The sequence below is a fragment of the Myxococcaceae bacterium JPH2 genome, assembly GCA_016458225.1.
Taxonomy (GTDB): Bacteria; Myxococcota; Myxococcia; order Myxococcales; family Myxococcaceae; genus Citreicoccus.
This window is the reverse complement of record JAEMGR010000036.1, coordinates 55,457-113,127: the sequence shown is the minus strand read 5'-3', so window position 1 is coordinate 113,127 and position 57,671 is coordinate 55,457. Positions and strand designations below refer to the sequence as shown.

The following is a 57,671-nucleotide window of genomic DNA, read 5'->3' as shown; positions in this document are numbered from 1 at the left end:
TCTTCTCCTACGAGGCGAACCACTACTTCGAGCGCCTGCCCCGACACCCGGGCGACGACCTGGGGCTCCCCGACATCGCCCTGCACTTCGTGGACACGTTCCTCGTGGTGGACCATGTCGAGGGCGCCGTGCTCGCCGTGGCCACGGGCAACGACCACGACGACTGCATGCGACGGCTGGATGAGCTGGAGCACCTCGCACGACAGGCCGAGCCCACCTCCGCGCCACCACCGCCGCTCGCGAACACACCGCCGGTGGCGTGGCGCTCCAACTTCACGCAAGCGGACTACCTGCGCGCGGTGGAGCGCGTGCGCGAGTACATCCTCGCGGGGGACACGTATCAGGTGAACCTCTCGCAGCGGCTGGAGGTGGACTTCCCGGGCGAGCCGCTCGCGCTCTACGACTGCCTCTCCGCCACCAGTCCCGTGCACTTCGCCAGCTACTTCGAGTTCGACGGCTACCACGTGGTGAGCGCGTCCCCCGAGCGCCTGGTGCGAGTGGAGGACGGCTGGGCCACCACGCGCCCCATCGCCGGCACACGTCGCCGAGGCACCCCCGAGGAAGAGGCGCGCTTCGTCCACGAGCTGCGCACGAGCGAGAAGGAACAGGCCGAGCACGCCATGCTCGTGGACCTGGAGCGCAATGACCTGGGCCGCGTGTGCGCGCACGGCACGGTGGCGGTGACGCGGCTGATGGAGATCATCGAGTACGCCCACGTCCTGCACATCGAATCCGAGGTGAAGGGACAGCTCGCGCCGGGCGTGGAGCCACTCGACGTGGTGGGCGCGCTGTTCCCTGGCGGCACCATCACGGGCGTCCCGAAGATTCGCACCATGCAGATCATCACCGAGCTGGAGCCCACGCCTCGCGGCCTCTACACGGGCTCGCTGGGCTACTTCAGCTTCGCGGGGGGCATGGACCTGAACATCGTCATCCGCACCCTGCTGGTGAAGGATGGCCGCGCGTACACGCAGGTGGGCGGCGGCATCGTCCACGACTCCGAGCCCCGCCAGGAATACAAGGAGACGCTCAACAAGGCCCGCTCGCAGCTCCTCGCGTTGGCGGCGTGTGGAGGGGCGCGGTGATTCTCCTCGTCGACAACTTCGACTCGTTCACCTTCAACCTCGTGCAGGCCTTCGGCGCGCTGGGCGCGGAGGTTCTGGTGAAGCGCAACGACGCGCTCACGGTCGCGGACGTGGAGGCACTGCGGCCCAGTCACCTCGTCCTCTCGCCCGGGCCGTGCACACCGAATGAGGCCGGGGTGTCGCTCGCGCTCATCCGAGCCTTCGCCGGACGCATCCCGTTGCTCGGCGTCTGCCTGGGCCACCAGTGCCTGGGGCAGGTGTTCGGCGCGAAGGTGGTGCGCGCCCCCGTGCCCGTGCACGGGAAGACGGCCGCGGTCGAGCACGCGAGCCAGGGCGTCTTCGAAGGACTCCCCGTCCCCTTCCGCGCCGCGCGCTACCACTCGCTGGTGGTGGAGCGAGCCTCGCTGCCCGACTGCCTGGAGGTCACCGCCTGGCAGGGAGACCTCATCATGGGATTGCGACACCGCGAGCTGCCTCGCGTGGAGGGCGTGCAGTTCCATCCCGAGTCCTTCCTCACGCCCGAGGGCCCTCGGCTCCTGGCCAACTTCCTGGAGCCGGGGCGCGGACGCCGCCCGAAGTGACACGCGCCATGGTCTCCACCGTCGCCGTCAACGGCCAACTCCACCGCTGGGAGGACCTGCGCCTCCAGGACTTCTCTCAGGGCTACTTCTTCGGCGCGGGCTTCTTCACCACCTTCCGCATCGAGGCCGGTGCGCCGCTGTTCCTCACGCGCCACCTGGACCGCGTGAAGACGAGCCTCGCGGCCCATCCCCGCGCGGTGCACGCGCCACCTGCCGAGCAACTCGAACCCAGCACCGTGCGCGAAGTCGTGCGGCGCTGCCTGGACGCGGACACCGCGCTCAGCGCGCGATTCGATGGCGTGGGCAAGCTGGCGGTGAGCGATGGCCACGCGCTGCTCACCTTCCGCCCGCACGCGGCGGACTTCGCGGCACTCCAGCGTGAGGGGCGCGCGGTGGATGCGGTCGAGCCCGGCGCGTACCGGCGCGGGGATGTGTCCGTGAACCACAAGGGCCTCGCGTACTTCCGGCAGTACGCGCACCTGCCCCGACTGCCGCTGCTGTGCAATGAGGCAGCCCAGGTCTGCGAGCTGCCCACCGCGAACCTCTTCTTCCACCTGGATGGCGCGCTCATCACGCCCCCGCTCGACGCGCCGTGCCTGCCCGGCGTCGCCCGAGCCGTGCTGCTCGACGCGGGCCACGTGGCGGGGCTGCCCGTGCGAGAGGATGCCGTTCCACTCGCGCGGCTCGCGGAGGTGCGCGCGGCCTTCTTCACCAACGCCGTGGCACTGGCCGTGGGCATCTCGCGACTGATGGACCGCGCGCTGCCAGAGAGCGCCTCGCTGGCCGCTCACGCCCGGGCGCTCATCTCGGCCCAGGCGAGTCGCGAACCCTGACGAACACTAGCGGCCGGAAGCACCACCGCTGCCCTCCTCGGGCGGCGTGCCGGTGCTCGGCACCGCGGGGCTGGTCCCGATGCCCTTGTTCGCCTTCCACACCTGGGGCGACGGGTCGAAGCGGGCGCCATAGTTGCGAGGCGAGGGCAGCCCGCTCGCGGCGCCCTGCACGGCTCCGGCGCCGCCGGTACCGACCTCCATGCAGCCCTCTTGAATCACCGCGCCGCGCGAACTCAGGCGCGCGTTGCCCTCACGCTGCGTGGCTCCGCCCGTGTCGTAGTACTCGCCGTAGCCCTCGTAGAAGTTGAGGCCGTGGGCGCGCAGCATGGACTGCGTGCGCGGCTCCTCCACGGGGTCCCAGGACGTCTCCTCGCTGGAGCCCTCTCCGTTCGCCACGCCCTGCGCGGACGCGGTGTCCGGGGGAGGAGTGCCCTGGCCGGCCTTGGCTTCCGCCTCGGCGTTCGCATGGCCTCTTGCCCGCTCCGAGGGGGTTTGGTGAGCACAGGCGGACAAGGCGAGGACTGCGAGCGCGGGGAGCAGGGAAGGCTTCATGAGTGCGGCTCCTGAAGTGTTTTCTTCCCATCAAGGTGGAGAGCCGGCCGCCTCGGGGACAACCGTCGGGCGTCCCGTCGAGCGGCGCCCGCGCCGTCGCAGGCGGCCCAGGCAGGCACCCGGGCCAGTCCCCCGGAAACCCGGAATCGGCCCCCCCACCCGAGGGAGTTGAATCTCCTCCGCCCTGCCGCGTCAGAATGCCCAAGACGCAACACGACGCGGTTCAGCAGGAGGCAGTCATGAACGGATGGATGAAGCGGGTCTCGGTGGTCTTCGCCCTCGCAGCCAGCACTCCGGTCTTCGCGCAGCCGGGCGTTCATGATGCCTCCGCCATCGGCACCCGCGACACGAACGCCCGCCTGGAGCGCGAGCGCATCGCCCGGGGGGACCACGAGCGGGCCGAGCGCGAGCGCCTCGCCCGGGAGCGCGCCGATCGCGACCGCCGCGAGCGGATGGAGCGAGAGCGGGCCGACCGCGAGCGCCGCGAGCGGATGGAGCGAGAGCGGGCCGAGCAGGAGCGCGAGCGCCTCGCCCGCCGCGAGTACGAGCGCCGGGAGCGCGAGCGTCGCGAATACGAGCGCCGCGAGCAGGAGCGCCGCGAGAGGGCCGAGCGGGACCGTCGGGAGCGAGAGCGCCTGGCCCAGCTGGAGCGGGAGCGGTGGGAGCGCAATCACCACGGCCACCACTGAGACATTGACGAAGTCGTGAGCCACGGGGCTCGCTCGGACTTCGCGCCCAGACGCGCGAGCGAGCGGGCCCCGCGCCGTTTCCCCTGCCCGAGGCCCCGCCTGCCCCGGGGCACGCCGCCGCGCACAGCCCCTACATTGTGGGAAGGAGCCCTCGGCAGTCTCCGGTGAGGGCCCGCGCGGAGGCGGAATGGACGAGGAAAGCCAGGCCCTCCCGGACGAGCGGGAGCGAATGCTCCACCGCCAGGCCGTCCTCTTGGAGCAGTCCGTCCTGCTCGAGCTGGCCGCCGCGCGGACCTCGGACTTCGAGGCCAGCCTCCGCCAGATTCTCCAGAGCGACGCGGAGCTGCTGAGCGTCGACCGGGTGAGCTACTGGACCTTCGAGCAGGACTCCCGCGCGCTCCTCTGCCGCCTCCTGTACGCGCGCGGACAGGGCGCATCCGAGCCCGGCATCCGCTTGCTGGCGAGCGAATACCCCCACTACTTCGAGGCGCTCGCGCGGACCCCGTTCATCGCGACCTCGGACGCCCAGGCGGATCCGCGCACGCGGGAGTTCACCGACAGCTACCTCCAGCCGCTCGGCATCTCGTCGATGATGGACGTCCCGGTCTGGGTCCAGGGCCGCCTGGGCGGCGTCGTCTGTCACGAGCACCGAGGAACGCACCGCCTCTGGACCTTGGAGGAGCAGGCCCTGGCCCGCTCCATCGGCCACGTGGTGTCCATGGCGCTGGAGTCCACCGAGCGGCACCGAGCCGAGGACTCCCTGCGACAGAGCGAGGAGCGCTTCCGCCTGCTCGTCGATGGCGTGAAGGACTACGCGCTCGTGATGTTGGATCCGGATGGGCGGGTGGTGAGCTGGAACGCGGGCGCCGAGCGCATCACCGGCTACGGAGCCTCGGAGGCGCTGACCAAGCACTTCACCGACTTCCAGACGAAGGAGAGCGTGGAGCGCGGCTGGCCGCAGCTGCAGCTCCTGGGCGCATCCGAGGCGGGCCGCGTGGAGATCGAGGGCTGGCGCGTTCGCAAGGACGGCTCGCGCTTCTGGGCGAACGTCGTGCTCACCTCACTGCGCTCCCCTGACGGCCGCCTGCGCGGCTTCGCCGAAGTGAGCCGCGACCTGACCGAGCAGAAGTGGGCCGAGCATCAGCGCGGCCTGCTCGTGGAGGCGAGCGCCTCCGAGCAACGCCAGCGTCTGCTGTCCGAGGTGAGTTCCGCGCTCGTGTCCTCGCTCGATGTCTCCGCGGCGCTCGCGGCGGTCGCGCATCGCGTGGTGCCACTCCTCGCGGATGCCTGCATCCTCCACCTGGAACACGAGGGCGGATTGCGGCTCGCCGCGTGCGAGCAGGCGCGCGGCGCGGTGGACTTCGACTTGTGCCGTTCCCTGAGCGGCCCCACTCCGGAACTCGCTCCACCGCTCGCGCTGCTCCAGGTGCTGCGGACCGGCAAGGCCCGACGCATCCGACACCTGGGCCGGCTCCTGCGCCGACTCGGGCCGCGCGCCGCCGTGCCCGCGGCCCAGCGGGAGTCCCTCGCTCCGTTCTCGGTGATGATGGCGCCCTTGCTCGCCCGCGGTCGCGTGCTGGGGACGCTCACCTTGCTGCGGAACGCGCCCGCGTATCCGTACTCGCGCGCGGAGCTGCTGCTGGCCGAGGAGCTGGCGCGGCGCTCCGCCTACGCCGTGGACAACGGAAGGCTGTACGAGGAGCTGCGCCGCGCCGAGCAGTCGCAGCGACTCCTCGATGAGGCGAGCAAGACGCTGGCGGAGTCGCTCGACTATGAGACGACGCTGTCGCGCGTCGCGCACCTGGGCATCCCGCAGATGGCGGACTGGTGCGTGGTGGATGTGTTGGAGGAGTCCGGCACGCCGAGGCGCATCGCGCTCGCGCACGCGGACCCATCGAAGCAGGCGCTGCTCCAGGAGCTCCAGGACCGCTATCCCGCGCGGCGAGACTCCCATCCTCCCGCGGCCCGCGTGCTCCGCACGGGCGTCTCGGAACTCTTCCCCGCCATCACCGATGAGCGGCTGACGGCCGTCGCGGCGGATGCCCACCACGCTGACCTCCTCCGTGAGCTGGGCACCCGCACCGCCATCGCCGTGCCGCTGCGCGCACGGGGCCGCATTCTCGGCGCCATCACCTTCGCCTCGGGCGCGGGGCGTACCTATGGGCCCGCGGACCTCCAGCTCGCGGAGCAGCTCGCCCACCGCACGTCGATGGCCATCGACAACGCGCGGCTGTATCAACGCGCCCGCGTCGCCATCGACTCGCGCGATGAGTTCCTCTCCATCGCCTCGCACGAGCTGCGCACGCCCGTCACCACGCTGCACCTCCAGCTCCAGACGATTCAGCGCATGGGCCGCGCGCGGCAGGACCTGGAGCTGACGCGCCGGGTGGACGTGGCGGTGAAGCAGATGCACCGGCTCGACAAGCTGATTGACGGGCTGCTCGACGTGTCCCGCATCACCGCGGGCAAGCTCCACTTCGACCTGGAGCTGCTGGACCTCTCCGAACTCGCGGCCGAGGTGGTGGAGCAGTTCCAGGTGGAGGCCCACCGCGCCGGCTGCGAGCTGCGGCTCCACGCCGACGCGCCCGTGACGGGCCTGTATGACCGGCTGAGATTGGAGCAGGTCCTGGCCAACCTCCTGTCGAACGCCTTCAAGTACGCGCGCGGCAAGCCCGTGCAGGTGACCGTGCATTCGGCCCCCGGTGACCTCGCCTTGCTCACCGTCGAGGACCAGGGCATCGGCATCTCGGAGGCGGACGCGACCCGCATCTTCAGCCGCTTCGAGCGCGCCGTCTCGCCTCGGCACTATGGCGGCCTGGGACTGGGGCTCTTCATCACCCAGAGCATCGTGCAGGCCCACGGCGGCACCATCCACGTCTCGAGTCGCCCCGGCGAGGGGTCGCGCTTCACGGTCTGCCTGCCGCGTCGGCCCGATGCGGCGCGCGCGGTGGACAGCGCCGCGTCCGCGACTCAGGAAGCCGCGCCCCCCTGAGGGTCCGCGAGCGCCAGCGCCCACAACGGGAAGATGCGCAGATACGCGTCGTAGTGGATGGCACACGTGCGGTTGAACACGCCCGCGAGCGGCTCGCGCGGCCAGCGACCGTCGGCGCCCTGCCAGCCTCGCAGCCACGCCACGCCGCGCCGCACGGACTCGGAGGCGCCGTCCCCGGTGGCCACGAGCGACAGCAGCGCCCACGACGTCGTCACCGCGTGGCCCGCGGCCCCCTCCACCCAGCGCCGCTCACGGCAGCTTTGGATGGTCTCGCTCCATGCGCCGTCGGTCCGCTGACGCGCACGCAAGAAGGCCGAGGCGCGCCGCAGCGCGGGATCCTCCTGGGGAACTCCCGCGGCCACCAGCCCCGTGACTCCGAACCACGTGCCGTAGCTGAAGCACACGCCCCACGAGCCCTCCCAGCTCCCATCCGCACGCTGGCTCCGGCGCAAGAAGTCCACGCCTCGCGCGATGGCCCGCTCCACCGGAGCGCCGGGCGTCACCCGTCGCCACGCCACCAACGCCTGCACACAGGCCGAGGTGCACTCGACATAGCTGGTGTCCACCATGATGCCGGCGAACACGTCCGAGGGATTGAGGCGCTCCAACCAACGCGGCCCGCGCTGTGGCTCATACGTGGCCCAGCCGCCGTCCCGGTTCTGCAGCGAGAGGATGAACTCCACCGCGTGCCCCAGCCGCTCGCGCGACACGCGGTTGAGCCCCAGCGGCTCCAGCAGGAGGCACGCCTTCACGCCCTCCGCCGTGCAGTCGCTGATGGGCCAGCCGTGCGCGCGCGTGCTGAAGGGCCAGCCGCCTCGACTGGGGTGGCGGTGGAAGCGCGCCGCCTGAGGCGAGTCCTCGAGGACTTGCTGCGACTCCAGGAAGTCCGCCGCGCGCGCCAGCGTCTCGCGCGCGGACGCTGCTTGCCCTGACGCCACCAGCCCCTGCACTGCGAAGGCGGTGTCCCAGAGCTGCGAGGAGTTGTAGCCGTTGACCTTCACGCCATCCTCGGAGCGCTGGAGGTAGTCCGGCAGGCGCTCCAGGTGGGCTTGGACCTCCGGTCCCCCGGGCCGCGCCAGGTGCCACACCGCCGCGTGGAGCACCTTGTTGATGGGCCCGATGCAGATGTAGTGCGTGGCCTCGTCCTCGCCGCGCATCTGCGCGAGCGACTCCTCCAACGCCCGCGCGCGCAGCCGCTTCGAGTGCACGCGCTCATAGACGCCCAGCGCGCGGTTCACCGCGCGCAGCCAGAAGGTGCGAGGCGTGTACGCGTCCGAAGGCGCCACCCGCTCTCGCGCCGCCTTCCAATCCACGGTCTCGTAGGGCTCGGGGTACAGCTCGCGGCGCAGCTCGGCGAGCAGCGGCGTCTCCGGCGCCCGCGCCCGATGCCCGTAGAGCCACCCCATGGGCAGGTACACCATGCGGCAGTGGCACCACAGCCGCGAGGGATGGAACGGGAGCACGCGCGGCAGGAGCCACAGCTCGGGCGGGACGGGCGCCAGGCCCTCGTAGTCGTAGAGCCCCAGCAGCGCGAGGATGAACTTTCCCCACGACCCGCTGCCCAGCGGCCCCCCTTGGGCATGCAGCCACGCCCGCGCGCGCACGAGCGCCGGGTCCTCCGCGGGCACACCCAACAGCCGCGCCGCCACGTAGTTGAGCGCCGTGGTGAAGACGAGGCTGGGCGACTCCACATCCAGGCCCCAGCCGCCATCCGCGTTCTGGTGGATCCGCCCATGCGTGAGCATCCCCTCACGGATGTCCGGCTCCGGCGCGCGGCCCATCAGGTACAGCGCCGCCACGTACACCGGCCCCAGGAACAGCGGGCCGCCGTAGTCGCCCTTCCAGGAGCCATCCGCCTCCTGGGTCCGGGCGAGCACGTCGCGCGCCCGCCGCGTCACCGCACTGCCTCCTCCCCCTCCCCATGCGACGTCCGCGAGCAGTCCCCGTACAGCGCCCGCAGCGCGCCGTCCGAGCCCACGCGCTCCTGCGTGAGCAGCATCACCGCGCGCACCGCGTCCCGGCTGATCTTCACCGGCGCCGGGTCGAACACCGCGGGGTTGCCATCCAGCGCGTTGAGCGTCAGCGCCGCGAAGAAGAGCGGATAGAGGCAGAACAGCCGCAGGCCCGGCTCCTCCACCGGCAGCGCCAGCGAGTACTCCATCGCGGCGTCCAGCTCGCGCCGCGCCACCGCCACCAGCTCCTCCATCATCGCCACCGCCCGCGCGCGGTTGCCAGGCTGCGTGAGCGTGGTGGGCTCCAGGCCGTGCGCGGCCATCCGGTCCCGCGGCAACCAGCAGTAGCCCCGGTCCAGGTCCTCGCGCACGTCCTTGAGGATGTTGGTGAGCTGCAGCGCGCGACCGAACGCGGGAGCGCGCGGGATGAGCGTGGACGCGTGCGGCGCGACGCGGGGCGAGTAGTCGATGAAGAGCTCCGTCAACATCTCCCCCACCACGCCCGCCACGTAGTAGCAGTACCTGAACGTCGCCTCGAGGTCTGGCAGCCCGCGGATGCGCCCCGCGCTGCCGTGCTCGCGCTGCATCTGCACCATGCCGTCGGTCATGGTGCGCACGCACCGCGCGATATGCGGTTGGACCCACGTGGGAAGCGAGGCCAGGGCCTCCAGCACCGTGGGCGTGCCGGCGACCAGCTCCGCCTCCGCGCTCGGCGTCTCGCCCCTCAAGGAGGGCCCCGCTCGCTGGACGAAGGAGCGGGCACGGCCTTCCCAGCCCGGCCGCAGGGTCACCAGCTCCGCCAACGCCGTGAGCAGCTCACCCTGCAGCGCCCCAGGGGCCTCGTCCTCCAGCGTGTCCGCGATGCGGCACAGCAAGTAGGCCACCGTCACGGCCAGGTCGAGCGGCTCGGGGAGCAAGGGGATGTTGAGCGCGAAGGTGCGGGACACCCGGGGCAGTTGCGTGCGGCAAAACGACTCTCCGGGAACAGTCATGGCTTCCTCCACGCCGTGCGGCGCTCCGCGTCAGTGACTAAGTGTTGTGTGGACAAAAAGGTGGGGGCTTCATGCGGGACGTCGATGCGGTGATTGCCGGTGGCGGACCCGCGGGCTGCGCGGCGGCTGCGGCAATGGCGGGGCTGGGGATGTCCGTCATGTTGGTGGACGCGGGCGTGGACCGCCACAAACAACTTGCGGGAGAGCTGCTGCACCCCTCCGGCGTGGCGGATCTGCGCGCGTTGCACTTCGACGCGGTGGTGGATCGCTGGACGTCCCAGCCCGTGCGAGGCTTCGCCGTGCGCTTCCACGCACCGCGGCATACCGTCCTGCTGCCCTACGGACGCGGCGTCACGGGCGTGTCGCTCGAGCATGCCTCGCTCACCGTGCCGCTGCTGGAGTCGGTGGCCTCGCGCCCCGGCGTCACATTGATTCCCAAGGCGCGCGTCACGGCGGTGGAGCGCAATGACGCGAAGGGCGTCCACGTGCGCTTCATCCAAGACGGCACCGAGCACACGGTCCGCGCCCGGCTCCTGGTGGCCGCGGACGGCCGAGCCTCGCCCGTGCGGCGCATGCTCGGCATCCCCGAGCGCCTGCACCGCATCTCCACCATGCTCGGCGTCACCGTGGACAGCGACAGCCTGCCCCACCCTGGCTACGGGCACATCTTCGTAGGGGGCCCGATGCACGCGCTGGCCTACGCCATCCAGCCCGGCGTGGCGCGCGTGATGGTGGACCTGCCCCTGGGCAGCAACGCGAGCACCCTCCAGGCTCGGCCCGAGCTGCTCGGCGCCCTCCCCTTGGAGCTGCGCGCCGAGGTCCTGCGTGCCTTGGAGACCCCCCCCGCGCCCCGGCTGGCCTCGAATGATGCTCGGCTCTCCGGCACCGTGAGGGTGGGCAGCGCCGTGCTCGTCGGAGACGCCGCCGCATGCTGTCATCCCCTCACCGCCAGCGGCATGGCCTCGTGCTTCCGCGATGCCCGCGCGCTCCAGGACGCCCTGCGGCGGCATCGGACGGACATCCCGCTCGCGCTGGAGGAGTACGCCCGCGCGCGACGCCCCGCGCAGCGCACCCGCGTGGCGCTCGCGTCCGCGCTCTATGACGCCTTCGCCGGCCAGGATGAGGGCATGCGCGCCCTGCGTCGCGGGCTCGTGCGCTATTGGGAGCACAGCCCCAGCGGCGCACGAACCTCCATGTCGCTGCTCGCCGCCGAGGAGCCCCGCATGCATGTCATGGCCCGCGAGTACCTCTGCGTGGTGGGCCATGCGCTCACGAGCCTGGCCTCGCCCCGGCAGCGGACCGTGCCGCTGCGCTCGGCCGCGCCGCTGTTGCGCTCGGCCGGTCCGCCGTTGAAGACCGCCATGGAGAGCGCGGTGGAGCAGATGGAAGCGTGGTGGCATCGCTGCGTCCAACGTCCTGTCTATTGGCTGGCCAAGGCGGGGCGCGTGGTGCCCAGCCGCGCGTTCGCGTCCAACCGATAACCGCGTCCGCGCCAGTCCACCTCGCGCGACAGCCGCGCGGACAGCGCCACGCCCGCGCCCAGGAGCGGCAGCACCGCGGGCACCCACAGGTGGCGAGGCGCCACCGGCGGCCCATGACACGCGCGCTGCAACCGCACCTGGCTCCACACGGAGAAGCCGATGGGCAGCGTCGCCAGCGCCGCCATGCTCCAGGCGCGCCGCGACATCGCCACGGCCAGGCTCCCCCATGCGAGCCACACCGAGACCCCCCGCGCCCAGTTGGGCCGGGCGAAGGACCAGGGCAGGCCGCTCTGCGAGAAGAGGATCCACCGACGGAAGATGCGCAGGAACGCGCGCAGCCCCAGTCGCCCCGTGACGATGCGCAGCGGCGCATGCACGACGCGGTTCTTCCAACCCGCCTCATGCAGGCGGCGCCCCAGGTACATGTCGTCCACGAACTGGCCCGCGGCGCTGCCCACGCCGCCAATGGCATCCAGCGCCTCGCGGCGGAACACCATCATCTGGCCCATGATGAAGGGCAGCGCGCCGTCCGGTCCCGAGGCACACGCCACGGACGCGCCGTACCACGCGTTCACCAACAGCCCGTAGCCCACGTCTCCCGCCAGCGGCTCCTCGGATGCCGCGTACACGGGCGCGAACGTGGCGCCCGTGCGCTCGTCCTCCAGCAGCGCGCCCACCAGCGCGGTGAGCACGTTGGGAGCCGGACGGGTGTCCGAGTCGCTGAACGCCACGAGCGTGCCTCGTGCGCGAGCCATGCCCACCTGCATCGCGTTGAGCTTGCCCGTCAGTCCTTCGGGTGGCTCGCCCGCGACGATGACTTCCACGCGCCGCGCGCGCGTGGGATGGGAGCGCAGCGCCTCGCGCGTCGGCGCGAACGCCGGGTCGGCCTCGCTGTCGAAGACGAAGAGCACCTCCCACTCACCGGGATAGTCCAGGTCGAGCAGCGCCCGCACGTTCTCGGGCGCCTCCACATCCAGGCCTCGGATGGGGCGGATGATGGTCACCGACGGCGGCTCGAACGGCTTCGCGGAGAGGGCCGGGCGCCTGCGCAGGCCCGCCATCAATCCCCGATGCCCGTGCAGCAGCACGCCCAGCGCCGCCGCTCCCGCCAGCCCCCACACGATGTCGCGCGCTCTCACCACCTCACCCCCTGGTCCCCGAGTCCCGCGCCCCCGGCCGCCCTGAATGGCCGGGCCCCCACCAGTTGAAGTCGCCCATCAGCCGCATCATCGACGGGACGATGAGCACCCGCACCAGCGTGGCATCCAGCGCCACCGCGATGGCCATGCCCACGCCCATCGCCTTCACCACCACCACCGTCGCCAGCGAGAAGGCCGCGAACACCGCGACCATGATGGCCGCCGCGCTGGTGATGAGCCCACCCGTGCGCTCCAGGCCCTCGGCCACCGCGTGGGTGTTGTCGCCCGTGCGCAGCCACTCCTCGCGGATGCGGCTGAGCAGCAACACCTCGTAGTCCATCGACAAGCCGAACAGCGCGCAGAACAACAGGATGGGCAACGAGGGCTCGATGGGTCCGGGCTCGAAGCGCAGCAGGTGCTGGAGGTGTCCCTCCTGGAATATCCACACCAGCGCGCCGAACGAGCCGCACAACGACAGCAGGTTCATCAAGAGCGCCTTCAAGGGCAGCACCACCGAGCGCAGGAGGATGAAGAGGACCACGCACGTCATCCCCATCACGAAGGCCACGGCCGCGGGCGTGTGGTGACGCACGAAGGCCGTCGCGTCCACGTCCATGGCCGTCTGGCCTCCCACCAGCAAGTGCCCGTCGCCCACCGTGCGCTCCTCGCGCAGCGTGCGCACCAACGCCCGCGCCTCGGGGCTGGTGGGCGCAGCGGACGTCAGCACCTGCATCACCGCCGCGTGGCCACTCAAGTAGGCGTTGCGCGCGGCGCGCAGCGCTGGCGGCAGGGCCTCCGGCGGCGCGGCGGCCATCTGCTCCAGCCGTGAGCGATCCATCCCCGGCGCGAGGTCCACCGCGCTCTCCACGCCCAACACCCCTGGCAACGCGGCGATGCGTCGGCTCGCGTCGTACAGCGCGCTGGCCCGCGCGGGCGTGAAGGGGTTCCCCGACGGGAACTCCACCACCACCAGCACGCGGGTCGCGGCCTCGCGAGGAAACAGCCGGGCCAGCGTCGCCGCGCCCTGGCGCGCGGGCGTGTCCTCGGGCAGCGCGGTGATGTCCGTGGCCGCCAGCTGCAAGCGCCGGAACGGCAGCCCCATGGCCAGCAGCAGCACGAGCGTGGGCAGGAGCACCCACCACGGATGACGCATCACCCAGGTGGCCAGCGCGTGCCAGCCTCCGCCCCGCCCCACGCGGTTCACGAAGGGCAGTCGGCCCAGGTCCACCCGAGGCCCCAGCCACGACAGCAGCGCGGGCAGCGCGGTGAGCGCGAACAACACCGCGAAGGCCACCACCAGCGCGCCGCCCAGCCCCATGGCGCTCAGGTACGAGCCTCGGAAGAACAAGAGCCCGCCCAGCCCCACCGTGACGGCCAGTCCGGAGAACGCGACCGCTCGGCCCGCCGTGTCCAGCGTGCGCGCCAGGGCCTGCTCCGTCGAGCGCCCCGCGCCCAGCTCCGCGCGGAAGCGGCTGACGATGAACAGCGAGTAGTCGATGGCCACGCCCAGGCCGATGAGCGACACGACGTTGAGCGTGTACTGCGCCATGTTCGTGACGCGCGACAGGAGCAGCACGCCCGCCACGCCGCAGAGCACCGCCAGTCCGCCCACCACCAGCGGCAGCGCGGCGGCCACGACGGAGCGGAAGACCCAGAGCAGCACCACCAGCGCCAGCGGGAAGGAGATGAGTTCGGCGCGCAGGAGGTCGTGGGCCAGCAGCGCATTGAGCGCATCGAGGAAAGCCACCTTGCCGGTGATAGTGGTCCTCAGGCGTGGGTCCTGGAGCGCGGCGCTCACCGTGGGGAACGCGGCGGTGGCCTCGCGCTCACCGCCCTTCAATCGCACCAGCGCGAGCACGTCGTGACCGGTGCCTGCCACGAAGCGCGCGCGATAGGCCTCGGGCGCACCCACGGGAGACACCACCGACTCCACCTCCGGCAGCTTCTCCACGCGCGCGAGCACCTGGGACACCGCGCCCTGGAACGGCGCTGCGTCCGCGCGCCAGTCGTCGCGGTGGAAGATGACCGCCAGCGTCTGATCATTCGAGCCCGCGGCGGCGCCCCGAGCGAGCGCCTCGGCCCGCGCGGACTCGACGCCGTCGATGGTGCCGGTGGTGAGATGCCCCCCCAGAGCCAGCACCCAGACCGCCAGGGCGAGGAGCACGCCGCTGCCCACGAGCACCCAGCGGCCGTGCCGATGAACGGCGTCGGCCAGCCAGGTGAATGCAGACGGCGCGTCTCCCGCCGGCTCCATCATGGCGCGGCGAGTTCCGGGAACGAGGCGAGGATCTCGCGCGCGGTGTCCACCTTCACGCTGCCGCGCTCCACGAGCAGCCGCGCCACCTTCTCCACGTCCGGACCTCGAGCGCCCGCCGTGACGGCGACGCAGCGCGCGTGCAGCGCCATGTGGCCCTTCTGGATTCCCACCGAGCCCAGCGCGCGCACCGCCGCGAAGTTCTGCGCCAGCCCCACCGACGCGAACACCATGGCCAGCTCGCGCACCGACGACACACGCAGCAACTTGAGCCCGAGCTGCGCGCCGGGGTGGATGCGGATGGGACCGCCCACCAGGCCCAGCGCCAGCGGCAGCTCGATGCGCCCCACCAGGTGGCCTTGCTCCAGCGTCCAGCGAGACAGCGGCCCGTAGCGCCCCATCCGGCAGGCATACGCATGCGCGCCCGCCTCGATGGCCCGCCAGTCCTGCCCCGTGGCGATGGCCACCGCGTCGATGCCGTTCATCACGCCCTTGTTGTGCGTGGCCGCGCGGTAGGGGTCTGCCTCGGCGAAGCGGCTCGCTTGGAGGATGCCCTCGGCGATGGCCTCGCCGGGCAGGTCGAAGTCCGCCAGCGCCTCCAAGGGAATCCGGCACGAGGCGCGCGCCAGCCGTTGATCCGCGAGGTTCGACAGGATGCGCACGAAGACGCGCCCGCCGGTGAGCTGCTCGATGAGCGGCGCCACGCCCTCGGCCATGGTGTTGATGAGGTTGGCGCCCATGGCCTCCTGGGTGTCCACCAGCAGGTGCACGATGAAGAGCGGCTCGCCCTGCGGCCCCTCGGGAGCGGGCAGGATGCGCACCTGCACGTCGCGCGCGCCGCCGCCCCGTCGCTGCAACGAGGGATGGAAGCTGTTGGCCAGGGCGAGCAAGGGCTCGCGCGCCGCCAGCACCCGCGAGCGCGCCACCTCGGCCGAGCCGTACCGGGTGAGCTGCACCTGGGCAATCATGGTGGAGTCATCCGCCTCGGCGGTGAAGCCACCCGCCTGGCGCACCACCTTGGCCGCGAACGACACCGCCGCGACCACCGAGGGCTCCTCCACCGCCATGGGCACCACATGGTCGCGCCCGTTGACGGTGAGGTTCAGCCCCAACCCCAGCGGTAGGGAGAACACCCCCACCGCGTTTTCGATCATCTGGTTCACGACATCGAAGGAAGAAGCCTCCCACCCGCGCAAGACGCGCAGCTCTTCCAGTGAGACATGTCCCCGCCGCGCCAGCTCCCGCCATCGCTCGTCCACGCCGCGGCGATGGAAGCCCGGCAGACGAGAGGACGGAGTGTCCGGAGAGGACTCCGGCAATCCATCGTCCAACACTTCCGACATACATGTCCCCCATCGCTGGGTCCGTGACGCACCTGGGAACTGGTGACGGCGCGCGGGGTTGGGCAGGGGCCGCGGTGGGGTTCGTCGCGCCAAGGGTTCGCGAGTCAACGCGACGCGCCGGCGCATGTGGACACGTGGGCCTTTGCCGCCCTCCATGCTTGCCCGCCTTCATGCTAGAAGGCCCGCGCTTGCTTCGACTCTGGCTCTGCCTCGTCTTGTGGTTCTGCGCGCCGAGCGGCGGGGGCCTGGTCCCCTTGCTCGCCGCCGAGTCGAGCGACGTGTGCCATCAGCGTTGCTCGGACGATGACGACCCGGGTCAGTGCGCGCCCACTTGCTTGGACTGCGCCTGCTGCTCGCATGTGCGGACCGCCGCGCTCCCCGTCAGCCTCGGCGTGGGGCTCGTGAGGCTGTCGCCTCCGCGTCTCCTGCCCACCGACGACCTCCCGCCCACCTCCGCGGACGTGGGCGACATCCGACACGTCCCCAGGACGGCTCGCGCGTAGGCCGAGTTCGTGTCCACGGGCCCCGCGCGCGGCGTGCCCGTGAACCAGGTTCCGTGCGCGCCCGCGCCCGGCGACCGCCATCGTCTCGCGAGGTTCATTCCATGTCGTCGCATCGTCGACTCGCGTCGGCCGCCCTCGGGCTCGCCGCCGCGCTCCTCTGGCCACGTCTCGGCGCGGCCCAGCTCCCAGCGCTCACTTTCGAAGAGGCCCTGGCCCGCGCCCGTCAGCGCGCGCCCGCGGTGGTCGAGGCCCAAGGCCGCGTGGCCGAGGCCCAAGGCCCCGTCGCGGGCGCCGCGCCCTTCTTGCGCGCCAACCCCGTCCTCGAAGCCGAGGTCGGCCCTCGAACCCGGGTGGATGGCGCGCGCGGAATCGACGTGGCGGTGGGGCTCACGCAGCCGCTCGAGCTCGCGGGCCAGCAAGGGGCTCGGCGGGACGCGGCGCGCGCGGGGCTGTCCGCGGAGCAGCAGCGACAGCGAGACACCGAGCGGCGCGTCGTGGGAGAGGCCGCGGAGGCGTTCCTGCGCGCGCTCCATGCCCAGGAGCGGCTGGGGCTCGCGCGGCAGGCGGAGGAGGCCGCTCGGGAGACGGCCTCCTCCACGCAGCGACGACTCGACGCGGGCGACGTGCCCCGCGTGGACGTGAACGTGGCGCGCGTGGCCCTGGCGAGGGCTCGCGCGGACGTGGCGGACGCGGAGGGCGACGCCGAGGCGACGCTGGGCGCGCTGCGCCTCGTGCTGGGGCTGGGCCCCGAGGTCCCCCTGGAGCCCAAGGGAGAGCTGCGCGCCCTGGCCTCTCGTCCCGTGAATGCGCCCAGCGAGGCGCGCGCGCGCCCGGACCTGGCGGCCTTGGAGGCGGAGGTCACTCGCGCCGAAGCAGAGCTGCGCTTGGGACGTGGCGAGGCCTGGCCCGACCTGGGCGTGGGCGTGCGCTATCAGAGAGAGGCCGACGAGACGGCCGTGCTCGGGACCCTGAGCGTGCCGCTGCCGCTCTTCGCCCGCGGGCAGGAGACCCGCGTCACGGCCGAGGCGCGCGTGCAGCGCATGAGCAGCGCACTGGAGGCGGCGCGGCGTTCGCGCGAGGTGAGCCTCGCGTCCGCGCGGGCCTTGGACCGCAAGCGACAAGAAGCCGTGGTGCTGCTGGAGCAAGAAGCCCTTCCCCTGTTGGACGAGAACGCCGCCCTCGCGCGCCGCGCCTACGAGGTCGGAGAGATGGGGCTCGCCGAGTTCCTCCTCGTCCGTCGCGACACACGTGACACCCGGGCCGCGTGGCTGGACGCGCTGCTCCTCGCCGCCCTCGCCCGCGTCCAGCTCGCCGTCGAGATGGGAGTCCTTCCATGAAGTCCTACGCACTGCTGCTCGCCGCCCTGCTCCCCCTCACCGCATGCAAGCGCGACGCGCCCGCGCACGAGGACGCCCCCGCGCATGACGAAGGCGCGAGCGCCGCGAACCCCGAAGGCAAGCACGACGAATCCCACGTCCACATCGCGCCCGAGATGCTGCGCGACCTGCGCGTCACCACCTCCCCAGTGGAAGTGCGCCCGGGTGGAGAGAGCGTCACCGTCCTGGGAGAGTTGACCTTCGGAGAAGACGCGTACGCCGAGGTGGCCCCGCCCGTCCCCGCCCGGGTGCACGCGGTCTTCGTCACCACCGGCCAACACGTTCGAGCAGGTGAGCCGCTCGCGGACGTGCGCAGCCCCGAGCTGGGCCGCGAGCGCGCCAACCTGCGCGCCGCGCAGGCCCGCGCCACCGTCGCGAGACAGGCCGCCGAGCGCAAGCGCACGCTGGCCACCGAGCACATCGTCGCGGAGAAGGACGCCCAGGCCGCCGAGGCCGACGCCACCGCCGCGGACGCCGAAGTGTCCGCCGCCCGCGCCGCGCTGGTGGCCCTGGGCGCGAAGGGAGACGACACCGCCGACGCCGCATCCCCCGGCGTCCTCCTGCGCGCGCCCATCGACGGCACGGTCATCGAGCGCGACGCGCGGCTCGGACAGATGGCCGAGCCCACGCGCCCGCTCTTCCGCATCGGCGACCTGGGCTCGCTGTGGCTCATCGTGCACGCCTTCGAGCGGGACGCGGTGCGCCTCCAGCCCGGCACCGAGGCGCGCGTCACCTTCGCCGCGTTTCCCGGCAAGGAGTTCAGCGCGCGCGTGCGTCACGTGGGGCAGCGCGTGGACGCCGCATCGCGCACGCTCTCGGTGAGACTGGAGCTGGCGAACCCCGAGGGCCTGCTGCGCCCCGGCATGTCCGCCTCCGCCTCCATTCCCCTGGGCGGTCCCGGCAGCACCATCACCACGGTGCCCGCGGCGGCGCTCCAGCGCCTCGAGGACGGCTGGGTGGTGTTCCTCCCCACCGAGGAGAAGGGAATGTTCGAGCGGCGCGAGGTGGGGCGAGGCCGCACGCTGGGGGACTCGGTGGAGGTGCTCTCCGGGCTGAAGGCCGGCGAGCGCGTGGTGGTGGAGGGCGCCTTCCTCCTCAAGGCCGAGGTGGAGAAGTCGAGCGGCGGAGGCGACGAACATGGGCACTGAGCACGCACCGTCCTCGTGGGTGGCGCGCGTGCTGCGCGCCTCGTTCTCGCGGCCTGGCCTCACCGTGGTGCTGGCGCTCGCATTGTCGGCGCTCGGCGCGGTGTCGCTCCAGGGGCTGCGCCGCGACGTGTTCCCCGACCTGTCCGCGCCCATCTTCAACGTCATCGTCCAGAACGCGGCCATGGGCGCCGAGGAGCTGGAGACCGCGGTGGCCATCCCCATGGAGGTGGCGCTCGCGGGCCTGCCGGACGTGCGCCGCATCCGCTCCACGTCACAGCTCGGTGTGTCGCAGGTCACCGTGGAGTTCGAGCCCGACGCGGACTACTTCCGCAGCCGACAGTACGTGGCCGAGCGCGTGGCCCAGGCCCAGGCCGAGCTGCCCGCCGGCACGGACGCGCCCCTCGTCTCCAGCCTCACCGGGCGACTCAACGAGGTGTTCGAGTTCACCCTCGAAGCCGAGCCCGGCGCCGCGGACCTGATGACGCTCCGGGACCTGGCCGAGTTCGAGGTGAAGAACCGCCTCCTCGCCGTGCCCGGCGTCGCGGGCGTGGAGCGACTGGGTGGATACCTGCGTCAGTTCCAGGTGCGGATGGATCCCGACCAGATGGTCGCGCGCGGCGTCTCGCTGGGCGAGGTGCGCCACGCGCTGGAGGGCGCCAACCTCAACGCCTCCGGTGGCTTCATCGTGCAGGGCCCCATGGAGTGGACCGTGCGCGCGGTGGGCCGCGCCCAGAGCGTCGAAGACCTGCACAGCACCGTGGTGGCGCTCCGCGATGGCACCCCGGTGTTGCTCGGGGACGTGGCGGACGTCCGCGAGGCGCCGGCCGTGCGCCGCGGCATCGCGCACCGACTGAAGGGCGAGGTGGTGAGCTGCCGGGTCATCAAGCAGTTCGGCGCGGACACGCAGCGCGTGGCCCAAGGCGTGCGCGCCGCGCTCGATGAACTCCAGCAGGGCCTGCCGCCCGGAGTGCAGCTGCGCGTCGTGTATGACCAATCCGAGCTGGTGGACTCGGCGCTGGGCGGCGTGGGCCGAGCCATCCTGTTGGGCGCCTTCCTGGTGGTGCTCGTGCTCTTCGCGCTGCTGGGAGACTGGCGCGCGGCGCTCATCGTCACGCTCACCCTGCCGCTGTCGCTGGCGCTCGCGGGCGTGCTGCTGAAGCTGGCGGGCATCGGGCTGAACACCATGACGCTGGGAGGTCTGGCCATCGCCGTGGGCCTGCTGGTGGACGCGGCCATCATCGTGACGGAGAACATCCTCCACGACCTCCGCGAAGGCGCAGGACGCCGCTCCGTGCGCGACGAGGCGCTCGCGGCCTCGCTGGAGGTGGGACGCCCCATCGCCTTCGCGACCCTCATCGTCGTGTCGGTCTTCATCCCGCTGTTCGCCATGGCGGGCATCGAGGGCCGCATGTACCGCCCGCTGGCGGCGGCGGTGGTGGCCTGCCTCGCGGCCTCGCTGGGCCTGGCGCTCACGCTGGTGCCGGTGGCGTCAGGACTGTTCCTGCGCGCGCCGCGTCCCGAGAAGCCCGAGGACGTGTGGTTCATCCGCAAGGTGAAGGCCGTGTACGCGCCGCTCCTGGAGGCGTGCCTGCGTCGCGCGGGGCTCGTGCGGCTGGTGGCGCTCGCCATCACCGTGCCCGCCTTGGGGCTGGCCTTCGCGGTGGGCAGCGACTTCATGCCCCGCCTGGACGAGGGCGCCTTCCTGCTCCAGACGGTGCTGCCTCCCGAGGCGTCACTGGAAGAGGTGGATCGCCTCAACCACCACGTGGAGGACGTGCTGCGCGGCTTCCCCGAGGTGGAGGACGTGGTGCGCCGCACCGGCCGCGCCGAGCGCACCGAGGACCCCATGCCGCACACGCTCTCGGACGTGCTCGTCGTCCTGAAGAAGGACCGGACGCGCAGCCTCGATGAGCTGGAGGACGCGCTGCGCGACGCGGTGAGCCGCGTGCCAGGCGTCACCACGCTGTTCACCACGCCGCTGGGCATGCGCATCGACGAGGGACTGGGTGGCAGCCCCGCGGACCTCTCGGTGCGCATCTTCGGGCCGGACCTGGAGACGCTCTCCTCGCTGGCCGCGAAGGCGCGCGCGCTCATGGCCTCGGTGGAGGGCGTGGAGGACCTGCGCGTGGAGAAGCTCAGCGGCCTGCCGCAGCTTCGCGTCACCGTGAACCGCGCCGCCGTGGCGCGCGTGGGCCTCACCCCCGGCGACGTCATCCGCGCCGTGCAGACGGGGCTGGTGGGCGAGGAGTTCTCCCAGGTGTGGAAGGGCCAGCGCCGCTACGACCTGGTGCTGCGGCTGGCGGATCACCGCCGGGGGGACCTCAACGCCTTGAGCAACCTGCTCGTGGATGGGCATGACGGCACGCGCATCCCGCTCAACCAGCTCGCCCAGATCGAGGAGACCTTCGGCGCGGGTAGCATCCGGCGCGAGGCAGGGAGCCGCCGCATCGCGGTCGAAGCCAGCGTGGCCGGGCGTGACCTCGGGAGCACCGCCGCCGAGGTGCGCCAGAAGCTGGCCACCGGGCTGAGCCTGCCCACCGGCTACTTCCTCGACGTGGGCGGACGCGTGGAGAGCCAGCAGCGCGCCGCGCAATCCCTCACCCTGGCCATCGCCGTCGCGCTGCTCGCCGTCTTCGTGCTGCTGTACCTCGCGCTCGACTCGCTCGCCGAGGCGCTCGTCATCCTCGCCACGCTGCCGGACGCCTTCGTGGGCGGCATCCTCGCGCTGCTCATCGCCGGCGAGACGTGGAACGTCTCCAGCCTCGTGGGCCTCATCGGTCTGTTCGGCATCGCCGTGCAGAACGGCCTGGTGCTCGTCGCGCAGACCAAGGACCTCCTGGCCCGAGGACGCTCGTTCCCCGAGGCCATCCGCGAGGCCAGCCTCAGCCGCGTCCGCCCCAAGCTCCTCACCGCCGGAACGGCCATCCTCGGCCTGCTGCCCCTGCTCGTCCTGCCCCTGCACGGCACCGAGATTGAGCGGCCCCTCGCGGTGGTGATGGTGGGCGGCCTCCTGACATCCACCCTCTTCACCCTCCTGGCGCTGCCCACGTTCTATGCCTTCGTCCACGGCCTCCAGGAGCGCTTCCGTCGTGATCGGGACACACCTCCGTGACAATCCCGGAGAAATCGGATCATCCCCACGCAACTCGGGAGCCCTACGAACGACAATCGGGCTGGAATCACTTCGTTTTCCTCGGGACCCGCCATGACCGTTCGCTCCTCGGCTTCGACTCCTCGCGTCACAACGGCTGCGCTGACCCGCACCGCCGCGGCGGCGAGCCCCCCCGTGACGGCGCCCGCTGCCCCCCTGAAGAAGGGGGACTCGGGCCCCAAGGTGAAGCAGCTCCAGGACGCCCTGGTGAAGCTGGGCTACCTGACGAAGGAAGCGGCCGCCTCGGGTCCGGGCACGTACGGCGTGAAGACCGAAGCCGCCGTGAAGAAGTTCCAGACGGACAAGAAGCTGTCGGTGGATGGCTCGTACGGAACCAAGACGCAGGCGGCGCTGACCAAGGCGCTCTCCGGCACCACCACCACGCCGCCCACCAAGTTCACCAAGCCGCCGGTCATCAGCGCGCCCTCGCCCAACTACGACGAGCGCAACGGCACGGCCATTGACGCCATCATCCTGCACCACACGGCGTCCAACGACGGCAAGGCCGACCTCTCCTGGATGCGCAATCCGAAGAGCAAGGTCTCGGCGAACTACATGATCGACCGTGACGGGAAGGTGTACCAGCTCGTCGCAGACGAGAAGCGCGCGTGGCACGCGGGCGTCTCCGAGCTGCGCGGCGTCCCCACGGACATGAACGCGCGCTCCATCGGCATCGAGATCGTCAACGACGGCAGCGGCAAGACGGCCTTCACCGAGGCGCAGTACAAGTCCATCACCCAGCTCGTGGGCTTCCTGAAGCAGGAGTACAAGGTGCCCATGGAGAACATCCTGGGCCACAAGGACGTCGCCGTCCCCAAGGGCCGCAAGGACGACCCCGCCTCCAACTTCGATTGGAAGCGCGTGCGCAGCGGCATCACCAAGCCGGCCTGAGCCCACGCCCGAGCCAGCCAGTTCGTTCAAGCCCGCCCTTCGGCGGGTTTGTACTTTGAGGGCATGGCTCCACTCATCGTCCTCGTCTCGCTGTTCGCCCTGCTCTCCGGCCTGGGGCTCCTCGGTGTCTCGTCGCTCGCGGGGTGGTACGCGCCGCTGCGCTTCGCCCTGGCCGGAATGTTCCTCCTCACCGCGTCCGCGCACTGGGGCCGGCGTCGCCCGGACCTGGTCCGCATGGTGCCGAACGCCCTGCCCCGCCCCGAGCTGTGGGTGACGCTCACGGGTATCCTCGAGCTGGCCGGAGCGCTGGGCTTGGTACTCCAACCGCTGGCCGCGTGGGCCGCGCTCGGGTTGTCGCTCCTGCTGGTCGCCATGTTCCCCGCGAATGCCCGGGCCGCGCGCGAGCACCTGAGCATCGCGGGAGTCCCGGTGATGTCATTGTGGCCTCGGTTGCTGTTGCAACTCGGCTTCATCACCGCGACGGGAGCTGTGTTCCTGGTGGGACTGCGCTCGCTCCTCGCCGTGGGGTGAGCCCGCGGAAGGTGGCGTGCCCCTCCGCGCTGACGGCTGGGAGAATCCCTGCCCCTGACCGGCCGTGGCGCCTGCCCGCTCGCCAGGCCGGCGACGCGAGGACCGCGCCCTGCTACGAGTCCTCCCGCGAGGCCCGCCGCAACGGGCCCCGCGCTCCGGCATCCGAGGCGCACGAGCCGGGGCGCCCGTCGCCCAGGAAGAGGACCCCATGAGCACCGAGCACGATGACCGCCTCACCCGCCGTACCACCCTGGTCGCCGGCCTCGCTGGCGCCGCGACGCTCGCGGCCCTTCCCACCGAGGGACACGCCCCCTCCGGAGACGGCCCTACCCTGAACCGCCGCGAGCGACTGCCCGTCGCCTTCCTTCCGCACGGAGGTGGCCCGTGGCCCTTCGTGGACCTGGGCTTCGGAGACCCGGCGGAGCTGTCCGCGCTGGCCGGATACCTGCGCTCCATTCGCACGCTGCCGAAGACGCCACCGCGCGCGGTGCTCATCATCTCCGCGCACTGGGAGGAGTCCGTGCCCACGGTGATGTCGGGCGCGCGCCCGCCCATGCTGTATGACTATTACGGCTTCCCGCCCGAGTCGTATGAGATTACCTGGCCCGCGCCCGGCGACCCGGCGCTCGCGACGCGCGTGCAGGAGCTGCTCGGCAAGGCTGGATTCCAGACCGCGGCGAACGCGGAGCGAGGCTTCGACCACGGGACGTTCGTGCCGCTCAAGCTCGCCTACCCAGACGCCGCGATGCCCACCGTGCAGTTGTCATTGAAGCGCGGCCTGGACCCCGCCGAGCACCTCGCCATGGGACGCGCGCTCGCGCCGCTGCGAGACGAAGGCGTCTTCATCGTGGGCAGCGGGATGACCTTCCACAACCTGCGCGCCTTCGGTCCGCAAGCCAGTCCCGTGGCGGAGTCCTTCGATGCGTGGCTGCGAGACGCCGCGACGCGTGAACCCGCCGCTCGGGATGAGCACCTGAAACAGTGGGCCAACGCCCCCGCCGCGCGACTGGCGCACCCGCGCGAGGAACACCTCCTGCCGCTGATGGTCATCGCGGGCGCCGCGGGCCAGGACCGAGGCACCGTCGCCTACAACGGATCCATCCTTGGGCTGCGCCTCTCGGCGTACCATTTCGGGTGATATCTTTTATTGGCTTGGTCTGTGTTTCACGGCGAAGCCCCGTACCTGTCTTGACAGGTTCAAGCAGCATGTGACTAATCCGCCCCTTCAGCTCGATGAGGGGGTTTTCGTTGGCACAGAAGTACTTCCGTTGGTCGTTCCGCATGCTGTCGTTGGGACTCGTGATGGGGTTGGGCTTGTCGGCCTGCCAGTCCGAGCCCCCTGCTGACTCCGCTTCTCTCGCCCAGCATGGCGAGAACGCGTCGGCGCTCACCCTGGAGCGCGAGGCGAGCGGGCCGTATGTCACGGGCGTGGTTGAGAACTTCCGGGCGGGCTGGCCCGCAGCGGACATCACGTCCGTGCGCTGGAGCGCCTCGGGCGGAAAGCTGGAGACCTCGGGTGAGCGCGTGGCGTGGACACTGCCCTCGGCAGGAGTCGCCTCGCTGACGGCCACCGTGGTGACGACCGACGGCGCGGAGGTGAAGGGCACCTGGAACTTCCAGGTGACGCTCCCCGCGCTGGCGGAGAACGCGCCGCTGGCCCCCGCGCCCGCCGCAGCCGCCGCAACCGCCGTGGCGGTGGATACGAGCGGAGATACCATCGACCCTTACTGCGAGCTGGCCTTCGATACCGCGGGCACTGGCTACCTCGCCTATTACAATTCCAAACACGACTCGCTCTGGCTCAGCACCTGGAATGGCACCACCTGGACGCCGCAGCTCGTCGATGGGCCGGGCTTCGGTACGGGCCGACGAGTTCAGCTCTGGGGCTTCGCCCTGGCGGTCGCGGGCGATGGCACGCCGCACCTCGTCTACCAAGCGGTTGATTCCGCCGCAGGGACCACGAAGTCGTTCTACGCCACGCGCGTCAATGGGAACTGGGTGCGTGAGGTCATCCCTGTTTCTTCGACTTTCTCGAACTGGATGGTGGCGCTCGATCCAACGAACGCGAACCGACCGACGGTGGTGGGCGACATTTCCACTCCGGTCACCGGCCAGACCTACTCTTCTGCCCACCGACTCTTCACTGCGACGCGCACCGCCGCGAACACCTGGACCGTGAATCAGATCGATCTCGCCCCCAGCAGTGGCGGCGAAGAACTCGCGGGAGAAGCCCTGTTCGACGATGGAGGCACCCTCTACATCCCGTGGCTTCGCAAGGTGAATCCAGATCAAACGTATACGGACACGAAGGTGGGGCTCGTCACCGTCAAGGGAACGACTGTCCGGACCCTCGACTTCTCGGCCAAGACTCCCGCGATCACCCGATTCTCCACCAAAGATATCCGTGTCTCACTGGCCTGGGCGGGCACCAAGCGGCTGCTGATCCGCTCGGGCTACTCCGTCATCGACGTCGCCATCGGAATCTCGCTGTCTGGCTCCACCTGGCAGGAGTGGGACTTCGAGGACTCCAGCTCCACGAACTTTCCCCACGGCGACCTCGTCTGGGCGGATGGCAAACCCTTCATCGCTTACGCGCACGGGACCAGCGTGGAGCTCATCACACCCGACGCGAACAACTACTGGACCTACACCGCGATCGGAACGTCGAGTTACACGTCCCTCCTCTCCACACAGGTCGTGAATCGTCCCCCCGTCAGCCTCGCCGTGCGCCCCACCACGGGTCAGCGGCATGTCTGCTACCCGAACAACGACAACATCATGTTCCAGTAGGCGGTGAGCATGTCCACGCGCCTGCTCCTACCGCTCGCGCTCGCGTTGCTCGTGGGTTGTGGTGGCAAGAAGCCCCCCGAACCCGAGCCGCCCGCGCCGCAGCAGAATCGCGCCCCGTCCGCGAGCATCACCTCGCCTCAAGACGGGGCGACGCTGTCGTCTCGCACCATCACCCTCCAGGCCCAAGCCAGCGATCCCGAGGACGGCGCGCTCACCGGCGCCGCGCTCAAGTGGACCTCCAGCGTGGACGGCGCGCTGGGCACGGGCAGCCCCCTGGAAGTCACCCTGACGCCGGGCAATCACCGGCTCACGCTGGTGGCCACCGACTCGGGTGGAAAGACCGCCAACGCGCAGCTCTCCATCACCGTGCTGGCGCCCGTGAACCTCGCGCCCGTGGCGGTCATCGACACGCCGGGCCCGAACGGGACGTCCCTCCATGAGGGCGACACGCTCGTCCTCCAGGGCCACGCCACCGACCCCGAGCAGGGCAACCTCTCCGGGGCCTCACTGACCTGGACCTCGGACAAGGGCGGAGTCCTGGGAACCGGCACGGCGGTCTCGTTTCATGCCACCGTCGTCGGGGAGCACCGCATCGTGCTCACCGCCACGGACTCTCAAGGACTGACCGCGCAAGCGAGCACCACCCTCAACGTGCTGCTCCCCGGCGCCAACCTGCCGCCCACCGTCACGCTCAGCCAACCCGCGGATGGCACGCAGGTTCGCGTGGGCACCGCGCTCACGCTGGAAGGCAGCGCGGCGGACCCCGAGGATGGCGCGCTGATGGGCGACTCGCTCGTGTGGACGTCGAGCATCGCGGGGAAGCTCGGCACCGGGCCACGTCTCACCAACGTGCAGCTCGCGTTGGGCACGCACACGGTGACGCTCACGGCCACGGACTCGCACGGCACCACGGCCAGCGCCTCCGTGTTCGTCACCGTCACCAGCCCCACCAACACCGCGCCCACGGTGAGCATCACCGCGCCCCCGGACGGCACCACCGTCTTCGCCGGCACGTCCATCACGTTCACCGGCAAGGCCATTGACGCGGAGGACGGCACCCTGCCGGGCGCCGCGCTCACGTGGCTCTCCAACCTCAACGGCGTGCTCGGGACGGGCAACTCGCTCACGGTGTCGAAACTCGTGGCCGGCACGCATGACATCCGGCTCACCGCCACGGACTCTCAGGCGACCTCGGTCAACGCCCGGCTGCGCGTCGTCGTGCTCCCCGCGAACGAGCCGCCCACCGTGCGCATCGACTCGCCCGCGGGTGGGTCGCACTTCGGGTTGGGTGCGACCGTGGCCTTGCGGGGCGCCGCATCGGATCCAGAGGACGGCCCCCTCTCCGGCAACAGCCTCACCTGGCAGTCCAACGTGTCGGGCGTGCTGGGCCGAGGCGCATCGCTCGACATCGCGTCGCTGAGCGTGGGCCTCCACACCCTCACGCTGGTGGCCACGGACTCTGGAGGCCGCACCGCTGCCACCTCCATCGCCATCACCATCGACCCCGCTTCCGCGAAGGTGCCGCCCGTGGCGCGCCTCACGGGCCCCACCCAGGGCGAGGCTCGACAGGTCCTCACTTTCGACGGTGCCACCTCCAGCGACCCCGATGGGACCGTGGCGCGCTATCGCTTCGACTTCGGCGATGGCCAGCCCGTCATGGACGGAACGGCCGCGCAGGCGTCCCACACCTTTGCGAGCGCGGGCACGTACACCGTCACGCTCACCGTGACGGACAACGACGGCATGACGGCGAGCACCCCGCTCACGCTCACCGTGTCCGCCTACATGCATCGGCCCGTCGTCCTCGCGGAGGGCCGGGAGCGCTATGGCATCTCGTGCCGGCTCGCCATGCGCGGCGCGGTGGCGCACCTCGCCTACTTGAGCACGCTTCACAACGCGCTCTGGTACGCCACCGTCACCAACGGTGTCTTCGCGGCGGAGCTGGTCGAGGGGCTCGGCCTGGGCACCGGCGGAATCCCCGGGGACCACATCGCCCTCGCCGTCGCCAGCGATGGCACGCCGCATCTGGCCTACACGCGCGTGGGCCAGGGAGTCTGGTACGCCACGAAGACCGCGAGCGGCTGGCTCCATGAGCGCGTGGACACGGCCACCACGGCCTCCTGGGACAACGAGGTTTCGCTCGCGCTCGACCCGGCCCAGAGCGATCGGCCCACCCTCGTGTGGACCGCCGCGCAGACGGGGAGCAGTGGAAGCGTGGCCCGCGTCGCCATCGCCACCCGCGGCAGCGCGGGCGTGTGGAGCACCGCGGTGCAGAACTTCAGTGTCACCAGCACGAACCAGCTCCTGCGCGGCGACGCGGTGTTCGACTCCTCGGGGCGGCTCTATCTGCCCCTCGCGGACAACACCCTCGGCCGGTGGAAGGGCACCACGGTGGAGACCCTCACCGTGGCCTCCTGGTCCACCAGTGGCTGGGCCTCGCTCGCCTCGCGGGCCTCGGGGCTCCTGGTGCTCTCGCACTCGGGAGTCCAGGCCGTCACCGTGGCCTCGCCGTACCCGACCAGCACCGTGAGCACCTCGTCCATCGAGGACTACACCCTCACGACGTATGCCGTGGCGGCGGACGCCTCGGGTGCGCCGCGGTTGGCGTTCTCGCACGACGGCCAGTTGGAGGTGGCGCGCCCCGGAGCGGGGAACTACTGGGAGCGGGCGTACCTGGGCGCGGTGGATGCGTCGCGCATTGGCGCGGGCGTGGACAGCAATGACGAGACACGCGCCTGCTTCTTCCGAGACCAGCGGCTGATGCTGTACTGAAGCACCGGACCGGGGCGCGCGTCAGGCAATCCCTGACGCGCGCCTCGGGCTGAAGACTCACGCATCCAGTATCGCCCGCAGGTCCTCGGGGATGGGCATGGGCGTGAGGATGCCCACGTTCGCGCCGCCGGTGTTCCCCAGCGGCGCGCGCCCCAGCCAGGAGCCCGGTGCGGCCACCAGGATGCGGGCCCACTGGCCCACCATCTCTCTCAAATCGCGGCGTCGCCACCCAAAGGCAAACATCCGCACGTGCACCCGCACATGCGGCCCCGCGTGGGCCTGGCTCAGCACATGGGCTCGCTCCAGGTGACGCCACGCTCGCGGCAGGTCTCCCGCCCGCTCCGCTTGGTCTCCCTCGCGCAGCTCCGCCTCGAAATGTCCTCGCAGCTTCGGCGTCATCGCCATGGTGTGGCTCCCTTGGGGAGACACCTTCGCGCTCACGCGGCGCCCCACGCTTGTAAGAACGCGCTACGGACGTGCGGGCACGACCCACTCGACGAGGCCCGCGAGCGATGACGGCGCCATCCCGAACATGCGTCGGAACACGTGACTCAGGTGCGCGCTGTCGCTGAAGCCCGCCGCGTGCGCGGCCTCGGTGAGCGAGACGCCACGACTGAGGTGCTCGGCCACGCGCCCCATTCGCAACCACAGCACATAGGGCCGCAGGGGCGTGCCCACCTGCGCGGCGAACAGATGAGACAGCCGCCCCGGAGACAGGCCCACGCGGCGCGCCAACGTGGCGAGCCGCACGTCCTCCTCCAGCGACTCGGGCAGCACGCGCAACAATCGCTGAATCGCCGGATGCGTGGGCGGTGGCAACGGGATGTCCGCCTCGAGCGCGCCCAACACGGTGCGAGCCAGGGCCTCGGCCTCGAACCAGCGCCGCGGGAGCCGCTCCGGCACCCAGGGCATCAGCCGCGCCCCGGCACGCGTCCACGCCCGCGCCGAGTCCGAAGCGATGTCCAGAGTCCGCAGGCGACGCCCCGCGGCCACCTCGGCGGCCACGTGCATCAGGACGACCGAGGGAGCACTCCCCACGACGGCGTGCTCCGCGCCGGGAGGGATGAGGGCGACGTGCCCAGAGGACTCGCCGCCCCGTGCGTCGCGCAGGCGAAGGGGTTCACCTGACGCGAGCACGAGTTGGAAGGTGTGGTGCGAATGAAGGGACGTCGCCGCCACGGCCCCGGCGTATTGCAGCCGGCCAGGGCCGAAGAAGAGCCGTCCATGCCACCGGTCCGTCGCGTCCACGAAGCGCTTGTAACGCCCTCCTCCCGAGCTGGCGAGCGGCGCTTCAGCGTGCGAGCGCCTCCAGCAGCTCCCGCGCGCGGCGTCCCGCCCGAGTCGCGCCACGCGGGTCCACCACCACCGCGTGTTCGAGGTCCGCCCGTCCCCCCGTATCCCCCGAGCGCAGCCGCAGCTCACCCCGGTTCGCGAGCGCCACGGGGTCTTCGAGCCGCAGTCGCAGGGCCGCGTTGTAGGCCGCGAGCGCATCATCACCCCGCCCCATCCGCTGAAGGACCGTGCCCAGCGCGGCGTGGGCCGAAGCGTCCCTCGGGTTCGTGGCCACCAGGCCCTGGAAGACGATGCGCGCCTCTTCCAGTCTGCCGGCCTCGGACAGCTCACAGCCCACGCGCGCCACGGCCCGCGCTTGTTCCGCGGTGATGCCCTGGAGCTGCGCGAGCGTCACTTCGCCTCGCGCGACGGCCCGGACGCGGGCCTGGAGTTCCTCCGTCGCCACCGGTCCCCCGCTCACTTGAGGAACCCCAGCAGCGACGACGCGCCGCCCCCGCTCGAACCCAGCATGGAGAGCAGTCCGCCCATCTGCGACTGGGCGCCCAGCATCGACTCGGCCTTCTGGCCATCCTCGGCGCCGACGAGTCCAGACAGGCCCCCGCCTCCACCACCGAGCAGCCCGCCCAGAAGGCCGCCGCCCCCGCCTCCGCCCAGGAGCCCCAGCGGATCCGCCATGTTGATGCCGCCGAAGAGGCCCAGCGGATCCGCGAGCTTGGAGAGGAAGCCCATCAAGCCGCCCACGCCTCCCGCCGCTGCTCCGCCCTGCGCGCTGTCCGCCGAGGGCTTCGCGTAGCCCTCGGGGCCCTCCGGCGCGTCCGCCAGCTCCGTGTGGGCCGCCGAGGCGTGGTGGGTCGCCGCGTGGGCCGGAGCCGCTTCGACCGAGTTGTGGCCGCCGCCCATGCCCTTGAGCGCGCTGCCCACCGGATCCAACCCCAGCGCGTGGCCCACGCTGCCGGTGCCAATGAGGTCGAGCGGGCTGCCGCCCGAGAAGGAGGCGGTCAGGCCCCCCAGGAGCTTGTCGATCATCTTCGCTTCTCCACAGCGGCGTTGGGTTGGGCTGCGCGTGACGCCGCGACGCGGGGCGGCCGACTTGCAGCCCCGGGGCCGCCCGTGCGCACGGGCAGCCCCAGGGATTCCCACGTGTTGCGCCTGGGTGCGCGGGCACGACCGTCCACGCGCCAGACCCGGCGTCCGACTCTGGAGAAGGAACGAGGCCCGCGCGTCAGCGCACCTGCCGCTGGAAGAAGTCCCACATGATGGCGGTGCCGTCCGGCCCCTCGGGGTCCGCGAAGGGGAAGGCGGGGTCACCTCCCGGCCAGGCATGTCCCATCCCGTCGATGACGACCTGCTCGACGAGCAGCGCGCCACCGGACACGTACTCGCGCACGGTGTAGCTCCGTCCGCCAGGCGACGTGGCGGACCAGACCCGCGCGGGCACGTTCGCCACGCTGTCGTTGTCCACGCCGTCATCCGCGTCGTCATTCGTCTGGAGGAACTGGCGCACCGTCTGCTCGCCGTTGATGGGATTGACCACCGCGTCCTCCGTCCCATGCACGACGAGCACCGGCACCCGACGACGCGACCGCCCCGAGCAGGCCCACGCGTCATCGCCCCGGTCATCCGGCGAGTAGATGCTGCCGAACGCCATCGCGTACGCGCTGCCCGAGGCGGTGGTCGCGGCCTTGTACATCGCGCCCGCGCCCACCATCCCGGCGGTGAACACATCCGAGTAGCAGGCCATCAGGATGCTCGTCATCACCGCGCCCGCGGACACGCCGCCCACGTAGACGCGCCGCGAGTCCACCGCGTAGTGCGCCTGCACCCACTTCACCATGCCCACAATCAGGGACGGCTCGCCCAGGCCCCGCTCCTGGTTGATCGCCAGCATGAAGTTCCAGCACTGCGTGGGATTGGCCACCGTGGACTGGTTGGGATACAGCACCAGGAACCGCTCCGCGTCTGCCTTTTCATTGAGGCGCGAGAGGCCCGCGAACTGGTCCGGGTTCTCCAGACAGCCGTGCAGCCCGACGACGAGCGGCAGGGCCTCCGTGGGCTGATAGCCATTGGGAACCCACAGCTGGAAACCTCGCGTCCCCCAGAGGTTGGAATAACTGCCGTGAACCCAGACACCTGCCTGGGCCGGGGACGCCCCCATGGCACCGAACAGCACGAGCGCACCCAGGGCCACGCGAACGAGCGCGCGCCCACTCCGAGTCATCGACATCGGACTGCCTCCTGCTTCAGCCGGGGCGCGGGATGCGCCCACGGGAAGTCACGGCGCCTCGACCTCGCGGAGGAAGGCCTCCACCGCCTCGACGACCTGCCCAGGTTGATCCACGGGCGCCGCGTGACCGGAGTCCGTCAGCACCTGGAGCCGCGCCTTGGCGAGTCGAGCGACGTAGGCCTGCTTCGTGGCCAGCGACGTGTAATCGCGCTCGGAATGCAGCACGAGCACCGGGCACGTCACCTCGGCCAGCCGCGCGAGCACGCTCCAGCCCACGAGGCCCCGGGTCGCGCGCAGGTAGACATCGGGGGTATTGGCGCCCAGCGTCTCGCGCACCCGCTCGCGCAGCGCCTCCTGCTCCGGCTTGGGGAACAACCTGGGCGCAATCCGCTTCGCCAGCCCTCGGGGCCCGAGCCACCGCAGCACGCCCAGGCGCACCATGATGGCGAGGCGCTGACGCACCGTGCGCGGCACCATGTCTGGCCCGCTGTTGATGACCACCAGGCTGCGCACCAGTTCGGGACGGTCCACCGCGAGCTGGAACCCCATCATCCCGCCCATGGACAGCCCCACCACGTGCACGCGGGTCAGCCCCAGGCCGTCACACAGCGCGGCGATGTCCCGCGCGAACAACGCCACCCCATAGGCGCCCGGAGGCTTGTCGCTGCGGCCATGGCCCCGAGCGTCCGGGATGACCACCCGGTGATGCGCGGCCAGCCGGGGCGCCACGAACTCCCAATCCCCACCCGAAGACCCCAGCCCGTGCAGCAACAGCACCGCCTCGCCCGCGCCCGAGTCCTCGACCTGCAGCGACACGCCGTCCTGGAGCTGGAACGAGGCCATCGTTGGAATGAACGACCGTTCAGATGTCGGGTTAGAGTGAGGCGCCGGTGTTTTCTGGGTTCTCAGCCTATCTGAACGAACGTTCGTTTTTCAAGGATTTCACCCATGTCCACGCCTCCCCGTTCCCGGCTGCGCGCGCGCCCGGCGGTCCTTCCCAGCTCGGCGGCGCCCGAGGGGACGCGGCGCCGCATCCTGGAGGTGGCGCTCCAGCTCTTCGCGTGCCGGGGCTTTCATGACGCCTCCATCCGGGACCTGGCCAAGGCCCTGGCGCTGCGGCCCAGCGCGCTCTACGCGCACTTCCCCTCCAAGGAGCACGTGCTCGCGGAGCTGGTGCGCTTGGGGCACGAGGTCCATCACGAGGGCCTTCGCGCGGCGCTGGCGGGCGCGGGGGACTCTCCGGTCGCGCGTCTCCGGGCGCTCGTGCGCGCGCACACGCTGCTGCATGCACATCATCCGCAGCTCGCGGTGGTGGTGAACGAGGAGATCCACGCGCTGCCCCCCGAGCTGGCGGCGCCGGCGCTCGTGCTGCGTGAGCGTTCATCGGCGTTGCTGCGCGAGGTCATCGAGCAAGGCAGGACCCAGGGGGTCTTCTCCGCCTCGCATCCGCTCGTGACGGGCGCGGCGATCGCCACCATCGGCCTGCGCCTGCCGTACTGGTACGAGCCGTCAGAGGGGCTCGACGAGGAGACGCTGGCGGATGTCCACGCGGAGCTGGCGCTGCGAATGTTGGGCGCTCCCGCGACGAGCTGATCGTGGCGCGGGCACGGGTGGAGATGACATGCTGCGTCCCCGGGCAAGGGCGGTGGCGGGGGGCGCGCCGCTTGAAGCACACGCCTCGGTGTCCCCCACAGGCATTCCGCGCGGCCCACGGAGTCCTGATGCACGCGCGATCTTCCGGGTGGCTGGTCCCCGGGCACTCGCAAGCGGGAGCACGCGATGAAGAACACGCTGACATGGGCGGGCATCTCGGCGGGAGCCGCGCTGGTGCTCGGAACGGTTGCGGTTCTGCGCGTCACCGCGGCGCCGTCACCGGCGGAGCCCGCTCCCCCTCAGGCAGCGCCCGTCGTGCGCGGCGCGATGACCTCCGCTCCCGTGGCGGGTGCGCCCGTCCCGTCAGCCGCGGCACCTGGCTCGACGGCTCCGGGGACAGCGCCCGCCCCCGATGCGGCCCCCTCCGCGGCGGGCTCGAGCGCTTCCGCCGCGGTGCCGACGACGCAGGGCTCGGGCGACTCCGCGCCGCTTCCAGTTCCCTCGGAGCCTCCGACGCTGGAGGGCACCGCCACCGTGCGCGTGCGTGTGTTGTCCGCTCAACACGGGACGCCCGTCGCGAACGCGAAGGTGGCGATCCTGCGGGGACCGGTGACGCCGGCCTCGGTCTTCGAGTCCGTGCAGACGGATGAGCACGGGCAGGCGCTGTTCTCCTCGACGCACGCGGGCTTGTTCGACGTATGCGCGCGCGGCCCCGGCCATGCCGAGTCCTGCGAGAGCGACGTGGGCGTGGTGGCGAACGGGACGCTCTCTGTCGAGCTGCGGCTGCCGCCCGGGGCCTCGCTCTCGGGGCGCGTCACGGGCCCGGACGGCGCACCCGCGGCCGATGTTCGCGTCGTCGCCTGGGGCGACGAGCTGTTCACGTGGCGCCTGCCCATGGAGGCGGTCTCGGATGCGCAGGGCGCGTTCCGCATCGATGGGCTCACGCCCGGCAAGCTCCACGTCTCGCCCATTGCCGCGCAGGGCCAGGGCATGGAGCACTACCTCGACGCGGTCGCCGTGGGCACGGAGGGCCACGCGGATCTCCAGCTCGCGGGCTTCACGCCTGTCACGGTGCGGCTCGCGCGGCGCGCGGGCAAGGTCGGCTTGAAGGACACCATCGAATCCGTCGGCGTCGGCGACGTGGCCTTGAGCCTCCAGCCCGATGGGACGTGGCGGGGCTCCGTCGAGTCGGGCAAGCGACAGCTCTGGTTCCGGGGCCACAGCGGGGGAGGCGTCCTGGGAAGCTGGCAAGAGGTCACGCTCAAGCCCGGCGTGCCGTTCTCCACCCGCATCGCCGTCACCCCGGATCCGACGTATCGAGGAATGTACATTCCCCCCGAGCCGTCGACTCGCGAGCGGTTCGACCTGGCGGGATACGTCGTCCTTCCGGGCGGCACCCTCGCGCACGGAGTCACCGTGGCGGTGGAGCAGCCCATCTCCGGGCGCTGTGGCGATGTCCCCCGGCGATACACCGCGCACCGCTTCGAGGGCGGTGGCTTCGTGGTGCATCCACTCTCCGGGAGCCCACAAACCGTCTACGCGTGGCTCCCCGATGGTCGCGCGGGCAGCGTCACGCTCACGGGGAAGCCCGGCGAGCACCTGACCGCGACCATCCGGCTGGAGGAGACCGGCGCGGTGGCGGGCTCCATCACGCTGGGCCCCGAGTCTCGCATGGAGGGGCCGCCGAGCATCGTCATCGATGACCGGTGGCATGGCGCCTGGCAGTTCACCCAAGCCGACGGGAGCTTCCTGGTGGCGGGGCTCACTCCAGGCGAGCACACGCTGTACGTGAAGGACGTCTCCCGCGCCTTCACCGTCAAGGCCGGCCAGCGCACGGAGCTGGGCGCCTTGGCGCAGCCAGCAGCCGAGGCCCGAGGCACACCATGAACGAAGCCCCCGAGCAGGAGGACCTCCCCATCCAGGTGCGCGAGGAGATCCTCCGACTGGCCGTGGCGGGTGGCTTCGTGGACTCGGTCCTGGCCGCGGGCTCCGAACTGGAGCGCGTGAAGCACTACCTGCGCATCCTGCTGGGAGACGTCGCGCCGCCGCCCGCGCCCACGGGACAAGCGCCCGTGGTGTTCCCGCCCTTCCCCGGCCTGGAGGAGCGTCCCTGGAGAGACCCGCCCCCGGCGGCGGCGAGCGCGCTGGAGCAGCACGTGGATGCCGTGCGCAATGACCTGGCGCGGCTCGAGAGTTCGCCGCTGCTCCACTACCGCACCGACATCGTGGGGACGGGCCGCTGGACGGTGCATCCCATCTACTTCGCGGGCGAGCGCGTGGATCGCCTCTTCTGGCCCGAGCTGGCCATGGACTCCACCGCGCGCGTGGTGCGCTCGCTCACGGGCGAGTGCACCGACCTGCCTCTGGGTGACGTGATGTTCTCCGCGCACGCGCCGGCCACGCGCGCGGTGCCGAGCTTCGGCTGGGATGGGTTCCGCATGCGCCTGCACCTGGGCCTGCGCGCCCCCGAGGGCTCCGCCATCCGGGTGGGCACCGAAGCGCGCGCCTGGCGCACCGACCGCGTGCTCGCCTTCCATGACTCGTTCGAGCACGAGACGACGAACCCGAGCAATGAGCGACGCGTGGTGCTCATCGCCGACTGCTGGCACCCGGACCTGACGGAGCCGGAGCGAGAGGCGCTGCTCGCGCTGACGCGCAAGCTGGAGGTGCGCGCGCTGCTCGCCCAGCTCCGGCTTCCCGAGAACCTCGTGCCGCCGCTGCTCGCCCGCTTCGAGGAGGTCGAGCGCGCGGACCGCTGGGTGTGGCGCTACTGGCGACGCTGAGTCCGGACGCTCGCGCTCACGCGAAGCACGCGGCGGGCACAGCGCCTTCCTGACGGCGCCGACCCCGGAGGGCCAGCGGGGCCGCGAACAGTCGCCCCAGCGCGGACAGGAGGAAGAGGATCTGGAGGCCGTGGAACGCCTCGCCGTGGATGAACAGGCGCGAGGGCACCTGCGTCGCCAGCCAGCCCCCCGCGAGCGACGCGAGGGCGAACGCCAGACCGCCCGCCTTGTGGAACGCCGCGACGTAGAACGGACGGCGCTTCGCGGGTGCGAGCGACAGCGGCAGCTCGAACGACGCGAGACCGTGGCCGCCCCACAGGATGCCGGCCATCAGCACGTCGACGCCCAGCAGCCACAGCGTGAAGTCACTGGGCGGCACCAGCCACAGCAGCGGCAGGAAGATGAGGCCGAACGAGCAGACGACCAGCACCGGCCGCGCGCCCACGCGCTGGATGACCTTGCCCCAGTGACGGATGGCCAGCACGCGGACCAGCGCCACGGCCGAGCCGTAGCCCGCGATGAGGCCGAAGCCCATGCGCAGGTCCTGCAGCATGTAGACGACGCCGAAGCTCGCGGAGACCCCCACCGCCGCGCCCCACACCACCTGGTACGTGAGCAGCGGACGCAGCCGGCGATCCCGGAACGGAGACACCGCGCACACCGCGCACACCGCTCGGCGCGACACGCCGGTGGGCGGCGCCTGACGCGCCATCAGCACGAGCGAGGCCACGCCGACGAGGGTGCCCAGGAGCGCGAGCAGCGCGAGCACCTGCGGCTCCTGCCCATGCTTGCGAGCGGAGTCGAGCGCCAGCCCCACCGCCAGCCCGGCGATGCCGCCCGCCAACATCCCCAGCGAGGTGCGCTGCCCGAAGTAGCGGCCCCGCACGGGCGCGGGGACCAGGTCCCCCATCCACGCGGTCCAGGCGTTGTTCGCGATGATTCCCAGCAGCGCGTACAGCACGGTGATGCCCAGGAAGAGCAGCCGCTTGCCCTCCAGGGACAGCCCCAGGAACGGGAACACGAGCAGGGGGAGCAGGGCCAGGCGGGACGCGCCCACCGCGAGGATGGCCACGGGACGGCTGCCCCGCGCCTGCGTCAGCCACGCCGACGGCAGGTGCACCAGCTGGAGCAGCGCCGGCAGCGCGGCGAGCAGCGCGACGAGGATGGGGCTGCAGCGCAAGTGCAGGGCCCAGGCAGTGAGCACACCGCTTCCCGCGAAGGCCGTCACAAGCTCGGCCAGCACCCCCTCCAGCGTGGAGAGGCGAAGGCTGCGGCGCAAGATGCCCCGGCGCTCATGCAGGGGCGCATTCGTGGTGTGTGCGAGGGTCATAGGAGATGGGCGGCCATGGCGCATTGCGTCCAGGCCTTCTGAGCGCAACACGACCCAGCCGCGCTCTTTTCCCTCGGGATTTATCTCGTGCTCCACCCCGCGCACGCTGGGCAGGCAGGCCGCCTCGGGCGCGGTGGGCCCGAGGCGGGAACAGCCAGGCGGGCGTCAGCGGTGCTGCGCGAGCATCCAGTCCCAGAACACGGTGTCGTTGTACGTGTTCGACCAGCAGTCATGCGCGCCGCCGGAGTACACGGTGAGCCGCGCGACGGAGGAGCCCGTGCCCACGCGGCCCGGCACCGGAGCGCCCCACGTGTGCGTCGCGCCATCGAACGGATACGTCACCGTGGAGGACGGCGACGCCACGCTCAGCGGCGAGTACTGGCCATAGACCTTGGTCAGGCCCAGCAGCCACGACACCTCGGCCGACAGCGAGCCGCCATCCGCATACGAATGCACGGCCCAGACCGGCACGTTCTGCAGCTGCGTGATGCTCGGGCCCGGCCCACCGATGTTGGTGGCCATGGGCGCCAGCGCCGCCAGCCGGCTGCCATGGTCAAACGCATACTTCCAGGCGCCATAGCCACCAATGCTCAGGCCCGTGAGGTAGATGCGCGTGGTGTCCACGCGATAGTTCGCCACGAGGAAGCTGACGAAGGCATCCAGCACCGAGGGCGTCCAGTCCGTAGGCGCGCGCGGAGAGAACACCATCACCTGATGCGTGCCGAAGTACGTCTTCCACGTCGACGAGGTCTGGATGAGCTTCAGCGCCCCGTGCCGCGTCAGCACGCTCAAGAGGTCCGCTTCCGTCGTGGACGTGCCGAACTCGTCAATGCCGTTCAGGTGGATGACGACGGGATAGCTCGACGCCGACGTGAGGTAGCCGGGCGGCAGGTATTCGGCATACCCGTATCCAGCCCCCGTGCTCGAAGCCAGGCGCGCCACCACCTGATTCTCCACCGTGGGCACCACCAGCCGGGACGTGCTCGTCCCCAGCGGAGCTTCGTCCACTGCCTCCGCCCCTCCACAACCGACGACGACAGCCAGACACAACGACAGCACGGCAACACGCATGGACATGAACGGCCTCTTGGGTGAGGTGTCGCGCATGTCAGATTAAACTTGAATATCAATTTTCGTCATTTATTCCAGGATGAGCCATGCATTACCGCGCTACGGCACCTTCCCTTCCGACACCGGCGTGAGGCTGCGTCCACCCGCGCGCGCATCGAAGACGGCGGTCTGCACCGTGCCGTGGCGCTTCACCTGGATGAAGAGGCGGTAGCGCCCGGGGAGCGAGAAGCCAAAGGGAAAGGACACATCGGAGGGCATGGGGCCGGTCACCGCGCCATGACAGCCCGCGTGCTTCATCTCGCCCTCGGGCGCGCCGTCAGCGGGGCGGGGCTCCAGCGCGGCCCGCGCGATGTCCAGCGCCGCCATGGATACCGACCCCGAGGGGTGCACGTGCGCGAAGACCTCGCGGTCGGTGCGCACGATGGCCGCGTGGCCGAGCATCCCCATGTAAGGCTCCAGGTCTCCAGCGGGATGCCCCTCCGCGTTCTCCACCCGGAAGCGCAGGTGGCCGGGAGCGTCCAGCGACAGCGGGCCCTCATCGCGCAGCCACACCATGCGCGCGCCGTCCTCCAGGGTGAAGGTGCGGCTGTCCGTCGAGGACTGGGACAGCGGCGCGGCGGTGCCCAGCGCGTCATCCCCCCGCGCGGGCTCACCCGGGACGTCGGGCAGCAGCAGCTCGGTGCGCAGGGTCTCCGTCATGCCCGTGGCGTGCACCACCTCCGCCCAGACCTGATAGCGGCCCGCGGGCATCGGCGGCAGCGGGCGCTCGAAGCGCGCGGGGCCCACCTTCTCCGGGTGCAGGTGATAGACGCGGTCCATCTCCGGCACGCGGACGATGAAGACATGCATCAGGTGCTCGTGGTCGGGGACCAGGTCGTCCAGGCGCCGCGAGGGCAGCCAGCCTGGGTCCTCCAGTCGGAGCGCGAGCGTCCCCTCCCCCACCTTCGGCAGGTAGTCCGCGGCGAGCTTCAGCGGCTGATACAGGATGGCCTCGTAGCCCTTGGCCTCCTCGCGCCACCACCGCCCGCCCACCCAGACGAGCAGCCCCATGCAGAGCGCGGTGGCCGCGAACGCCCAGTTGCCTCGGCGGCGGTCGCGCAGGCTGAGCTTCTCACCGGGTGCCAGTCGCGCCTCGCGCGCCGCGGCCCGCGCCACGCTCGCGGCGCCCATCCACAGCAACACCAGCAGCCCCAGCAGCAGCGCCGAGAACGGCGTGCTCATGGCCTCGGTGCGCGTGGGCAGCGCGCGCACGGGCACCGCCAGGGTGTGCGAGCCCCGCTTGCCGTGCGCCGTGACACGCACCTGCCAGGCCCCGGGCGTCATCAGCCACAGGCTCGCCTGGAAGGACTGCGAATCCCTCTCCGAGCGCGTCGCCACGTCGGCCGCGGGTGTGAGGTGACTGCCCGCGCCCTCGAGTGGCAGCGGCACGACCTCCACCATGTCCACGTCGTCGTGCTCGGTGCGCACGCGCACCTCGGCGATGCCGGGAATGACGGCCGGCGGACGCACCGTGACGAACAGCCGATACGGCCCGGCCAGCCCTTCGTGGAAGAGGTCCTGGACCTCGGAGTGCGCGAGCGCGACGCCGGACAGACCCATCAAGAGCAGGGACAGCAGCGCGCTGCCCGACGAACACCACACGCGCATGAGAGGACTCCTAGTGAGCGGGAAGGGAGGCATCACGTCAGCGCCGCAGCCGCAGCAGCCACGTGCCTGACGCGAGCCCCAGTCGGAACATCCCCACGCTGAGCCCCCAGGCGAGCGCGAGGTTCAGGAAGAAGCGCGTGCTCGTGCCTTCCACGTCGTGGAAGAGGTGGCGATAGGCATACGAGCCAGGCTGCGTGCTGTAGCCAAACATGTCCGCGGCGAAGATGGGGTTGCGCGCCCACGGAGACATGAGGAAGTCCGCGAACGGCCACTGCGCCAGCGCGAAGCTCGCGAGGAACAGCGTGCCGCCCCAGAACGCGCGCCGCCCGTCGCTCCACCCAGGCACGCGGGCCAGCAGCACATCGAGCACGACCGCGGGCACGATGAGCAACAGCGGGAACGGCGGCGGCACCAGGTGCGTCACCGGCAGGTACACCGGACCCAGGCGCGGCGTGGCGGGGAACAGCGGGAAGACCCAGACGAGCAGCAACATCAGCGCGGTATAGGTCCCCACCGACTGGGTGCAGGCCCAGCGCTGACCACTCGCCCGATGCGTGACGGCGAGCAGCAACGGCACGCCCATTGCCACCGTCCGGAAGAACAGCCCGGAGTGCATGTAGCTGGGCAAGAGCAGCTCCAGCGTGAGCACCAGGTAGCAGGTGAGCGCCATGCCGCACACGTGCAGGAGCAGGGAGTCATGGCGCGAGTGCGCGAGCGTGTCCGGCGCGGTGCGGTTGCGCTCGCCCAACACGAGCAGGAGCACGCCCAGCTGCATCACCAGGATGCCGCCCACGAGCACCGCGTGCGGCGGGCTCAGCACCTTGACGTCGAGCCCGTAGGTGTTGTGCCACCAGTCATCGAACGGCGCGGAGGTGAGCATCGCCACCCCGCCCCAGCCCGCGACGAACACGCCCAATGGCCCGCGCAGCCCCCACACGCGCACCGAGGCACCGCGCGCGGCCACTCGCACGTGCGCGGCGCCGAACGTGGCTCGCCACAGCACGTGCAGGCAGCACAGCCCGGTGAGCACCGCGCCGAACTGGATGGCCAGGTGAGGTGGAGACCAGAACGTGTCCCGGCCAATCGACTGGTGCCAGCAGATGTCCCAGTGCATGCCCACCGCGGTGGACGTGACGGCGAGCGCACACAGCGGCACCACGGCCACCGCCAACGCGGTGGCGACCTCGGCCTCCGCGGGCTGGACTCCTTGCGCTCCGTCGAGGCTCGCCTCCAGTTGCATGCCGCCCTCCTCTACCGCTCGGGTGCGCCGAGCGCTCGCAGAGGCTAGGGATGCGGCACGGGTACGGCATCGCGCGCGGGGGTGAGCGGCCCGTGCACGAGTCGACGGTAGAGCGCGTCATGCTCCGCCACCATGCGCCCCAGGCCCAGCTCGGACACCACGAAGGAGCGCGCCGCGCGCCCCATCGACCGCGCGATGTCCGGCGCCCCCACCAACTCCACCAACGCCGCGGCCAACGCATCCGGCGCGCGCGCGGGGACCACGCGCCCCCGGCGTCGGTCCGCGACCAGCTCGGGATTGCCGCCCACGTCGGTCACCACCATGGGGAGCCCCGCGGCCATGCCCTCCATCACCGCGTTGGACAAGCCCTCCGCCACCGAGCAGTTCACGCCCACGGTGGCGCGCGCGTAGAGGGCCGGCACATCCGCCCGCCAGCTCAGGAAGTGCACCGCGTCCGTCACGCCCAGCGACGAGGCGAGCGACTCCAGCTCCGGCCTCCGCACGCCGTCTCCCACCAGGAAGGCCTGAAGGGTGGGCACGCGCCGCCGCGCCCGAGCCACCGCCGCGATGAGGTCCTCCTGGCGCTTCACCGGATGGCTCATGTTCGCCACGTGCACCACCAGCGGCGCATCCCCGATGTCCGGAACGTCCAGGAACAACCCCTCGCGCACGCGCGCGTCGAAGGCCGCCACGTCCAGGCCGTTGCGGATGACGCTCACCCGCTCTGGCGGCAGCGCTTCCTTGGAGAGCAGCTGGGCGCGGATGGCCTCGGCGTTGGCCACCACGTGGTGCGCCCGGGCCGTGAGGAAGCGCAGCACGCGCGCCTGGAGCGACGTGTGCCAGTGCCCCAGGTCCAACCGGCTCACCACCACCTTGCACCCCGCCAGCCGCGCGGCGGGCACCGCGATGAGCGCCGAGTAGAGGTCCTGCGCGTGCACCAACTCCACCTTGAGCCGGCGCAGCCAGCTCGCGGCGGCCATCACCCGGCGGAGGGTGATGGGATGGCGCGCGCTCGAGCCCAGCGGGAAGGCCACGGGCTCGATGCCCAGCGCGCGCACGCCATCCAGCAGCGGACCATCCTTCTCCAACACCGCCACCTGCACGGGGTAATGGCGGGGCAGCCCTCGCAGCAGCTCCACCACCTGGACCTCGGTGCCGCCGAGCCAGAAGGACTTGGTGAACTGCACGAGCCGGATGGGGCGGGGGTCGGGCATGGATGCGGGGTGACGCACGGGGGGCTCCAGTAGGGGTGAGGGATGGACGTGGCTCACCCGCCGCGGGCGAGGCCTGCGGCGCGGGGGAGCAACGAGGCGGGAGGGGGCTCTCGCCCGCCGGCGAGCCACGGGCCGAGTCGGCCGCGGTGAATGAAGCGGTGATAGGTGAGCACCGGCACCATCACGCCCAGCACGGCGGCCAGGCTGAGCCGAGCGAGCGCGGGCGCATGGGCCCACGCGAGCACCACCTGCGTCGCGCACACCACGGGCCAGTGCACCAGATAGGTCCAATAGGACGCGAGCGTCACCGCGCGCAGCCACGCGGGAGGCGACGCGAGCCGGGCGAGGCACAGCCCCACCAGCCCGCGCACCATGCACCCGCCGTAGCCACACATCAGCCCGGACTCCACGGCTCGCGCCGCGCGGTAGGACAGGTCCGCCGCGGGCAGCGCCAGGTGCCACAGCGCATAGATGCCCGCCGCGGCCATCAGGTAACCGCGCCAGCCCGAGCGCCACGCGGAGAAGCCCTCGGGGCGACGCGCGAGCACCACGCCGCACGTGAAGAAGAGGCCGAAGTACAGGAGCCAGCCCACCGAGGGGCGATAGTCGAAGTATTGCGCGCGAGGGCCCACCACCCGCACCGCCAGGGCCGGCAGCCCCAGCACGAGCACGCCCCCAGGCCGCGTGAGGAGCGTGAGCCCCATCCGCTCCACTCGGGCGAGCAGCCGCGACGGCAGCTGGCGAGCCATCCATGCCGCGGCCACCGTCCCCGCCGTGAGCATCACGAGGTAGTAGAGGAACCACAGGTGCAGGGGCCTCACGCCCGTGGGGAACTCCTGGGCGCGCGGGAAGCCCAGCGCCTCGCCCAGCGCCAACAAGCCCTGGTCGATGGGCACCAGGAGCGCGCCCGCGATGAGCAGCGGCACGCCGATGCGGCGCAGGCGCTGACGCACCAACCCCGGCACCCCGCCGCGCGCGAGCTGCCTCGCGGCGATGAAGCCGGAGATGAAGAAGAACACCTCCATCGAGCAGTAGTGCACGACGTCGAAGGTGAGGTCCGCGAGCGGGTGCTTCACCGCCTCGGCGTAATAGAAGCCCGTGGCGCCCAGCGTGAAGGGCACCACCGCGTGCACGTAGACGACGCACAGCGACAGCGCGCCCCGCAGCGCGTCCAGGCCCGCGAGCCGCTCGGTGGGAGGGCTTCCGGAGGCGCTCATCGGCGAGAGCCCCGGGTCCGCGCGCGCGGGGTGGCCGGCACGTCGTAGTGCCACACCGCCCAGCCTTCCTCCAGGCCCGCGCGCTTGCAGGTGGCGTTGAACGCGTCCGCGTCCGCGGCCGACGCCGGACGGAACCCCCAGTAGGCCAGCAGCTTGAGCACGGGGGTGTTGTCCGGCCGGAGGTCCGCGCACAAGAGCGTGATGCCCATCTCCCGCGCCCGCGCCTCGGCCACCAGGCTCATCTCCCGCGCCACCCCCACCCGCCGCGCACGACTGGAGACCACCAGCGAGCGGACCCACACGCCGTCCACGTCCAACCCCTCGCGCCGGTACTCGTCCAGGTAGATGAGCCCGCACAGCTTCCCGTGCCGATCGAACGCGCCCACCGCGATGCCGCCCTCCTGCCAGCGCCCCAGGAGCTGCGCGTCCAGGTGCTCCACGCGCGCGGGCACCTCGGCGCGCGCGAACGCGGCCAGCGCCTCCCGGTCCGAGGGCACCAAGGGCCTCGCGGTGAGCGGCAACATGCGGTGGCGCTTCATCGCGAGCACCGGCGGCAGGCCCTCCCACATCGCGCGCGCCGAGCCCAGCAGCCGAGGCGCCCCCGAGCGCCGCATCAACCGCAGCGCCTCGCGCGCCGCTCGCGCGCCCAACCGGGACAACGTCCCCAGCTTGAACTCCCGGCGCCCCGCGCCCACGCGCAGCGCCGTCACGCGTCCCAGGAGCTTGGGAATCTCCTCTCCGGGCTCACCCCAGAAGGGCGCCGTCTGAGGCTTCACGCCCGCGGCCAGCACCAGGTACGCGGCGAGGGTGCCGTTGGCGTGCTGCACCACCGCGAAGTCTCCCGCGCGCAGCGCCGTGGGCTCGCACCGCTCCACCTGCGCGTCGCGCGCGAGCTGCGAGAGCGGCGCCATGGGATAGCCCAGGCCCTCCAGCCACACCGTCTCACCCGTCACCGCGTCCTGGAGCGCTTGCGTCTGTCCCTGCATCGTCATGTTCCACCTCCCGCGGGACTTGCCCCGCCCAACACCTCGCGCACCGTGACGCCCAGCCGGCCGAGCAGCGCGAGATACGCGGCCGTGAAGAGCAGGCCGCCCGCGCCCAGCGGGAGCACGCGCCAGAGCCAGCCCGAGGGCAGCGCGGCCAAGCGGGGCCCCAGCGCCACGTGCGCGCCCAGGCAGGGCAGCGCCGCGCCCACGCTCGCCACCGCGCGACGCAGCAGCGCGTCCCCGGGCAAGAGCGCGCCCCACTCGGAGACCCGCAGCGCGCGGCGCACCTGCCACAGGAGCCACGACGCGCCGAACACCTCGGTGAGCGCCACCGACGCGAGCGCGCCCGTCACGCCCAGCGCCCACAACCCGGGGATGAGCAGGCCCAACGCCACCAGCGCCTTGAGCAGCGCGGCGCGCAGGAGCGCCGGGTTGTGGTTGAGCCCGCGCAGCACCGCGTCCACCGGCAGGCAGGACAGGCCGGTGCCCAGCACCGTGAGGCGGAAGAGCGGCACCGCGGGCAGGAAGCGCGCGCCGAATAGCACGGTGATGAACTCGGGCGCGCACGCGAACAGGAGCATCGCCAGCGGGAAGAACCAGGTGGCCAGCCGCGCCACGGTGTCTCGGAAGGCCGCCGCCGCTTCGTCCACGTGGCCGGTGCGCTCCAGCTCGCCCAGCCGCACCATGAGCACCTCGCTCACGGGCGTGTAGAGCAGGTCCACCAGCGGGAGCTGGAAGCACGCCACCGCGTAGAAGGCGAAGGCCTCGGGCGTCACCGCCGCGCTCACTGCGAACTGGTGGCCATACTGCGCCACCATCGTCAGCAGCACCGACAGCCCGAAGGGCAGCGCGTAGCGCAACTGCGCGCGGAACGCGGCGCCGTCCAAGAGCGGCCCGTCACCGCCCAGCACCACGAACAACGCCCAGGCCACCGCCATGCGCGCGAGCGCGAACCCCGCCAGGCCCCACACCAGTCCCCCCAGCCCCAGCCCCAGCGCGATGGGCACCAGCATGGCCGCCGTGCGCACCGCGTCCGAGGCCAGATACGCGATGGCCGCGGAGCCCGTGCGCCCCCGCGCCGTGAGGGAGGCCTCCAGCGGAAACGCACCGAGCACGCCGAGCACGTACAGGCTCAAGGGAACGCGGTGCGCGAGCAGGCCCGGGTTGGAGAACGCCGAGGCGAGCGGCGCCAGGAAGAGCGCGAGCAAGAGCGCCGCCACGCCTCCGGCGCAGGCGAGGTAGAGGAGCGTCTGGCCCAGGTAGGGGCGAGGTCGCTCCGTGCGCGGCAGGAAGAAGTAGAGCCCCTGGGCCACCCCGAAGGGCAGCACGTAGTAGAGGGTCTGGGCGATGAGCAGCGCCTGCTTGTAGGTGCCGTAGCCGCCCAGGTCGAGGATGCGCGCGAGCGCCAGCGGGATGCAGAAGGTGAGCCCCGCGGTGAGCAGCCGCGCGAGGATGAGCGGTCGCGCGCTGGCGAGCAGCGAGCGCCGCGGCGCCCTCTCGGGCACCGGCTGTGCCAACGCGTCCACGTCCGCTCCAAGAAGAAGGAAGGACCGGACCTGGGAGGTCCGGTCAGTGGCGCGCGGAGGGTGGGGAGCCCCTCGCGAGGTGGCCAGCGCCCCTGCCGGGCAGCGCCGCGTCCACCCCTCAACCGCGACGCGAGCGCGGCGCGGGCACCAGGACCGCGGGGTCCACGCACTGCCCGGTATCCCGCTTGTAGGCGGCGGGCGGGTCGGGCTCGCGCCGCACCTCTCGCGCGGGGATGCCGGTGACGATGGCCCCGCGCGCCACATCCGTCTCCACCACGGCGTTGGCGCCGATGACGGCGAAGTCCGCCACCCGCACCGGCCCGCGAATCTGCGCGCCCGCGCCCACGTAGACGTAGGCGCCCAGCTGCGGCACCCCCTGGGCGCCAGGCCGCTCACAGAGCGTCACCTGGTGCGACAGGAAGCCGTAGGGCCCCACGCGCACGCCAGGGGCCACCACCACGCCCAGGCCGCCGTAGCCCAATGCACAGTGCTCGCCCAGGTCCGCGTCCGGCGGGAGCTGGGCGCGAAACAGCACATGCGTGAGCATGCCAAGCAGTTGAGGGATTACCGGCACGCGGCGCGCATGAAGCCAGCGCGCGGTGCGGTGAAAGGTCAGCGCGTCGGGACCCATCGAGTCACCATCCGTCGGGCAGCAGGCAACCAGCGAAACTTGGCCGAGCACAGCGCGCGGCCGAAGCGCGTGTCGCGAAAGACAAAGAGCCAACTGTGAGGCCGCAGGCGATCCGCCCACACCGCTTTGCACGGCATGTTCTCGCCCAGCAGGTCGCACTCGGTGAGCCCGGACGACACGCCGTCCTCCAGCGCCGCCGCGGTGAGCAGCTGGCCCGGGCTGTACTGCTGAAATGCCTCGTCGTAGGCGGGCTTCAGGGTGAGGTAGCGCCCCTGGTAGGCGAACGCGAAGTCGAAGGCGATGGCCCGCCCCGCCGAGCGCAGCATGTAGAGCGACAGGTGGCCCGAGTCCGCCGCGTCGCGCGCCAGCCGCGTGTAGAACCCCAGCGTCGCCGGGTCCTGCGAGATGGCCGTACCGCGCTCGCCCTTCCAGCCGCCGCGCTCGATGGCGAAGCCCTCGGACAAGCGCGCGTCGAGCTGCTCACCGCCGCACACCCGCTCCACCGTGACCGGCCCCAGTTCGTCCAATCGCTTGCGACGGCGCCGCAGCCCCGAGCGCAGGTTCTTGCTCCAGCGCGCGTGCAGCTCCGGCAGCGACGCGGGCAGCAACAGGTAGGGCGAGTCCATGGACTTCCACGTCCCCACCGGCAGGCCCCGCTCCTCGGCCGCCCGGTACAGGCTCCACGCGCGTCCTCCGTGGGGCACGTCCTGGAGCTGCAGCAGGTCCCATTCCGGGTCCGACTCCAGGTGCCGCAAGAAGGCGGCGCCCGCCGCCGGCGCGTCCTCCGCCAACATGTCGAAGCGGCAGGAGTGCGCGTTGGTGGGGCTGATGAGCTGACGCACCGGAGCGCCCGCGCACCACGTGCGCCGCTCCAACAGCGGAAGCACCGCGCGCAGCCGGCCCCCGGAGTCGCGCGCCGTCAGCACGCGGAAGCGCGCGTCCGAGGCGAAGTGGGTCAACCACGCGTCGATGAACTCGTGCCGGTAGAAGAGCTGATCATCCGTGCGCGTCAGCAGCGCCGTCCACTCCGCGCGCAGGCCCGCGAAGGCCGAGTACGTGCGCGCCTCCGTCACCGACAGGCTCGCGGGGACGGTGCGCGCGCCGGGCGTCGTGTCGAAGAACTCGGAGCGACTGTGGGACGGCCGCACCTCGTTGGACGGAGGCGCCAGCGGCACCTCGCGCGGAACGGGGGGCTCCACCGCGGGGACGGAACCGGACGGGGTGGCTTGCGTCACCGGCTCCTGGGCCTGCTGTTCGTCTAGGGTGTCCATGCCCCGCCCTTTCCCTCCGCCAACCCCTCCCCGGGGCGTGCGGCAACCTGGGCTGGCAGGCAGCGCCACACCACTGCCCCGCGGTCCCACGCGCCGTTCGTCGTGCGACGGTTCCCGCCCTACGGCTCCGGGGTCGACGCCTGCTTGGGCAGGAGGAGCGCGGGCAGCGCCAGCAGCGCCGCGGACAGGCACGCCACCTCGCCCATCGCCGCCAGCAGGCCGAAGTTCGCGAGCGCCTGGTTGCGCGACATCAGGAGGGACGCGTAGCCGATGATGGTGGTGGACGAGCACAGCGCCACCGCTCCGCCCGTCCCCTCGATGACCCGCGACAGCGAGCCGGGTCCCTCCTCGCGGTAGCGCAGGATGAGGTTGGCCGCGTAGTCCACCCCGATGCCAAAGGTGATGGGCAGCACCACGAAGTTGAGGAAGTTGAGCCGCAGCCGCAGCAGCGCGGCCAACCCCACCAACCACGCCACGCCCAGGAGCAGGCCGGCCAGCACCGTCAGCGCCAACCGCGCGTGGCGCGTCACCCCGAACACCAGCGCGGACACCGCGGCCAGCGCCAGCAGCGTGGCGCGCGGGCCATCTCGCAGGATGGCATGGGTGATGTCCGCGATGAGCAGGGGCCTTCCCATGGACAACGCCCGGCCCCCGGCATCGTGGATGGCGGCGCGGATGGTGTCGGTGAGCTGCAAGCCGTAGCGCGCGTCGATGGAGCCCACCCGCTTGGGGTAGGCGAACGCGACGCGCCCCACGGTGCCGTCGCGCTCGGTGAGCGGCTCACGGAGGGTGAGCGGCACCTCGTCCCATCGCGGGGGGCGCGCATTCGCGGGAGGGCGGTACATCCGAGCCTCGTGTCGGAGCGCCGGAGGCAGCATGGACAGCCGCGAGTCCGGCAACAACGCGCGCAACTCATGCATCAGCGGGAGCTTGGCTTCGGCGTCCATGGGCACCAGCGTGCGCGCGGTCCGCACCTCGCCGAGGATCGCCTGGTCTCCCAGCGCGCGCTGGCGTGCGTTGAGCAGGTCGACCACGCGCTGGAGATCCTCCGCGCTGTCGCCCACGATGACCACCGGCGTGAGGTACGACTGGAACACCTCGTCCACGCGATGGCCCCAGTAGATGGAGCCGTGCTTCTGGCTGTCGCGCGCGCGCAGCTTGTTGAAGTCCGCCTCCACCAGCGGGCCTTGATAGGACGTGACGGCCGCCACGCTCGTGGCGAGCAGCACCAGCGACACGACCTGGATGAGCCCGCGCCGGGACACCACCCAGCGCGCGAGCCGGGACGTGAGCGGCCGAGCCCCCACCACGTGGGCAAGCTCCATGGGCCGCGGCGACTCGAGCACGTACAACAGCGGAGGGAGGACCAGGTAGGCGGACAACCAGCACAGCGCCATGCCCATGCCGCCCATGACGCCGAACTGGTTGAAGCCGCGAAAGCGCGTCACCGCCAGCGACAGGTACGCCAGCCCCGCCGCGAAGGAGGCCACGAAGGTGGGCGCCACCGTGCCCGCCCAGGCGATGCGAATGGCCTCGGGGACGGGCACCGCCGCGTGCCGTTCTTCCAGGTAGCGGCCCAGGTAGATGATGGCGGCGTTGATGCCGTTGCCCACCACGATGGAGCCCAGGAACGCGGTGTTCGCGTTGAGGTGGCCAATGAGCACGTCCGCCAACCCGAAGGTGACGGAGCACCCCACCATGAGCGAGCCGATGATGGCCGCGAGCGCCCGCCAGCGACGGAAGTAGAGCCACAGCACGCCCGTGACGCCCGCGAGCACCACCACGCCCGACGTCAGCAGGTCCGACTGGAGCGCGGCCTGCTCCTCCATCATGGTCGCGACCTCGCCGTCGTAGCCCACGCGCATCGAAGGGTCGAAGTGCTCGGGATGCAGCGCCTGCACCTGCCGCCGCACCTCCTCCAGCATCGTGTGGTTGAACGCATAGCCGGTGGTGACTTGAGGCGGTCGCACCAGCAGCACCAGCCGCTTGCCGTCCTGTGACTGGTAATAGCCGGAGCGGAAGCGGTCCACGGAAGCGAGCCCCGCGCCCGAGTGGCCCAACAGGTCACGGAAGTCGAGCGAGGGAGGCTTGGCGTCCGCGTCGATCAAATCCACCATGAACGGGTTGAGGTGCATGCGCTCCCACTGCATGCGCGCCCGCACGCGCGCGACGAGCGTGCGCAGGTCCTCCACCGGCAGGTAGAACAGGCCGAACCGCTGGAAGAAGGCGCGCTCCGCGTCCACCCGGTACTCCACCGACCGGACCAGCGTGGGCGGCAGCGTGCGCAGTCGCTCCGCGAGCGCATCCGCGAAGCGCCGCAGCGCCTGCGGATCATTCCCCTCCAGCACGACCGACAGGTGGTTCACGTCATACAGGCGAGGCGTGAGGACGCGGGCCGCCACCACGCTCGGCGCATCCGAGGGGAGCAGCTCCTCCACCTCGCTGCGCAAGTCGCCATAGAGCTGGATGGACAGGGCCGTGCCCACCAGCGTGAGCACCGTCGCCACCAGGAGGACCTGCCGGCGACGCTCGAGGAGCGCCGTGACCAGCCTCCGCGAGAGCCTGTCGATCCAATCCACCATGGTGATGCCCCCGCGTCCGCGGCGAGAGCGCCGAGGCGAGGGCTCCTCGCGCTATAGCCCCATGGCGAAAGGACGCCGTGCGCACACACGCGCCCCGCTCACTGCGAGACATCCCGTGCAGGCGGGGTGTTCGCTAGTCCGCCCCGCGAGGCCCGCCGCGCGGGAATTGACCGGCTCCCCGGCGCGGCGGAGCATGCCCGCCCCACCGCCGCGCGGCGGACCGGACGTCCATGGACTACCAGGCGATACTCGACGAGGTGATGGAGGCGACCCGGCCCGTGCTCGGGCAGGGTCGCGTGGCGCGCTACATCCCCGCGCTGGCCGCGGTGGATCCGAACCACTTCGGCATGGCGCTGGCCACCGTGGACGGCGCGCTGTACGGCGTGGGGGACTGGCGCGTGCCCTTCTCCATCCAGAGCATCTCCAAGGTCTTCACCCTGGCGCTGACGCTGGCCCAGGACGGCGATGCGCTGTGGCGGCGCGTGGGCAAGGAGCCCTCGGGCAACCCGTTCAACTCCCTGGTCCAGCTCGAGTACGAGCAGGGCATCCCCCGCAACCCCTTCATCAATGCGGGGGCGCTCGTCATCACCGACCGGCTGCTCGGCCTCACGGGCGACGCGCGGGGCACGCTGCGCGACTTCCTGCGCGCGGAGAGCGGCAACCCCGACGTGGACTTCGACCCGGTCGTCGCCGCGTCGGAGGCCGAGCACGGCCATCGCAACGCGGCGCTGGCCCACTTCATGGCCAGCTACAGCAACATCGAGCGCCCCGTCCCCGAGGTGCTGGAGCACTACTTCTGGCAGTGCTCGCTGCGCATGAGCTGCGCGGACCTCGCGCGCGCCTGTGGCTTCCTCGCGCGCCATGGCCAGCGCGCGGGCGGAGAGCGGCTCCTCACCCGCAGCCAGGCCAAGCAGGTCAACGCGGTGATGCTCACCTGCGGCACCTACGACGCGGCCGGCGAGTTCGCGTACCGCGTGGGCCTGCCTGGAAAGAGCGGCGTCGGCGGCGGCATCATCGCCATCATCCCCAACCGCTGCGGCCTGTGCGTCTGGAGTCCCGCGCTCGACGCGCGCGGCAACTCGGTGGCCGGCGTCGAGGCGTTGGATCGCTTCACCACCCGAACCGGCCTCTCCATCTTCTGACCCCGCCCATGCCCGCTCCCTCCCCCGCGGAGACGTACCTCCTCGACTACCACCGCCGTCACGCGGGAGCCACGACCCGCGCGTTCGCGGGCCTCCCCGCGCGACGCGGCGCGGACACCCTGCCCTCCTCGTATGCCTGCCTCGCGACGGAGGTGCCGGACGACGGTCGGCCCCGCACGGTGCTGGACCTGGGATGCGGCGATGGCACGCTGCTCGCCCTGCTCGCTCAGCAGCGGACGCCCGGGCTCACGCTCTTCGGGCTGGACCTCAGCGCGCATGAGCTGACGGGGGCCCGCGCGCGGCTCGGCGACGCGGCCACGCTCCTGCAGGGCAGAGCCCAGACCCTGCCCTTCGCGGACGCGAGCATCGACCGTGTGCTCAGCCACCTGGCGCTCATGCTCATGGACGACGTGGAGACGGTCCTCACGGAGGTGCGCCGCGTGCTCAAGCCCGGCGGCCAGGTCTCCGTCGTCGTCCCGGGCACACGTCCTCCGACCGAGGCGGTGGCCACCTTCATCCAGGCGGTCCGGTCCTCCCACGCGGTCCCCTCCCTGCCCCTGGGAGACGCGCGCGTGCGCTCGGGCGAGGGGCTGCGAGGACTCTTCGGAGCGGGGTTCAGCGTCCGGTCCGACGAGGAGCTGGAGGTCATCGGCGACGGGCCACCGGAGCGCGTGTGGGAATCGCTGGCGACCACCTACGACGTCGACCGGATGTCCCAGGAGAACCGCGCCGCGCTGCGCACGACGTTCCTCGCCGCCGTCGCGCCGCTCCTCCGCTCCGACGGTGTCCTGCCGTATCGCTGGGGCCTGCGCCAGCTCACCGCCGCGCGCGCGCCCTGAGCTGGCAGGCCACGGCGAGCATCCTCATGTTTCCCTTGGACTCGAGGTCGCGCGAGCGCGGCCTCCATTCCCGAGGGGGAGCATCATGGCACGCGCGATCATCAAGAGAGCCAGCGACTCGGACGAGCACCGCCCGTTCGTGGCGCATGGCGGATCCGACGTCTTGAAGTTGGGAGAACTCACCGTGGGCCGCGCCGTCTTCGAGCCCGGCTGGCGCTGGTCCAAGGACGTGAAGCCCTTGGCCGGAACCGAGTTCTGCGAGGTCGTCCACACCACGTGCATCCTCTCCGGGAGGATCCACGTCAAGATGCGCGACGGCCAGGAGTTCGAGCTCGGCCCGGGTGACGTGGCCTTCATTCCACCCGGCCACGACGGCTGGGTGGTGGGCGACGAGCCCTGCCACGCGGTGGACTTCACCGGAGCCGAGGACTACGCCCGCGCACGCGCCGGCAAAGAAGAGGAGGCACGCCCGTCCCTTCAGTGAGCCACGCGCCGTCGCGCGCAGCCGTCCCACACGGCCACCGCGACCATCACCAGCGACGTCCAGCCGTTGACCGTGAGCAGGTTGGTGAGGAAGGACAGCGGCGTCAGGACCGCGAGCGCCCCCAGCCCCATGAAGTGCGAGGCTGGGAAGCGGCCGTACACCACCCGCTTGTAGACCGCGTTCCCCAGCAGGTAGATGGCGGGACCCGCGATCAACACCGCGGCGGACACGGTGTCGGTGCGCGCATCCGGGTGGCCAATCGCGCGCTCGTTGCCCACCGCGGAGACGATGACGCCCGCGACGATGGTGACGTGCACGTAGTGGAAGTACGCCCCGATGCGGCCCGGGTCCTTCGAGTGGATGATGGCCTCGCTGCCGTCCTTGCTGCTCGTATCGAAGTACACCCACCACATGGCTACGCTGCCCAGGAAGGCCACGATGGTCGCCAGCAGGATGGGCGTGTCCCAGTGCTCTCGCGCGCTGAGCGTGACGCCCGTCTCCAGGATGGACTCCCCCAGCGCGACGATGACGAAGAGCTGACAGCGCTCGGCCAGGTGTCCGCCCTCGATGGTCCATTCGGACGTCCGCGAGCGGCCCAGGCCCGGCGTCCAGAAGCCCACCATGGGCGCGATGTACTGGGTGGCCACCGCCGCGACCCAGAACGCCAGTCGCTCGGCGCCTTCTCGCAGACCGCCGAGGATCCACAGCGCGCTTGCCGCGCTCAACCACGCGAGCATGCGGTGGAAGTTGGGTGCGAGCGCGTGACGGGGCCCCAGCTGGAGCACGATGAAGAGGGTCCGCCCGACCTCCATCGCCGCGAAGCAGCCCGCGAAGACCCAACCTCGTGAGCCGAACGCCTCGGGAATCGCCGCGGACATGACGAGGCTCGCCAGCATCATCCCGAGCAGCAGCAGGCGGATGGGCATGGCCTCCGGGTTGAACCAGTTGGTCACCCAGCAGGTGTATTGCCACGCCAGCCACACCGCGAACCACAGCACCAGCGTCTGGAACGCGCCGAGCACCGTGAGGTGCTCCAGCAACTGGTGCGACAGCTGCGTGACGGCGAAGACGTAGACGAGGTCGAAGAACAGCTCGGCATACGAGACCCGCGCCTCGTGGCCATCCCGCACGCGCAACAATGAACCGGAGCCCCACAGGGCCATGTGCCACTCCTCCGCGCGGACGGTCGCCAGCGCCCGCGCGAATCCAAGCACACTCCACGCCCCGGACAGCGGGCCGTCAGTCCCCGCGCTCGTGCTCCAGCAACCACTGCTTCGTGGCAAGCCCACCCGCGTACCCGGTCAGCTTGCCGCTCGCGCCCACCACGCGGTGGCACGGCACGACGATGGACACGGGGTTGCGCGCGTTGGCGGACCCCACGGCTCGGGCCGCCCCCTCGCGCCCCACATGCCGAGCCAGCATCGCGTAGGTCCACGTGGTGCCCGGCGGAATCTCCTGGAGCGCGCGCCACACCGATTGCTGAAAGGGCGTCCCCTCCGGGTCGAGCGCGAGCTGGAAGGCCGTGCGCTCACGCGCGAAGTACTCCTGAAGCTGGCGCCGCGTTTCGCGCAGCACGGGCTGCGCGTCATCGGCGTGGGCGTCGAGGTCCCGCGCGCGCCGGTGGTTCGGAAAGTAGATGGCGCACAGTCCGCGCTCACTGGCGAACAGGCGCAGAGGCCCCACGGGGCTGGCCAGGGTGGAACTGAAGAGTCGAGTCATCCGCCGGCTCCAAGAGAAAGACGGGCCCACAGATGCATCGCCGCGTAGGCGCGCCACGGGCGCCAGGACTCGGCGCGCTGGGAGAGTTCCTTCGTCGTCACGCCGCCGAGCGCCTTGCGCAGCGCCAGGTCTCCCTCCGGGAACGCATCCGGCCAGCGCAGCGCGCGCATGGCGACATAGTGCGCCGTCCACGGCCCGATTCCCGGCAGCGCATCCAGCGCCGCGATAGCCTCCGCGGCGTCCGTGTCGCGCTCCAACCGCACCGTGCCTTGCACCAGGGCCCGCGCCACCCCGAGCACGCTGTTCGCGCGCGACGCGGGCATCCCCAGCGCCGCCACTTCATCCAGGGTGCGCGCCGCGACCTCCTCCGCGGTCGGAAACAAGCGCGACAGCTCCGGGCCCGGAGCGTCTTCCAGCGGTGTGCCCCATCGCGCGGCGAGCCGACCGCTCAGCGTGGTCGCGGCCTGGACGGAGACCTGCTGGCCCAGGACCGCGCGCATCGTCAGCTCGAAGGCATCGAACGCGCCGGGCACGCGCAGCCCGGGGTGCGCGCGGAGCGTTCCCTCGAAGACCGCGTCGCGCTTCAGCGCCTCATGGACGAGCGCGGGCTGCGCATCCAGGTCGAAGAGGGCCCGCAGCCGCGAGGCCACGCCCATCAGCACCGACGACAGCGACAGCGAGACCTCGGCGATGAGCGCGGGCCGCGCCTTCGCGTGGCGCACGACGACCCAGCCGCTCGTGTCACCCCATCGCACGGTGCGTCGGTACTCGCCTTCGCTCACGTGCTCCACGCCGGGGATGGCGCGGGCTCGCAAGAAGGACAGGAGCGCCTCCCAGTCGAGCGGAGGGCGGTAGTCCAACCGCAAGACCAGCGAACGCGACGGCGTCCCTTTTCCCCCCGCGCGCCGCAGCGCCGACGGCGGCCGACCGAAGCGACCGCGGAACAACGCGTTGAAGCGCCGCACGCTCTGGAAGCCGCTGGCGAACGCGACCTCCGTGAGCGGCAGCGACGTGTCGTGCAGCAGTTGCTTGGCCAGGGCCAGCCGTCGCGACTGCGCGAGGTCCACCGGAGAAATTCCCAGCTCGGCCTCCAGCGCGCGGCGAAGATGGCGCGCCGTCACGCCCAGCTCCTCGGCGAGCGCCTCCACGGAGGACGTGTTGAGCACGCCCTCGTCAATGCGAGCCACCGCCGCGGCGACGAGCCGAGGAACGGAGTCGACGGGCGCCTGCCCTGGCGCCAGCTCCGGCCGACAGCGCAGACAGGCTCGGTAGCCCGCCAGCTCCGCTTCGGCGGCCGTCCGATAGAAGGAGCACCGGTCCATCCGCGGCGTGCGCGCCGGACAGATGGGGCGGCAATAGACCCCGGTCGTCGACACGCCGACGAAGAAGAGTCCATCGAAGCGGCGCGCGCGTGCGCACAAGGACTGGTAACAGGTTCGTGGATCCAACGTCTGCATCACGCCGCTCTCGTAACCCGCCTCACGCGTCCTGTCTGGTCACTTTCGGACCTGGCAGCAACAGCGCTCAGGAAGCCCCTGCGAACCGAAGTCCCTGGGCAACCTCTTCCTCGCGAAGCGCTCGCCACGCGCCCTCCGCCACGTCGAGCCCCACCTCGCCCACGGCCTCGCGATGCAGCGCGAGCACGGGATGTCCCACCGCCGAGAGCATCCGCTTCACCTGGTGATGACGACCCTCGGTGAGCACCAGCTCCACCACGTCCGCCTCGCGCAGCCGCGCCTCGGCGGGTCGGGTGAGTCCGTCATCCAGCACCACGCCCTCGCGCAGCCGCACGAGGGCCGCGTCTCCGGGCCGTCCCGCCACGCG

General features: G+C 71.6%; 48 protein-coding genes (2 of these 48 running past the window's edge). 20 read left to right on the top strand and 28 right to left on the bottom strand.

What is annotated here, in order from left to right:
* The 3 genes in view from JGU66_32555 to JGU66_32545 are tightly spaced (at most 8 nt apart) and all read left to right on the top strand, a layout consistent with a single transcriptional unit that may run on beyond the window.
* On the top strand, positions 1–1,085 hold the 3' portion of the coding sequence (locus tag JGU66_32555; GenBank protein ID MBJ6765510.1) for an anthranilate synthase component I family protein. The gene continues 370 nt to the left of window position 1, outside the view; the window shows 1,085 of its 1,455 coding nt (coding positions 371–1,455); its start codon lies beyond the left edge, outside the window; it ends in the stop codon at positions 1,083–1,085.
* On the top strand, positions 1,082–1,666 hold the full coding sequence (locus tag JGU66_32550) for an aminodeoxychorismate/anthranilate synthase component II (GenBank protein ID MBJ6765509.1): 585 nt from the start codon (positions 1,082–1,084) through the stop codon (positions 1,664–1,666). The genes JGU66_32555 and JGU66_32550 overlap by 4 nt, the downstream gene beginning before the upstream one ends.
* A gap of 8 nt (positions 1,667–1,674) precedes the next feature.
* A complete protein-coding gene (locus JGU66_32545; protein MBJ6765508.1) occupies positions 1,675–2,499 on the top strand; it encodes an aminotransferase class IV in 825 nt (274 codons plus the stop codon).
* Positions 2,500–2,505: 6 nt separating this feature from the next.
* Here JGU66_32545 and JGU66_32540 read toward each other — a convergent pair whose 3' ends face one another.
* Positions 2,506–3,051, bottom strand: a complete 546-nt coding sequence (locus tag JGU66_32540) for a hypothetical protein (GenBank protein MBJ6765507.1) — start codon at positions 3,049–3,051, stop codon at positions 2,506–2,508.
* A 239-nt stretch (positions 3,052–3,290) separates the two neighbouring features.
* Between JGU66_32540 and JGU66_32535 the strand changes: the two genes are divergently transcribed.
* Together JGU66_32535 and JGU66_32530 are read left to right on the top strand one after the other, a co-directional pair.
* On the top strand, positions 3,291–3,740 hold the full coding sequence (locus JGU66_32535) for a hypothetical protein (GenBank protein ID MBJ6765506.1): 450 nt from the start codon (positions 3,291–3,293) through the stop codon (positions 3,738–3,740).
* Between the two features lie 187 nt (positions 3,741–3,927).
* Positions 3,928–6,732, top strand: a complete 2,805-nt coding sequence (locus JGU66_32530) for a GAF domain-containing protein (protein ID MBJ6765505.1) — start codon at positions 3,928–3,930, stop codon at positions 6,730–6,732.
* Here JGU66_32530 and JGU66_32525 read toward each other — a convergent pair.
* Positions 6,711–8,672, bottom strand: coding sequence for a 2,3-oxidosqualene cyclase (locus JGU66_32525; GenBank protein ID MBJ6765504.1), 1,962 nt, complete (start codon positions 8,670–8,672; stop codon positions 6,711–6,713). The genes JGU66_32530 and JGU66_32525 overlap by 22 nt on opposite strands.
* A complete protein-coding gene (locus tag JGU66_32520; protein ID MBJ6765503.1) occupies positions 8,627–9,676 on the bottom strand; it encodes a squalene/phytoene synthase family protein in 1,050 nt (349 codons plus the stop codon). Before JGU66_32520 ends, JGU66_32525 begins: the two co-directional genes overlap by 46 nt.
* 71 nt (positions 9,677–9,747) lie before the next feature.
* Here JGU66_32520 and JGU66_32515 point away from each other — a divergent pair, with 71 nt between their 5' ends.
* Entirely contained in the window at positions 9,748–11,157 is a 1,410-nt protein-coding gene (locus tag JGU66_32515; GenBank protein ID MBJ6765502.1) for an FAD-dependent monooxygenase, read from the top strand.
* On the opposite strand, the gene JGU66_32510 is transcribed toward JGU66_32515, so the two are convergent.
* From JGU66_32510 to JGU66_32495, 4 genes are all read right to left on the bottom strand, one after another.
* Positions 11,097–12,296 (bottom strand): glycosyltransferase, encoded by a 1,200-nt coding sequence (locus JGU66_32510; protein MBJ6765501.1) that lies wholly within the window; start codon positions 12,294–12,296, stop codon positions 11,097–11,099. The two genes, JGU66_32515 and JGU66_32510, sit on opposite strands and share 61 nt — an antisense overlap.
* Positions 12,297–12,300: 4 nt before the next feature.
* On the bottom strand, positions 12,301–14,550 hold the full coding sequence (locus JGU66_32505) for an MMPL family transporter (GenBank protein MBJ6765500.1): 2,250 nt from the start codon (positions 14,548–14,550) through the stop codon (positions 12,301–12,303).
* Positions 14,550–15,893 carry a hydroxymethylglutaryl-CoA reductase, degradative gene (locus JGU66_32500; protein ID MBJ6765499.1) on the bottom strand — a complete coding sequence of 448 codons (1,344 nt, stop codon included), beginning with the start codon at positions 15,891–15,893 and terminating at the stop codon, positions 14,550–14,552. Before JGU66_32500 ends, JGU66_32505 begins: the two co-directional genes overlap by 1 nt.
* A 316-nt stretch (positions 15,894–16,209) precedes the next feature.
* Positions 16,210–16,494 (bottom strand): hypothetical protein, encoded by a 285-nt coding sequence (locus JGU66_32495; protein ID MBJ6765498.1) that lies wholly within the window; start codon positions 16,492–16,494, stop codon positions 16,210–16,212.
* 3 nt (positions 16,495–16,497) lie between these two features.
* Here JGU66_32495 and JGU66_32490 point away from each other — a divergent pair, with 3 nt between their 5' ends.
* From JGU66_32490 to JGU66_32455, 8 genes are all read left to right on the top strand, one after another.
* Positions 16,498–17,733, top strand: coding sequence for a TolC family protein (locus tag JGU66_32490; protein ID MBJ6765497.1), 1,236 nt, complete (start codon positions 16,498–16,500; stop codon positions 17,731–17,733).
* Positions 17,730–18,920: an efflux RND transporter periplasmic adaptor subunit gene (locus JGU66_32485; GenBank protein ID MBJ6765496.1), complete on the top strand. Its 1,191-nt coding sequence runs from the start codon at positions 17,730–17,732 to the stop codon at positions 18,918–18,920. Before JGU66_32490 ends, JGU66_32485 begins: the two co-directional genes overlap by 4 nt.
* Positions 18,910–22,032 (top strand): efflux RND transporter permease subunit, encoded by a 3,123-nt coding sequence (locus JGU66_32480; GenBank protein ID MBJ6765495.1) that lies wholly within the window; start codon positions 18,910–18,912, stop codon positions 22,030–22,032. The genes JGU66_32485 and JGU66_32480 overlap by 11 nt, the downstream gene beginning before the upstream one ends.
* 93 nt (positions 22,033–22,125) lie before the next feature.
* Positions 22,126–22,962 carry an N-acetylmuramoyl-L-alanine amidase gene (locus JGU66_32475; protein MBJ6765494.1) on the top strand — a complete coding sequence of 279 codons (837 nt, stop codon included), beginning with the start codon at positions 22,126–22,128 and terminating at the stop codon, positions 22,960–22,962.
* A gap of 63 nt (positions 22,963–23,025) precedes the next feature.
* Positions 23,026–23,493, top strand: a complete 468-nt coding sequence (locus JGU66_32470) for a DoxX family protein (GenBank protein ID MBJ6765493.1) — start codon at positions 23,026–23,028, stop codon at positions 23,491–23,493.
* A 208-nt stretch (positions 23,494–23,701) separates the two neighbouring features.
* Positions 23,702–24,631 (top strand): dioxygenase, encoded by a 930-nt coding sequence (locus JGU66_32465; protein MBJ6765492.1) that lies wholly within the window; start codon positions 23,702–23,704, stop codon positions 24,629–24,631.
* A gap of 110 nt (positions 24,632–24,741) precedes the next feature.
* Complete coding sequence (locus JGU66_32460) at positions 24,742–26,283, top strand: hypothetical protein (GenBank protein MBJ6765491.1); 1,542 nt, start codon at positions 24,742–24,744, stop codon at positions 26,281–26,283.
* Between the two features lie 9 nt (positions 26,284–26,292).
* Positions 26,293–29,055 carry a PKD domain-containing protein gene (locus tag JGU66_32455; protein MBJ6765490.1) on the top strand — a complete coding sequence of 921 codons (2,763 nt, stop codon included), beginning with the start codon at positions 26,293–26,295 and terminating at the stop codon, positions 29,053–29,055.
* Between the two features lie 57 nt (positions 29,056–29,112).
* On the opposite strand, the gene JGU66_32450 is transcribed toward JGU66_32455, so the two are convergent.
* From JGU66_32450 to JGU66_32425, 6 genes are all read right to left on the bottom strand, one after another.
* Positions 29,113–29,460 (bottom strand): DUF3703 domain-containing protein, encoded by a 348-nt coding sequence (locus JGU66_32450; GenBank protein ID MBJ6765489.1) that lies wholly within the window; start codon positions 29,458–29,460, stop codon positions 29,113–29,115.
* Between the two features lie 63 nt (positions 29,461–29,523).
* Positions 29,524–30,303, bottom strand: a complete 780-nt coding sequence (locus JGU66_32445) for a helix-turn-helix transcriptional regulator (protein ID MBJ6765488.1) — start codon at positions 30,301–30,303, stop codon at positions 29,524–29,526.
* Positions 30,304–30,346: 43 nt separating this feature from the next.
* Entirely contained in the window at positions 30,347–30,793 is a 447-nt protein-coding gene (locus tag JGU66_32440; GenBank protein MBJ6765487.1) for a hypothetical protein, read from the bottom strand.
* Between the two features lie 11 nt (positions 30,794–30,804).
* Positions 30,805–31,374: a hypothetical protein gene (locus JGU66_32435; protein ID MBJ6765486.1), complete on the bottom strand. Its 570-nt coding sequence runs from the start codon at positions 31,372–31,374 to the stop codon at positions 30,805–30,807.
* Positions 31,375–31,570: 196 nt separating this feature from the next.
* On the bottom strand, positions 31,571–32,572 hold the full coding sequence (locus JGU66_32430) for a PHB depolymerase family esterase (GenBank protein ID MBJ6765485.1): 1,002 nt from the start codon (positions 32,570–32,572) through the stop codon (positions 31,571–31,573).
* 48 nt (positions 32,573–32,620) lie between these two features.
* Entirely contained in the window at positions 32,621–33,415 is a 795-nt protein-coding gene (locus tag JGU66_32425; protein MBJ6765484.1) for an alpha/beta hydrolase, read from the bottom strand.
* Between the two features lie 105 nt (positions 33,416–33,520).
* On the opposite strand from JGU66_32425, the gene JGU66_32420 reads away from it, so the two are divergent.
* From JGU66_32420 to JGU66_32410, 3 genes are all read left to right on the top strand, one after another.
* Positions 33,521–34,165 carry a TetR family transcriptional regulator gene (locus JGU66_32420; protein ID MBJ6765483.1) on the top strand — a complete coding sequence of 215 codons (645 nt, stop codon included), beginning with the start codon at positions 33,521–33,523 and terminating at the stop codon, positions 34,163–34,165.
* Positions 34,166–34,351: 186 nt separating this feature from the next.
* Positions 34,352–36,052 carry a carboxypeptidase regulatory-like domain-containing protein gene (locus JGU66_32415; GenBank protein ID MBJ6765482.1) on the top strand — a complete coding sequence of 567 codons (1,701 nt, stop codon included), beginning with the start codon at positions 34,352–34,354 and terminating at the stop codon, positions 36,050–36,052.
* Positions 36,049–36,948 (top strand): aspartyl/asparaginyl beta-hydroxylase domain-containing protein, encoded by a 900-nt coding sequence (locus tag JGU66_32410; protein ID MBJ6765481.1) that lies wholly within the window; start codon positions 36,049–36,051, stop codon positions 36,946–36,948. Before JGU66_32415 ends, JGU66_32410 begins: the two co-directional genes overlap by 4 nt.
* A 16-nt stretch (positions 36,949–36,964) precedes the next feature.
* Here JGU66_32410 and JGU66_32405 read toward each other — a convergent pair whose 3' ends face one another.
* From JGU66_32405 to JGU66_32355, 11 genes are all read right to left on the bottom strand, one after another.
* The gene (locus tag JGU66_32405; protein MBJ6765480.1) at positions 36,965–38,227 is read right to left on the bottom strand and encodes an MFS transporter; all 1,263 of its coding nucleotides are present in this window, start codon (positions 38,225–38,227) and stop codon (positions 36,965–36,967) included.
* A gap of 216 nt (positions 38,228–38,443) precedes the next feature.
* On the bottom strand, positions 38,444–39,355 hold the full coding sequence (locus JGU66_32400; GenBank protein MBJ6765479.1) for a phospholipase: 912 nt from the start codon (positions 39,353–39,355) through the stop codon (positions 38,444–38,446).
* Positions 39,356–39,448: 93 nt separating this feature from the next.
* Positions 39,449–40,996, bottom strand: a complete 1,548-nt coding sequence (locus JGU66_32395) for a hypothetical protein (GenBank protein MBJ6765478.1) — start codon at positions 40,994–40,996, stop codon at positions 39,449–39,451.
* 37 nt (positions 40,997–41,033) lie between these two features.
* On the bottom strand, positions 41,034–42,236 hold the full coding sequence (locus JGU66_32390) for a hypothetical protein (GenBank protein ID MBJ6765477.1): 1,203 nt from the start codon (positions 42,234–42,236) through the stop codon (positions 41,034–41,036).
* A gap of 44 nt (positions 42,237–42,280) precedes the next feature.
* Positions 42,281–43,450: a glycosyltransferase gene (locus JGU66_32385; GenBank protein ID MBJ6765476.1), complete on the bottom strand. Its 1,170-nt coding sequence runs from the start codon at positions 43,448–43,450 to the stop codon at positions 42,281–42,283.
* A 53-nt stretch (positions 43,451–43,503) separates the two neighbouring features.
* Entirely contained in the window at positions 43,504–44,667 is a 1,164-nt protein-coding gene (locus tag JGU66_32380; GenBank protein MBJ6765475.1) for an acyltransferase family protein, read from the bottom strand.
* Positions 44,664–45,659 (bottom strand): GNAT family N-acetyltransferase, encoded by a 996-nt coding sequence (locus tag JGU66_32375; protein MBJ6765474.1) that lies wholly within the window; start codon positions 45,657–45,659, stop codon positions 44,664–44,666. The genes JGU66_32380 and JGU66_32375 overlap by 4 nt, the downstream gene beginning before the upstream one ends.
* Positions 45,656–47,179: an oligosaccharide flippase family protein gene (locus tag JGU66_32370; protein MBJ6765473.1), complete on the bottom strand. Its 1,524-nt coding sequence runs from the start codon at positions 47,177–47,179 to the stop codon at positions 45,656–45,658. Before JGU66_32370 ends, JGU66_32375 begins: the two co-directional genes overlap by 4 nt.
* A 118-nt stretch (positions 47,180–47,297) precedes the next feature.
* Positions 47,298–47,810 carry a serine acetyltransferase gene (locus JGU66_32365; protein MBJ6765472.1) on the bottom strand — a complete coding sequence of 171 codons (513 nt, stop codon included), beginning with the start codon at positions 47,808–47,810 and terminating at the stop codon, positions 47,298–47,300.
* On the bottom strand, positions 47,792–49,081 hold the full coding sequence (locus JGU66_32360; GenBank protein ID MBJ6765471.1) for a GNAT family N-acetyltransferase: 1,290 nt from the start codon (positions 49,079–49,081) through the stop codon (positions 47,792–47,794). The genes JGU66_32365 and JGU66_32360 overlap by 19 nt, the downstream gene beginning before the upstream one ends.
* Positions 49,082–49,200: 119 nt before the next feature.
* Positions 49,201–51,663 (bottom strand): MMPL family transporter, encoded by a 2,463-nt coding sequence (locus JGU66_32355; GenBank protein ID MBJ6765470.1) that lies wholly within the window; start codon positions 51,661–51,663, stop codon positions 49,201–49,203.
* Positions 51,664–51,893: 230 nt separating this feature from the next.
* Here JGU66_32355 and JGU66_32350 point away from each other — a divergent pair, with 230 nt between their 5' ends.
* The 3 genes from JGU66_32350 (at position 51,894) to JGU66_32340 (ending at position 54,128) form a co-directional block, all read left to right on the top strand.
* Positions 51,894–52,805 (top strand): glutaminase, encoded by a 912-nt coding sequence (locus tag JGU66_32350; protein MBJ6765469.1) that lies wholly within the window; start codon positions 51,894–51,896, stop codon positions 52,803–52,805.
* Between the two features lie 8 nt (positions 52,806–52,813).
* A complete protein-coding gene (locus tag JGU66_32345) occupies positions 52,814–53,644 on the top strand; it encodes a class I SAM-dependent methyltransferase (GenBank protein MBJ6765468.1) in 831 nt (276 codons plus the stop codon).
* An 85-nt stretch (positions 53,645–53,729) separates the two neighbouring features.
* The gene (locus tag JGU66_32340; GenBank protein MBJ6765467.1) at positions 53,730–54,128 is read left to right on the top strand and encodes a cupin domain-containing protein; all 399 of its coding nucleotides are present in this window, start codon (positions 53,730–53,732) and stop codon (positions 54,126–54,128) included.
* On the opposite strand, the gene JGU66_32335 is transcribed toward JGU66_32340, so the two are convergent.
* The 4 genes from JGU66_32335 to JGU66_32320 all read right to left on the bottom strand — a co-directional run.
* The gene (locus tag JGU66_32335; protein ID MBJ6765466.1) at positions 54,122–55,291 is read right to left on the bottom strand and encodes a low temperature requirement protein A; all 1,170 of its coding nucleotides are present in this window, start codon (positions 55,289–55,291) and stop codon (positions 54,122–54,124) included. The two genes, JGU66_32340 and JGU66_32335, sit on opposite strands and share 7 nt — an antisense overlap.
* A gap of 76 nt (positions 55,292–55,367) precedes the next feature.
* Positions 55,368–55,847, bottom strand: coding sequence for a methylated-DNA--[protein]-cysteine S-methyltransferase (locus JGU66_32330; protein ID MBJ6765465.1), 480 nt, complete (start codon positions 55,845–55,847; stop codon positions 55,368–55,370).
* Positions 55,844–57,307 carry a helix-turn-helix domain-containing protein gene (locus JGU66_32325; GenBank protein MBJ6765464.1) on the bottom strand — a complete coding sequence of 488 codons (1,464 nt, stop codon included), beginning with the start codon at positions 57,305–57,307 and terminating at the stop codon, positions 55,844–55,846. The genes JGU66_32330 and JGU66_32325 overlap by 4 nt, the downstream gene beginning before the upstream one ends.
* A gap of 64 nt (positions 57,308–57,371) precedes the next feature.
* Positions 57,372–57,671 carry the final stretch of an rRNA pseudouridine synthase gene (locus JGU66_32320; protein ID MBJ6765463.1) on the bottom strand. It continues 501 nt past the right edge of the window, so only the last 300 of its 801 coding nucleotides appear in the window; its start codon lies beyond the right edge, outside the window; it ends in the stop codon at positions 57,372–57,374.

Excerpts from the sequence above, each read along its gene's own strand:
- JGU66_32545 (MBJ6765508.1), top strand. The coding sequence starts at position 1,675 with ATGGTCTCCACCGTCGCCGTCAACGGCCAACTCCACCGCTGGGAGGAC.
- JGU66_32540 (MBJ6765507.1), bottom strand. The coding sequence starts at position 3,051 with ATGAAGCCTTCCCTGCTCCCCGCGCTCGCAGTCCTCGCCTTGTCCGCC.
- JGU66_32535 (MBJ6765506.1), top strand. The coding sequence starts at position 3,291 with ATGAACGGATGGATGAAGCGGGTCTCGGTGGTCTTCGCCCTCGCAGCC.
- JGU66_32530 (MBJ6765505.1), top strand. The coding sequence starts at position 3,928 with ATGGACGAGGAAAGCCAGGCCCTCCCGGACGAGCGGGAGCGAATGCTC.
- JGU66_32520 (MBJ6765503.1), bottom strand. The coding sequence starts at position 9,676 with ATGACTGTTCCCGGAGAGTCGTTTTGCCGCACGCAACTGCCCCGGGTG.
- JGU66_32515 (MBJ6765502.1), top strand. The coding sequence starts at position 9,748 with ATGCGGGACGTCGATGCGGTGATTGCCGGTGGCGGACCCGCGGGCTGC.
- JGU66_32505 (MBJ6765500.1), bottom strand. The coding sequence starts at position 14,550 with ATGGAGCCGGCGGGAGACGCGCCGTCTGCATTCACCTGGCTGGCCGAC.
- JGU66_32500 (MBJ6765499.1), bottom strand. The coding sequence starts at position 15,893 with ATGTCGGAAGTGTTGGACGATGGATTGCCGGAGTCCTCTCCGGACACT.
- JGU66_32495 (MBJ6765498.1), bottom strand. The coding sequence starts at position 16,494 with ATGAACCTCGCGAGACGATGGCGGTCGCCGGGCGCGGGCGCGCACGGA.
- JGU66_32490 (MBJ6765497.1), top strand. The coding sequence starts at position 16,498 with ATGTCGTCGCATCGTCGACTCGCGTCGGCCGCCCTCGGGCTCGCCGCC.
- JGU66_32485 (MBJ6765496.1), top strand. The coding sequence starts at position 17,730 with ATGAAGTCCTACGCACTGCTGCTCGCCGCCCTGCTCCCCCTCACCGCA.
- JGU66_32480 (MBJ6765495.1), top strand. The coding sequence starts at position 18,910 with ATGGGCACTGAGCACGCACCGTCCTCGTGGGTGGCGCGCGTGCTGCGC.
- JGU66_32475 (MBJ6765494.1), top strand. The coding sequence starts at position 22,126 with ATGACCGTTCGCTCCTCGGCTTCGACTCCTCGCGTCACAACGGCTGCG.
- JGU66_32470 (MBJ6765493.1), top strand. The coding sequence starts at position 23,026 with ATGGCTCCACTCATCGTCCTCGTCTCGCTGTTCGCCCTGCTCTCCGGC.
- JGU66_32465 (MBJ6765492.1), top strand. The coding sequence starts at position 23,702 with ATGAGCACCGAGCACGATGACCGCCTCACCCGCCGTACCACCCTGGTC.
- JGU66_32455 (MBJ6765490.1), top strand. The coding sequence starts at position 26,293 with ATGTCCACGCGCCTGCTCCTACCGCTCGCGCTCGCGTTGCTCGTGGGT.
- JGU66_32450 (MBJ6765489.1), bottom strand. The coding sequence starts at position 29,460 with ATGGCGATGACGCCGAAGCTGCGAGGACATTTCGAGGCGGAGCTGCGC.
- JGU66_32435 (MBJ6765486.1), bottom strand. The coding sequence starts at position 31,374 with ATGATCGACAAGCTCCTGGGGGGCCTGACCGCCTCCTTCTCGGGCGGC.
- JGU66_32430 (MBJ6765485.1), bottom strand. The coding sequence starts at position 32,572 with ATGTCGATGACTCGGAGTGGGCGCGCGCTCGTTCGCGTGGCCCTGGGT.
- JGU66_32425 (MBJ6765484.1), bottom strand. The coding sequence starts at position 33,415 with ATGGCCTCGTTCCAGCTCCAGGACGGCGTGTCGCTGCAGGTCGAGGAC.
- JGU66_32420 (MBJ6765483.1), top strand. The coding sequence starts at position 33,521 with ATGTCCACGCCTCCCCGTTCCCGGCTGCGCGCGCGCCCGGCGGTCCTT.
- JGU66_32415 (MBJ6765482.1), top strand. The coding sequence starts at position 34,352 with ATGAAGAACACGCTGACATGGGCGGGCATCTCGGCGGGAGCCGCGCTG.
- JGU66_32410 (MBJ6765481.1), top strand. The coding sequence starts at position 36,049 with ATGAACGAAGCCCCCGAGCAGGAGGACCTCCCCATCCAGGTGCGCGAG.
- JGU66_32400 (MBJ6765479.1), bottom strand. The coding sequence starts at position 39,355 with ATGTCCATGCGTGTTGCCGTGCTGTCGTTGTGTCTGGCTGTCGTCGTC.
- JGU66_32395 (MBJ6765478.1), bottom strand. The coding sequence starts at position 40,996 with ATGCGCGTGTGGTGTTCGTCGGGCAGCGCGCTGCTGTCCCTGCTCTTG.
- JGU66_32390 (MBJ6765477.1), bottom strand. The coding sequence starts at position 42,236 with ATGCAACTGGAGGCGAGCCTCGACGGAGCGCAAGGAGTCCAGCCCGCG.
- JGU66_32385 (MBJ6765476.1), bottom strand. The coding sequence starts at position 43,450 with ATGCCCGACCCCCGCCCCATCCGGCTCGTGCAGTTCACCAAGTCCTTC.
- JGU66_32380 (MBJ6765475.1), bottom strand. The coding sequence starts at position 44,667 with ATGAGCGCCTCCGGAAGCCCTCCCACCGAGCGGCTCGCGGGCCTGGAC.
- JGU66_32375 (MBJ6765474.1), bottom strand. The coding sequence starts at position 45,659 with ATGACGATGCAGGGACAGACGCAAGCGCTCCAGGACGCGGTGACGGGT.
- JGU66_32365 (MBJ6765472.1), bottom strand. The coding sequence starts at position 47,810 with ATGGGTCCCGACGCGCTGACCTTTCACCGCACCGCGCGCTGGCTTCAT.
- JGU66_32360 (MBJ6765471.1), bottom strand. The coding sequence starts at position 49,081 with ATGGACACCCTAGACGAACAGCAGGCCCAGGAGCCGGTGACGCAAGCC.
- JGU66_32355 (MBJ6765470.1), bottom strand. The coding sequence starts at position 51,663 with ATGGTGGATTGGATCGACAGGCTCTCGCGGAGGCTGGTCACGGCGCTC.
- JGU66_32350 (MBJ6765469.1), top strand. The coding sequence starts at position 51,894 with ATGGACTACCAGGCGATACTCGACGAGGTGATGGAGGCGACCCGGCCC.
- JGU66_32345 (MBJ6765468.1), top strand. The coding sequence starts at position 52,814 with ATGCCCGCTCCCTCCCCCGCGGAGACGTACCTCCTCGACTACCACCGC.
- JGU66_32340 (MBJ6765467.1), top strand. The coding sequence starts at position 53,730 with ATGGCACGCGCGATCATCAAGAGAGCCAGCGACTCGGACGAGCACCGC.
- JGU66_32335 (MBJ6765466.1), bottom strand. The coding sequence starts at position 55,291 with ATGGCCCTGTGGGGCTCCGGTTCATTGTTGCGCGTGCGGGATGGCCAC.
- JGU66_32330 (MBJ6765465.1), bottom strand. The coding sequence starts at position 55,847 with ATGACTCGACTCTTCAGTTCCACCCTGGCCAGCCCCGTGGGGCCTCTG.